The 41,617-nt window shown below is 74.4% G+C and carries 38 protein-coding genes and 1 pseudogene; 14 read left to right on the top strand and 25 right to left on the bottom strand.

Features of this window, described 5'->3' with window-relative positions:
• On the top strand, window positions 1-1,055 hold a 1,055-nt coding region (locus ECOMGDLI_RS07645; protein WP_198954650.1), incomplete at its 5' end, for an LCP family protein.
• 61 nt (window positions 1,056-1,116) lie between these two features.
• On the opposite strand, the gene ECOMGDLI_RS07640 is transcribed toward ECOMGDLI_RS07645, so the two are convergent.
• From ECOMGDLI_RS07640 to ECOMGDLI_RS07630, 3 genes are all read right to left on the bottom strand, one after another.
• Window positions 1,117-1,485: a hypothetical protein gene (locus ECOMGDLI_RS07640; protein ID WP_088315714.1), complete on the bottom strand. Its 369-nt coding sequence runs from the start codon at window positions 1,483-1,485 to the stop codon at window positions 1,117-1,119.
• A gap of 133 nt (window positions 1,486-1,618) precedes the next feature.
• Window positions 1,619-2,158 (bottom strand): 5-(carboxyamino)imidazole ribonucleotide mutase, encoded by a 540-nt coding sequence (gene purE / locus ECOMGDLI_RS07635; RefSeq protein ID WP_088315711.1) that lies wholly within the window; start codon window positions 2,156-2,158, stop codon window positions 1,619-1,621.
• Window positions 2,159-2,216: 58 nt separating this feature from the next.
• On the bottom strand, window positions 2,217-3,521 hold the full coding sequence (locus tag ECOMGDLI_RS07630; protein WP_233153351.1) for a 5-(carboxyamino)imidazole ribonucleotide synthase: 1,305 nt from the start codon (window positions 3,519-3,521) through the stop codon (window positions 2,217-2,219).
• A gap of 42 nt (window positions 3,522-3,563) precedes the next feature.
• On the opposite strand from ECOMGDLI_RS07630, the gene ECOMGDLI_RS07625 reads away from it, so the two are divergent.
• Window positions 3,564-4,100 carry a GtrA family protein gene (locus ECOMGDLI_RS07625; RefSeq protein ID WP_198954649.1) on the top strand — a complete coding sequence of 179 codons (537 nt, stop codon included), beginning with the start codon at window positions 3,564-3,566 and terminating at the stop codon, window positions 4,098-4,100.
• A 251-nt stretch (window positions 4,101-4,351) separates the two neighbouring features.
• Here ECOMGDLI_RS07625 and ECOMGDLI_RS07620 read toward each other — a convergent pair whose 3' ends face one another.
• The 10 genes from ECOMGDLI_RS07620 to ECOMGDLI_RS07570 form a co-directional block, all read right to left on the bottom strand.
• Window positions 4,352-8,005: a DUF2157 domain-containing protein gene (locus ECOMGDLI_RS07620; RefSeq protein WP_158220930.1), complete on the bottom strand. Its 3,654-nt coding sequence runs from the start codon at window positions 8,003-8,005 to the stop codon at window positions 4,352-4,354.
• A 486-nt stretch (window positions 8,006-8,491) separates the two neighbouring features.
• On the bottom strand, window positions 8,492-9,304 hold the full coding sequence (locus tag ECOMGDLI_RS07610) for an enoyl-CoA hydratase-related protein (RefSeq protein ID WP_088315701.1): 813 nt from the start codon (window positions 9,302-9,304) through the stop codon (window positions 8,492-8,494).
• A 30-nt stretch (window positions 9,305-9,334) separates the two neighbouring features.
• On the bottom strand, window positions 9,335-10,396 hold the full coding sequence (locus ECOMGDLI_RS07605; protein ID WP_088315699.1) for an adenylate/guanylate cyclase domain-containing protein: 1,062 nt from the start codon (window positions 10,394-10,396) through the stop codon (window positions 9,335-9,337).
• Window positions 10,357-11,163 carry a PH domain-containing protein gene (locus ECOMGDLI_RS07600; protein ID WP_088315697.1) on the bottom strand — a complete coding sequence of 269 codons (807 nt, stop codon included), beginning with the start codon at window positions 11,161-11,163 and terminating at the stop codon, window positions 10,357-10,359. The genes ECOMGDLI_RS07605 and ECOMGDLI_RS07600 overlap by 40 nt, the downstream gene beginning before the upstream one ends.
• 33 nt (window positions 11,164-11,196) lie before the next feature.
• Complete coding sequence (locus ECOMGDLI_RS07595) at window positions 11,197-12,117, bottom strand: biotin--[acetyl-CoA-carboxylase] ligase (protein ID WP_088315695.1); 921 nt, start codon at window positions 12,115-12,117, stop codon at window positions 11,197-11,199.
• Window positions 12,118-12,126: 9 nt separating this feature from the next.
• Complete coding sequence (yicI, locus tag ECOMGDLI_RS07590) at window positions 12,127-14,382, bottom strand: alpha-xylosidase (RefSeq protein ID WP_088315693.1); 2,256 nt, start codon at window positions 14,380-14,382, stop codon at window positions 12,127-12,129.
• 55 nt (window positions 14,383-14,437) lie between these two features.
• Entirely contained in the window at window positions 14,438-15,316 is an 879-nt protein-coding gene (locus ECOMGDLI_RS07585; RefSeq protein ID WP_088315691.1) for a carbohydrate ABC transporter permease, read from the bottom strand.
• A gap of 1 nt (window position 15,317) precedes the next feature.
• Window positions 15,318-16,313 carry a carbohydrate ABC transporter permease gene (locus ECOMGDLI_RS07580; protein ID WP_088315689.1) on the bottom strand — a complete coding sequence of 332 codons (996 nt, stop codon included), beginning with the start codon at window positions 16,311-16,313 and terminating at the stop codon, window positions 15,318-15,320.
• A gap of 80 nt (window positions 16,314-16,393) precedes the next feature.
• Window positions 16,394-17,725: an ABC transporter substrate-binding protein gene (locus ECOMGDLI_RS07575; protein WP_088315687.1), complete on the bottom strand. Its 1,332-nt coding sequence runs from the start codon at window positions 17,723-17,725 to the stop codon at window positions 16,394-16,396.
• Between the two features lie 114 nt (window positions 17,726-17,839).
• Window positions 17,840-18,886 carry a LacI family DNA-binding transcriptional regulator gene (locus ECOMGDLI_RS07570; protein WP_198954648.1) on the bottom strand — a complete coding sequence of 349 codons (1,047 nt, stop codon included), beginning with the start codon at window positions 18,884-18,886 and terminating at the stop codon, window positions 17,840-17,842.
• 276 nt (window positions 18,887-19,162) lie between these two features.
• Between ECOMGDLI_RS07570 and ECOMGDLI_RS07565 the strand changes: the two genes are divergently transcribed.
• The gene (locus tag ECOMGDLI_RS07565; RefSeq protein WP_088315685.1) at window positions 19,163-20,785 is read left to right on the top strand and encodes an acyl-CoA carboxylase subunit beta; all 1,623 of its coding nucleotides are present in this window, start codon (window positions 19,163-19,165) and stop codon (window positions 20,783-20,785) included.
• Window positions 20,782-21,051, top strand: a complete 270-nt coding sequence (locus ECOMGDLI_RS07560) for an acyl-CoA carboxylase epsilon subunit (protein ID WP_088315683.1) — start codon at window positions 20,782-20,784, stop codon at window positions 21,049-21,051. The genes ECOMGDLI_RS07565 and ECOMGDLI_RS07560 overlap by 4 nt, the downstream gene beginning before the upstream one ends.
• Here the strand turns inward: ECOMGDLI_RS07560 and ECOMGDLI_RS07555 are convergent.
• A complete protein-coding gene (locus ECOMGDLI_RS07555; protein ID WP_088315680.1) occupies window positions 21,005-21,601 on the bottom strand; it encodes a hypothetical protein in 597 nt (198 codons plus the stop codon). The genes ECOMGDLI_RS07560 and ECOMGDLI_RS07555 overlap by 47 nt on opposite strands.
• A gap of 129 nt (window positions 21,602-21,730) precedes the next feature.
• Here ECOMGDLI_RS07555 and ECOMGDLI_RS07550 point away from each other — a divergent pair, with 129 nt between their 5' ends.
• From ECOMGDLI_RS07550 to ECOMGDLI_RS07530, 5 genes are all read left to right on the top strand, one after another.
• Window positions 21,731-22,357 carry a hypothetical protein gene (locus tag ECOMGDLI_RS07550; protein ID WP_143447564.1) on the top strand — a complete coding sequence of 209 codons (627 nt, stop codon included), beginning with the start codon at window positions 21,731-21,733 and terminating at the stop codon, window positions 22,355-22,357.
• 56 nt (window positions 22,358-22,413) lie between these two features.
• Window positions 22,414-22,644 carry a toxin-antitoxin system antitoxin subunit gene (locus ECOMGDLI_RS07545; RefSeq protein ID WP_088315676.1) on the top strand — a complete coding sequence of 77 codons (231 nt, stop codon included), beginning with the start codon at window positions 22,414-22,416 and terminating at the stop codon, window positions 22,642-22,644.
• Window positions 22,645-22,661: 17 nt separating this feature from the next.
• Window positions 22,662-23,069, top strand: a complete 408-nt coding sequence (locus ECOMGDLI_RS07540) for a PIN domain-containing protein (protein ID WP_088315722.1) — start codon at window positions 22,662-22,664, stop codon at window positions 23,067-23,069.
• A gap of 65 nt (window positions 23,070-23,134) precedes the next feature.
• Window positions 23,135-24,256 carry a Gfo/Idh/MocA family protein gene (locus tag ECOMGDLI_RS07535; RefSeq protein ID WP_088315674.1) on the top strand — a complete coding sequence of 374 codons (1,122 nt, stop codon included), beginning with the start codon at window positions 23,135-23,137 and terminating at the stop codon, window positions 24,254-24,256.
• A 64-nt stretch (window positions 24,257-24,320) separates the two neighbouring features.
• Entirely contained in the window at window positions 24,321-25,169 is an 849-nt protein-coding gene (locus tag ECOMGDLI_RS07530) for a PhzF family phenazine biosynthesis protein (RefSeq protein ID WP_088315672.1), read from the top strand.
• A gap of 22 nt (window positions 25,170-25,191) precedes the next feature.
• Here the strand turns inward: ECOMGDLI_RS07530 and ECOMGDLI_RS07525 are convergent, their stop codons facing one another.
• Complete coding sequence (locus ECOMGDLI_RS07525; RefSeq protein WP_088315670.1) at window positions 25,192-26,154, bottom strand: AEC family transporter; 963 nt, start codon at window positions 26,152-26,154, stop codon at window positions 25,192-25,194.
• A gap of 114 nt (window positions 26,155-26,268) precedes the next feature.
• On the opposite strand from ECOMGDLI_RS07525, the gene ECOMGDLI_RS07520 reads away from it, so the two are divergent.
• The gene (locus ECOMGDLI_RS07520) at window positions 26,269-26,823 is read left to right on the top strand and encodes a copper resistance CopC family protein (RefSeq protein ID WP_088315668.1); all 555 of its coding nucleotides are present in this window, start codon (window positions 26,269-26,271) and stop codon (window positions 26,821-26,823) included.
• Window positions 26,824-26,835: 12 nt separating this feature from the next.
• Here the strand turns inward: ECOMGDLI_RS07520 and ECOMGDLI_RS07515 are convergent, their stop codons facing one another.
• The 5 genes from ECOMGDLI_RS07515 to ECOMGDLI_RS07495 all read right to left on the bottom strand — a co-directional run bounded on the left by ECOMGDLI_RS07515 (window position 26,836) and on the right by ECOMGDLI_RS07495 (window position 32,832).
• Window positions 26,836-27,378 carry a 2'-5' RNA ligase family protein gene (locus ECOMGDLI_RS07515; protein ID WP_158220929.1) on the bottom strand — a complete coding sequence of 181 codons (543 nt, stop codon included), beginning with the start codon at window positions 27,376-27,378 and terminating at the stop codon, window positions 26,836-26,838.
• Window positions 27,379-27,472: 94 nt separating this feature from the next.
• The gene (locus ECOMGDLI_RS07510; RefSeq protein WP_198954647.1) at window positions 27,473-27,670 is read right to left on the bottom strand and encodes a formate dehydrogenase subunit delta; all 198 of its coding nucleotides are present in this window, start codon (window positions 27,668-27,670) and stop codon (window positions 27,473-27,475) included.
• 88 nt (window positions 27,671-27,758) lie between these two features.
• Window positions 27,759-30,581 carry a formate dehydrogenase subunit alpha gene (fdhF, locus tag ECOMGDLI_RS07505; RefSeq protein WP_088315662.1) on the bottom strand — a complete coding sequence of 941 codons (2,823 nt, stop codon included), beginning with the start codon at window positions 30,579-30,581 and terminating at the stop codon, window positions 27,759-27,761.
• On the bottom strand, window positions 30,578-32,287 hold the full coding sequence (locus ECOMGDLI_RS07500) for an NADH-quinone oxidoreductase subunit NuoF (protein ID WP_088315660.1): 1,710 nt from the start codon (window positions 32,285-32,287) through the stop codon (window positions 30,578-30,580). Before ECOMGDLI_RS07500 ends, fdhF begins: the two co-directional genes overlap by 4 nt.
• The gene (locus tag ECOMGDLI_RS07495) at window positions 32,284-32,832 is read right to left on the bottom strand and encodes a formate dehydrogenase subunit gamma (RefSeq protein WP_198954646.1); all 549 of its coding nucleotides are present in this window, start codon (window positions 32,830-32,832) and stop codon (window positions 32,284-32,286) included. The genes ECOMGDLI_RS07500 and ECOMGDLI_RS07495 overlap by 4 nt, the downstream gene beginning before the upstream one ends.
• 146 nt (window positions 32,833-32,978) lie before the next feature.
• Here ECOMGDLI_RS07495 and fdhD point away from each other — a divergent pair, with 146 nt between their 5' ends.
• Entirely contained in the window at window positions 32,979-33,830 is an 852-nt protein-coding gene (fdhD, locus tag ECOMGDLI_RS07490) for a formate dehydrogenase accessory sulfurtransferase FdhD (protein ID WP_088315658.1), read from the top strand.
• 399 nt (window positions 33,831-34,229) lie between these two features.
• Here the strand turns inward: fdhD and ECOMGDLI_RS07485 are convergent, their stop codons facing one another.
• The gene (locus tag ECOMGDLI_RS07485) at window positions 34,230-34,697 is read right to left on the bottom strand and encodes an SRPBCC family protein (RefSeq protein ID WP_088315656.1); all 468 of its coding nucleotides are present in this window, start codon (window positions 34,695-34,697) and stop codon (window positions 34,230-34,232) included.
• A 196-nt stretch (window positions 34,698-34,893) separates the two neighbouring features.
• Here ECOMGDLI_RS07485 and ECOMGDLI_RS07480 point away from each other — a divergent pair, with 196 nt between their 5' ends.
• Genes ECOMGDLI_RS07480 through ECOMGDLI_RS07470 form a run of 3 tightly spaced genes read left to right on the top strand, consistent with a single transcriptional unit; the run spans window position 34,894 to window position 37,810 of the window.
• Window positions 34,894-35,361 carry a BLUF domain-containing protein gene (locus tag ECOMGDLI_RS07480; RefSeq protein ID WP_158220928.1) on the top strand — a complete coding sequence of 156 codons (468 nt, stop codon included), beginning with the start codon at window positions 34,894-34,896 and terminating at the stop codon, window positions 35,359-35,361.
• Window positions 35,362-35,387: 26 nt separating this feature from the next.
• Window positions 35,388-37,124, top strand: a complete 1,737-nt coding sequence (locus ECOMGDLI_RS07475; protein ID WP_233153350.1) for a DUF885 domain-containing protein — start codon at window positions 35,388-35,390, stop codon at window positions 37,122-37,124.
• Window positions 37,121-37,810 (top strand): nucleoside triphosphate pyrophosphatase, encoded by a 690-nt coding sequence (locus tag ECOMGDLI_RS07470; protein WP_088315652.1) that lies wholly within the window; start codon window positions 37,121-37,123, stop codon window positions 37,808-37,810. Before ECOMGDLI_RS07475 ends, ECOMGDLI_RS07470 begins: the two co-directional genes overlap by 4 nt.
• 36 nt (window positions 37,811-37,846) lie before the next feature.
• On the opposite strand, the gene ECOMGDLI_RS07465 is transcribed toward ECOMGDLI_RS07470, so the two are convergent.
• From ECOMGDLI_RS07465 to ECOMGDLI_RS07450, 4 genes and pseudogenes are all read right to left on the bottom strand, one after another.
• A complete protein-coding gene (locus ECOMGDLI_RS07465; RefSeq protein ID WP_088315650.1) occupies window positions 37,847-38,236 on the bottom strand; it encodes a cupredoxin domain-containing protein in 390 nt (129 codons plus the stop codon).
• Between the two features lie 64 nt (window positions 38,237-38,300).
• A pseudogene (efeB, locus tag ECOMGDLI_RS36420) lies at window positions 38,301-39,580 on the bottom strand (iron uptake transporter deferrochelatase/peroxidase subunit); the annotation flags it as partial.
• A 75-nt stretch (window positions 39,581-39,655) separates the two neighbouring features.
• Entirely contained in the window at window positions 39,656-40,849 is a 1,194-nt protein-coding gene (gene efeO, locus ECOMGDLI_RS07455) for an iron uptake system protein EfeO (RefSeq protein WP_088315649.1), read from the bottom strand.
• Window positions 40,850-40,941: 92 nt separating this feature from the next.
• Window positions 40,942-41,415, bottom strand: a complete 474-nt coding sequence (locus ECOMGDLI_RS07450; protein WP_088315647.1) for an SRPBCC family protein — start codon at window positions 41,413-41,415, stop codon at window positions 40,942-40,944.
• Window positions 41,416-41,617 lie beyond the last annotated feature (202 nt).

Raw genomic sequence — 41,617 nt, 5'->3', positions numbered from 1 at the left:
GCGCGGCCCGCTCCGGCTTCCGCGGCGGTCCCGGCGGACCGGGCGGCACGCTCGGGGCCGGCCCGCCGCGGGTCCCGCGCCCGCGCAGCCGCCGCGTCTCCTGGAAGCTCGTGCTCGCCGTCCTCGTCGTGCTCGCGCTCGTCTACCCGCTCGTGCTCGCCACCGTCGCCTGGACGCACCTGACGAAGGTCGCGGCGCTGCCCGACGAGCGGCCCGCGGACACCCCGGGCCGCACCTACCTCGTCGTCGGCAGCGACTCCCGCGAGGGCCTGACCGCCGCGCAGCGCAAGAAGCTCGCGACGGGCAAGATCGGCGGTCGACGCACCGACACGATCATGCTGCTCCACGTGCCCTCGGGCGGCGGCCCGACCGTGCTCGTGAGCATCCCGCGCGACTCGTACGTGTCGATCCCCGGCCGCGGCAAGAACAAGATCAACGCGGCGTTCGCGTTCGGCGGCCCGCAGCTCCTGGTCCGCACCGTCGAGCAGGCGACCGGCGTGACGATCGACGAGTACGTCGAGACCGGCCTCGGCGGGTACGCGACGCTCGTCGACGCGATCGGCGGCGTCAACGTCTGCTCGCCGCGGGCCATGAAGGACAAGAAGGCCGGCCTGGACATCCCCAAGGGCTGCCAGGACATGGACGGCGCGACCGCCCTCGGCTACGCCCGCGCCCGCTACAGCGACCCGCGCGGCGACCTCGGCCGCGTCGAGCGGCAGCGCCAGGTGCTCGCCGCGATCGCCGGCAAGACGCTCTCGCCGGGCGTCATCCTCGCGCCGTGGCGCGCGGTCCCGGCGGCGTCCGCCGGCGGCGGGGCGCTCGTCGTCGACGACGGGACGACGCCGGTCGGCCTGGCCCGGTTCGTGCTCGCCATGCGGGCCGTGTCCGGCGGTGGCGGGCTCTCGCTCACCGTGCCGATCGGCAACCCGGCGCTGCGCACCCCGGCCGGCGAGGCCGTCTCGTGGGACACCGCGAAGGCGAAGAAGCTCTTCACGGCGCTGAAGACGGACGACACCGAGGCGATCACGCCGCTCGCCGCCGAGCAGAAGCGCTGACGCGACCGGCGGGACCTCCGTCAGGTCCCGCCGGTCCCGCGCCTCGGGAGCGGACGTCGCCTCAGCGCACGCCCCAGAGGTGGTGCAGGTCGAGCCGGTGGCTCAGGGACGCGAGCGTCGGTGTGTGCAGCTCGACGACGAGGTCACCGTGCCGCCACGGCAGCGCCGTGAAGTGCCCGTGCACGTACGGGTACTCCGGCGGCCCGGACGCCGCGACCCGGCTCAGCACGGCGTAGCCGGGCAACCGGGTCTGCCCCGGCAGCAGCGGCGCGAGCGGGGCCCGGACGCCGCGGCCGACGAGCGGGGCGCCGTCCAGCGACAGCTCCTGCGCGCTCACCCGGCGAGCGGCGGCCCCGAGCACGGCGTTGATCTGCGCGAGCTGCTCGAGCTCGACGGTGTGCGTCGTCGGTGCGACGGGGTGCACGGACACGGGTCCCCCAGGTGCGTCGGTGTCGGACGCCTCCCACCGTCGTCCGGCCGGCCGGGCCCGGCCAGGGAGCGGACCCGCACGGACGGTGCGGTGTCCCCGCAGTGAGGCGGCCCGGCCGCTCGCCGGCCGGCCGTCAGCGGGTGAAGCCGAAGCCCGTCGCCGGCTGGCTGCGCCGCGAGCGCAGCCGCTCGCCCTTGGCGGTCGCCTCGTCCTTGAGGCCCTGCTGGTAGGCGAGCATCGCGTCACGCAGCCGGCGCGCCTCGTCGTCCGCCCCGGCCCCGAGGATCCGGACGGCGAGCAGCCCGGCGTTCTTCGCGCCGGCGACGGAGACGGTCGCGACCGGGACACCCCCGGGCATCTGCACGATCGACAGGAGCGAGTCCATCCCGTCGAGGTAGCGCAGCGGTACCGGGACGCCGATGACGGGCAGCGGGGTGACCGAGGCGAGCATGCCCGGCAGGTGGGCCGCTCCCCCGGCACCGGCGATGATGACGCGCAGCCCCCGCTCGTGCGCCCGGGTGCCGTACTCGACCATCTCGTGGGGCATCCGGTGGGCCGAGACGACGTCCGCCTCGTAGCCGACGCCGAACTCGTCGAGGACCTTGGCGGCCTCCTCCATGACGGGCCAGTCCGAGTCGGACCCCATGACCAGGCCCACGACCGTCTCACTCATTGCCGGCTCCCTAGCTGTCGGTCTGGCTGTCGGTCTGGCTGTCGGTCTGGCTGTCGGTCTAGCTGTCGATGACGCCCGTGATGAAGTCGGCCGCGTGCCGAGCCCTGGCCCGGACGTCGTCCAGGTCCGGGCCGCTGACGGTGACGTGACCGATCTTGCGGCCCGGCCGGACCCCCTTGCCGTACATGTGCACCTTGACGCCGGGGTCGTGGGCCATGACGTGCAGGTAGGAGCGGTAGAGGTCCTCGCACTTCCCGCCGAGCACGTTGACCATGACCGACCAGGTCTCCCGCGGGCGGGGGTCGCCGAGCGGCAGGTCGAGGACGGCGCGCAGGTGCTGCTCGAACTGGCTCGTCACGGCGCCGTCGATCGTCCAGTGGCCGCTGTTGTGCGGGCGCATCGCGAGCTCGTTGACGACGAAGCCCGGGCGGCCGTCGTCCCCGGTCACCTCGAACAGCTCGACGGCGAGCACGCCGACGACGCCGAGCTCACCGGCGATCCGCAGCGCGGCGCTCGTCGCCTCGGCGGCGAGGTCCGGGTCGAGCCCAGGCGCCGGAGCGATCACCTCGTGGCAGATCCCGCCGACCTGCACGGTCTCGACGACCGGCCAGGCCGCGGCCTGCCCGGAAGGGCTGCGGGCCACGAGGACCGCGAGCTCGCGGACGAAGTCGACCTTCTCCTCGGCGAGCAGCGCGTCGGCGTGCTCGGCGTCCGGGTGGTGCGAGCGCTCGAGCCAGTCCGCGGCCTCGGCGGCCGAGCCGACGACGAGCACGCCTTTGCCGTCGTAGCCGCCGCGCGGGGTCTTGAGGACGACGGGCCAGCCGGTCGTCGCGGCGAACGCCTCGAGCTCCGCGGCGTCGTGCACGAGGGCCCACCGCGGGCACGGCACCCCGAGCGCGGTGAGCCGGCGCCGCATGACGGCCTTGTCCTGGGCGTGGACGAGCGCCGCGGACCCCGGCCGGACGGCGACCCCGGCCGCCTCGAGCGACTCGAGGAGGCGGGTGGGGACGTGCTCGTGGTCGAAGGTGAGGACGTCGCAGCCCGCGGCGAACGCCGTGACGGCCTCGACGTCGCGGTGGTCGCCGACGGGCGAGTCCGGCACAACCTGGGCCGCCGACGAGTCGACGGCCTCGGCGAGCACCCGCAGGCGCACAGCGAGGTTCACCGCGGGCGGGGCGGTCATCCGCGCGAGCTGGCCGCCACCGACGACCCCGACGACGGGGAAGCCGCCGGGCGGGCGCTCGGGGAGCGCCCCGAAGCCGGTCGGAGCGGGGGCGACGGCGGCCGCCTCGGGTGTGAGGTCGTCGTCACGCTGCCTCGAGGAGCTGCGCGTCACGGCGGTCTGCGGGTCGGGATGCGGCACGACCGCAAACTATCCACAGCCACGGCGGGTAGTCTCACCGGCATGCGAGGGATCGCGGGAGCCGTCGGCCGGCTGCGCTCGATGGTCGACGTCGTCTACCGCGAGGTCGTCAAGTTCGGTGCGGTGGGCGCGTTGGCCTACGTCACGGACGTCTACGTCTACAACCTGCTCCGCACCGGCGTGTGGCCCCTCGGGGACGCCCCGCTCGCGCACAAGCCGCTGCTGTCGAAGGTGCTCTCGGTGACCGCCGCGACCCTCGTCGCCTATCTCGGCAACCGGTACTGGACGTTCCGGCACCGCCGTCGCAGCGCCCCGACCGCCGAGCTCGTGCTCTTCGTCGTCATGAACGTCGGCGGCCTCGCGATCTCGCTCGCCTGCCTCGGCATCTCGCACTACGTGCTCGGCTTCAAGAGCCCGCTCGCGGACAACATCTCCGGCAACGTCGTCGGGATCGCGCTCGGCACGCTCTTCCGGTTCTGGGCGTACCGCACGTTCGTCTTCACCGAGATCCGCCCCCAGGGCACGACCGACCTCACCGACGGCGACCGCGAACCCGTCGGCTCCGCTGAGGCCGCCTGACCGTCGTCCCGCTCCCAGCGCCGCCCTCTCCGCGGCGTCACCCTCAGACGTGAGGGTAGAGCAAACGCCACGTGCGGCCTCCTCCGGTCCTCCCGTGGTGCTCCCACCCTTGGCTCGCTGGTGCAGGCAGAGCAAAGCACCGCGACGACGTCCCTCCCCGGCCCGCGAGAGGGCCGCACCGCCGCCGGCCCGCGCCCCACCCCTCTCGGNCGGGCGGGCGGCCGGGCAGCCGAGAGGGGTGGGGCGCGGGCTCAGCGCAGCGCCGACACCCGGGTCCGGGCGAGCCGCAGCCGGACGAGCTGCCGCTCGTACGTCGCGCCCAGCGCGAGCAGCCCGGCGCCGACGACGGCGAAGACCACCCAGCGCCACTGCGACGTCGTGAGGTCCGCGACGTACGGGGCGAGCTGGACCACGGCGTGCCCGACGAGCACGAGCGCCCCGACGACGACGGCCGCCTGCAGCCTGCGGGCCGCACCGACGGCGACGACCGCGGCCGCGACGACGACGAGACCGACGATCCGCCACAGGGCGCCGTCGGCGGCGAGCACGAGCGTCGGCACGAGGGCGAGCAGGAGCCCCGGCCCGAGCGCCGGCCAGGAGCGCAGCGCCGGCACGGCGCGCAGCCGCAGGGCGCCGAGCACGACCGCGAGCGCGCCCGAGGTCACCGTGAAGGCCTCGACGGGCACGTCGAGCACCCGGTACCCGGTGAGAGCCACGAACGCTGCGCCGGCTGCCGCGACCAGCGCGAGCGGCCAGGTGAGGAGCAGACCTGCCGGCGTCGCCGGGTCCGCACCCCTGCGCGCGGCCGCGACGACCGCGACGACCACGAGGACGGCGAGCGCCCCGAGGAGACGGGCCACCGTCGGCGCGGTCGCCGCGTCACCGGCGACGAGCCGGGGCGCGCCGTCCCAGCGGACGACGGCCGCCGCGGCCCACGACGGCGCGGTGAGGACGACGAGGGCGGGCACGAGTGCGAGGCCCGCGAGGCGGCCGGTGAAGGCCCGGTGCCGGCCGGCGAGGACGACGGTCGCCGCGAGCACGACGACCGCCGCGGGCGACGACCAGCGCTCGACGTCGACCGCCCGGACGAGCGAGGACGCACCGAGCCCGGCGTCCTGGGCCGCTCCCGACACCGCCACCGCGGTGCGCAGCAGGCCCGGCCCGAGCGCGGCGGCGGCCCCGGCGATCGTGAGCACCCGCCCGACCCGGTGCAGCAGCGCCGTCCGCGGTGTGCCGCCGTCCGGGAGCAGCCCGGCGGCGACGAGCCCGGCGCCGACCGCGAGCAGCACCCACGGGCGCAGGTCCCCTCCGCCTGCGCTCGCGAGCACGCTCGGGCCGAGCGCCAGGCCCGCCCCCGGTGCGAGCACCCGCCAGACGGCGGCCCCCCGCTCGCGCCGCACCCGCAGGGCCGCGACCGCGAGCAGCGCGGCGGCCGGCGGGAGCGTGTACGCCTCGAGGGTCCGGACGTCCCCGAGGTCGAGGCGCACCCACGTCGACGCGGTGAGGAGCACCCAGGCCGGCCAGCCGACGGGGCGCCGGTCGTCGGCGACCGCGACCGCGGACGCCGCCGCGCCGAGCAGCATGAGGGTCACCCAGGCGCGGGCCGCGACCGGGTCGGCGAGGGCGCAGATCCCGGCGGCCAGCGCGACGACGACCACCCCCGCCTCCACCGCGGGCCTGCGCGGGGCGCGCACGGTCGCGCGCCGCGCCGCGAGCACCCCGGCGAGGGCGAGCGCCGCGGCCGCCGCGGCTGCGGCGAGGACGAGCCCGCGGAGCGCGACGACGCCGTCGGTGCCGGACCCGAACCGCTCGACGAGGGCCACGGCGGTGGCGCCTGCGAGCGCCGGCACGGCGCCGGCCGCGGCCAGCCGGGTGCCGCGGACGACGGGCAGCACGACCGGGTCGGCGCCCGGTTCGGCGGCCCGGACAGGGGCCAGGGCCGTGACGACCGCCGCGAGCAGCAGCGCGCCGAGGACCACGGCGAGCCGCGCCGGTTCCTCGCCGTCCGCGCCGCCCCCGCCCGCCACCGCGGCGAGCAGCGAGACGCCTCCGACGAGCGCGCCGGCGGCCGTCACCGCGAGCCGTTCGGCCGTCGAGGGCCGGGCGAGCAGGCCGCGCGCCTGCGGCACGTCCGGTCCGCCCGATGCGCCCGCTGCCCCCGGTGCCGGGCGGGCCGTCGCCCACGCCAGGGCCTGGGCCAGGACGACGAGCAGCGCAGCGGCGACCCCGGCGGTCGTGAACCGGTCGGCGACGCTGCGGTCGAGCAGCCCGGCCGCACCGCCCGCGGCGACCGTCGCCGCGACGGCGGCCGCGCCGACGAGGAGCGGGGCGGCGCCGGCCGGGAGCGCCGGGCGCGCCGCGAGCAGCGCGACGACCCCGAGCACGGTGAGCGGGACGGAGAGCGCCGGGACGCTCCAGGCGTCGACGACGGCGAGCGCACCCGCACCGGCCGCGACGACGCGCAGCGACAGCGCGGTCGCCCGCGCCCCCGGGCCGGCGTCCGCCCGCCCGGCGAGCGCGGGGACCCGCAGCCGGACGACGGTCGTCAGCACCGCGAGCAGGACGAGCGCGCCGACGGCGGCCCCGACCATGAGCCGCGGGGCGCAGACGAGCCCGACGACACCACCACCGGCGAGCAGCGGTGCGACCCACGGCGCCTCCGCACCGACCGCTTCAGGACGCGCCCGGTGCCCGACGACGAGCGCTGCTGTCGCGACGAGCAGCGCGGCGCACGAGGCGACGAGGACCGTCTGCCAGAGCCCGGGCCGGTCGGTGTAGGCCGACGCGTCGGGTGCGACGGAGGCGAGGCTCTCGCCCGCGGTGTGCCGCCACGGGCCGGACACCGCGGCGAACGCCGGCCCGAGCGCAGCCGTCGCGACGACGGCCGCCTCGACGGAGAGCACGAGTCCGCCGACGACCTCGACGGCGAGCGCGGCCGGCCGGCCCCGGACGCCGACCCGCTCCAGCCCGGGGGTCGCCAGGGCGACGAGCACGAGCGCCAGCCCGACGGCGGCGACGGGCACGACGTAGACCGGGGACGTCCCGCTGTCGACGGCGTCGAGCACCCGGGCCGCACCGACGGCGGCCACCGTCGCGAGGTAGCCGCCGGCGGCCGCGGACCACAGGCTGCGGATCGTGGCGGGCCCGCGCGGTGCCGGGACCGGCGCCGGTGCCCGCAGCTCGACGGTCGCCTGCAGGCCGGCGGCGACCGTCCCGGCGGCGAGCAGCGCGACCCCGAGGTTGCCGTCGTCCAGGTACGTGACGAGGGCGGCGACCGGCAGCACGAGCAGGCCCGCCGCGGCGCCGAGCCGCAGGAGCACCCGTTCCGCCGACCAGGCACGGGGCAGCAGGCCCCGGACGGCGGTGGCGAGGGCCGCGAGGACGAGCCCGAGGCCCAGGCCGCGCGCCGTCCCCTGCGGCCCGGTCGTGGCGAGCCCGAGGAGCAGCGCGGCGACCGGCAGCACGAGCGACGCGACGACGGACCCGGCGCGGACCCGCCACCGCAGCGCCCATCCCCCGAGGACGAGCGCGGCGACGGCGAGGCCCGCGCCGGAGTAGAGGAACGCGTCGACGTCGTCGGCCCCGAGCAGGCCCGTGCGGCGGACCGCCCAGACGTCGGCGAGGACGAGGACGGCGGCCAAGGCCCCGACCGCCTCCCCCGTCGCCTCGAGCCGCGGCCGCAGCGCGGCGGCGCCGGCGAGCGCCGCGAGGGTCACGCCGCCGACGACGGCGGCCCGGCCGCCGATGCCCATGGCGTTCCACGCGAACGCGAGGAAGACGATCGCCGCCACTGCGAGGAGCAGCGCACCGAGCCCGACGAGCACACCCTGGACGCCGAGCCCCTGCCGCCGGGCCGGGACCGGCCCGGCGGGCGGGGCGAACGGCGGCGGAACCGCCGGGGGCACGGCCGGCGACGCCGGCGGCACGGCTCCCGTCGGTCNCTCCCGTCGGTCCGGGCACCGGCGGCACGGGCACCGGCGGCACGGGCACCGCGGGCGGGGACGCCGGTCGTGCCTGCGCCGCCCGACGCTGCGCGGCCTCCTCGCCGAGCACCCGGACCTGCGTCGCCCGCTCGGTCGCGGCGGTGACGATCTGCCGGGAGAGGTCCCAGACCCGGCGGGCGGCGACCCCCGTGAGGTCGGCCCCGCAGCTGCCGCAGGTCGTCGCGGCGAGCACCGAACGGCAGACGGGGCAGCGGGTGCTGTCGACGATCGCGTCGAGGTCGAGCACGCCGAGGGCGCGCGGACCGGGGACGTCGAGGCCGGGGACGTTGACCATGGCCGACAGCCTGGTCGGTCCGCGGGCCCGGCGTCAGGCGTCCGGCTACCTACGTCGCGGCGTGTCCCGCTGAGCAGTCCTGCTCAGGCGCGCCGCGAGGGACCGGACCGGGCTCAGGGCGTTCCCGGCCACACCGGGCGCCGCTTCTCGTTGAACGCCGCGACGCCCTCGGCCCGGTCGGCGCTGAACGCGGTCGCCCGCCAGGCACCGTCCTCGATCTCGAGCCCGCTCGCGAGGTCGGTGTCGAACCCGAGCCGGACGGCGCGCTTGGCGTTGCGGACGCCGACCGGCGAGTGCCCGGCGATGGTCGTCGCGACGTCGAGCGCGACGGCCCGGGCCTGCCCGGCCGCCGTGAGCCTGCTGAGCAGGCCCATCCCGTCGGCCTCGGCGGCGGTGAGCCGGCGCGCGGTGAGGATGAGGTCGGACGCGCGGCCGAGCCCGATCCGGCGGGACAGCAGCTGGGTGCCGCCCAGCCCGGGGACGACGCCGACCGACACCTCGGGCAGCCCGAGCACCGCCGTCGTGTCCGCGACGACCAGGTCGCAGAGCAGCGCGAGCTCGAGCCCGCCGCCGAGCGCGTACCCCGCGACGGCGGCGACGACCGGCACCGGCACGTCGAGGAACGCCCGCGCCATGGCCCGGTAGACGACCCGCTGCCCGCGCAGCTGCGCGTCGGTGAACCCGTTGCGTTCCTTGAGGTCGGCGCCGACGCAGAACGCCCGGTCCTGGCTCGACGAGAGGACGACGGCCCGCACCACGGGGTTCGCGGCGATCGCGGCGAACGTGTCGCGCAGCTCCGCGGCGAACGCCTGCGACAGCGCGTTGAGCGCCTCGGGCCGGTCGAGGACGACCTCGACGACGTACCCCTCGTCCCCGTGCCGCACGAGCCGGACGTGCTCGGACCCGCCCTCGAACACCTCTGCCATGAGCGGGACCCTACCGACCCGCGCCCGGTGTCAGTCGAGGTCGATGAGCCGGGCGTCGGGGCCGGCGCGGGCGATGAGCAGCGGGGTGATGGTGCCGAAGCCGCGGACCTGGCGGACGCGCTGCGCGACGAGGACGACGTCCGGGTGACCCTGCAGGCGGGCCGCGGTCGCGTGGTCGGTGACGACCGTGCCGGGCTGGGCCAGGGCGGTGAGCCGGCTCGCGAGGTTGACCGTGGCGCCGTAGACGTCGCCGAGGCTGCGCAGGACCGGGCCGTGCGCGAGGCCGACCCGGACGTCCGGCACGAGCCGGTCGATCGCCATGAGCTCGGACAGCGACAGCGCGATCACCGCGGCCGAGCCGGGGTCGTCGGTCGTGAAGAGCACCTCGTCACCGACGGTCTTGACGACCCGCCCGCCGCCGGCGGTGACGACGTCCGACGCGAGGCCCTCGAAACGCTGGACGAGCTGGCCGAGCTCGCGCTGCTCGAGCCGCTGGCTGAGCCGGGTGTAGGAGACGAGGTCGGCGAAGCCGACGGTGAGGTCGGTCGCCTGGAGGTCGTCGCCGGCGTCCGGGTCGGCGCCGAGCCGGGCGACGACGGCGGCGAGCCGGCGTCGCCAGGCGTAGACGACGACCTGTTCCAGGTCGTCGACGAGGTCGACGAGGTGCCCGACGGCGAGCTCGGACCCCTCCGACCCGACGCTGTCGCGCAGGTGCTCCAGCAGCGCCTCGACCTGCCAGGAGACGAGCCGGTCGGTGGTCTGCCCGACGGCGCGGGCGAGGGCGATCGCGGTCGGCTCGTCGATGAGCCCGTCGCGGACGGCGCCGACGACCCGGGTCAGGGCCGCGACGTCCGCGTCGGTGAAGGCGACGTCCTGCTCGGCGACGTTCGCGAAGCCGAGGGCGCGCCACAGCTTGCGGGCCGAGAGCACCGAGACGCCGACGAGCTTGGCGACCTCGCGGCGGGCGTAGCGCCGGGGTCCGCCCAGCAGCCGCAGCTCGAGGGCGGCGGCCGTGCGCCGCAGGTCGCGCGACGTCTGCGGACCGGCCTGCGTCACCGTCGCCACCAGCCGCCGCGGCCGCGTCGCCGCCATGTCACGTCGTCCACCTCGTGCACCCCGTCGTCCCCGCCCCCGACGTCCTCGTCCCCGTCGTCGTCCTCGAGCTCCTCGTCCTCGAGCTCCTGGTCCTCGTCCCCGAAGCTCTCGTCCCCGAAGCCCTCGTCCCCGAGGTCCTCGTCGGAGCCGTCCACCTCGAAGGGCTCGTCGAGCTCCTCGACGTCGAGGAGATCATGGCCGAACGGTCCGTCGTCCGGGTCGGCCGGGTACGCGGGCAGGTCGTCCGTCGGCTCGTCCGTCGAGTCGTCCGGCAGCTCGTCGGCGGCGAGCCCGGCGTACTTCTGCACCGCCCGCTGCACGTGCTCGACGGCCGGGACGTCGTCGAGGACGAGCGGTCCCTCCCCCGTCGCGTCGATCCGGATCCGGCCGCTGCCGAAGAGCCGGTCCAGCGGCCCGGTCCGGAACGTCACGCCGCTGACCCGGGCCAGCGGGACGTCCCGGCCGAACCGGCTGAGCACGCCGCGCCGGACGGCGACCCGCTGCGTCGTCACCGTGTAGACGGTGCTGCGCCAGAGCAGGAACGGGACGACGGCGCCGCGGAACACGACGACGCCGCCGAGCACGAGGACGACGGCCCGCAGCACCGAGCCCGCCCCGCCGGGGCTGACGAAGCCGGCGACGACGCCGGTGACCGGGGCGAGGACGAACAGGACGACGACCGGCCCGACGAGCACGCGGCCGTGCGGCCGCACGGCGAGCACGACCCGCTCGTCGTCGCCGAGCGCGCGCTGCGGGATCCCCATACCGGTGATGATGCCGTCTCCGCCGGGCGGCGATCAGCCGGAGCCCGACGACGCGGCCGACGGCCGCACGTGGACGACGTCCCCGGCGGCGAGCGCACGGACCGCGCCGGAGGCGTCCCGGACGAGGAGCTGGCCCGCATCGTCGACGCCGTCGGCGACCCCCCGGACGACCCCGCCGGGCAGCTCGACGGCGACCTCGAGACCGATCGTCGCGCAGGCCTCCCGGTAGGCGGCGGCGATCCCGCTCGCCCGCGGGTCGCCGGCGGCGCGCCGCCAGGCCCGGTAGCGGTCGGAGAGCGCGCGCAGGTAGGCGCGCAGCACGGTGTCCCGGTCGGTCGTCGCGGAGCCGGCGAGCGCGAGCGACGTCGCGGTCGGCACGGGCAGCTCCTGCGCGGTCTGGGTCACGTTGATCCCGGCGCCGACGACGACGGCGATCCCGGACGGCGTCGACGCGAGCTCGGCGAGGATGCCGCACACCTTGCCGGCCTCGGCGCCGGGCCGTCCGTCGCGCGGGACGAGGACGTCGTTGGGCCACTTGAGCCGGGCGGTCAGACCGCAGGTGCGCACGAGCGCGTCGTGCGCCGCGACGCCCGTGAGCAGCGGCAGCCAGGACCAGTGCTCGGGCGCGACGACGGGCAGGTCCTCACCGTCCGGGGTCGTCGACGGCGTCCCCGGGCGCAGGAGCACCGACACGGCGAGCGCGGCCCGGGCCGGCGTCTCCCAGGTCCGGTCGAGCCGGCCCCGCCCGGCCGTCTGGTGATCGGTGACGACGACGAGCCCCTCGGGCTCGCCGTCCGCGGCGCGGGCCAGGGCGTCGGCGTTCGTCGAGGCGGTCCGCGGCAGGACGTCGAGCGCCCGCCAGGTGGCACCCGTCCCCTGCGTGACGGCCCGGCGGAGCGCCGCCTGGCTCAGCGGCGGCCGGCCGAGGTCGCTCCAGGGGCTCGCGTCGTCCACCCCGGCAACCTACCCGGCGCCGCCCGGGACCCCGACGACCGTGACCACGTGGCCGGACGACGTCCCCGCCAGGACGCGCGCCGCCGGCACCGCACCGGGCGCGTCCTCCGCCGGGACGGCGACCTCGAAGACGGTTCCCTCGCCGCCGTCCGGGGCCGGCACCCGCACCCGGGTCCGTGCCCCGGGCGCCGGCGCGTAGACCCGCAGCTCGACGTCGTCCGCCCAGGCGTAGTCCGGCCGGGAGTCGACGGCACCGAACGGGACCACGGCCCCGGGGCGGGCGAGCAGCGGGACCGAGTCGAAGCCGTGCTTGGCGCGGACCCAGCCGGGTCCGTGCACCTGGTCGCCGCTGAGGACGTCGGTCCACGTCCCCGCCGGGACGTAGTACGTGACCTCGCCGCTGTCGGTCATGACCGGTGCCACGAGCAGGTCGCCGCCGAGCATGTACTGCCGGTCGAGGTAGGCGCACGCCGGGTCGTCGGGGAACTCCAGGACCATCGGCCGCATCATCGGCAGGCCCTCGGAGTGCGCCTGCTCCGCCGCGGCCGCGAGGTACGGCATGAGCCGCATCTTGAGCCTGGTGAAGCGGCGCAGGACGTCGACGGCCTCCTCGTCGAACGCCCACGGCACCCGGTACGAGTCCGAGCCGTGCAGCCGGGAGTGCGACGACAGCAGCCCGAACGGCAGCCAGCGCTTGAAGACCGCCGGGTCGGGGCTGCCCTCGAAGCCGCCGATGTCGTGGCTCCAGTAGCCGAAGCCGGACAGCGCCAGCGAGAGCCCGCCGCGCAGCGACTCGGCCATCGACGGGAACGTCGACTCGCAGTCGCCGCCCCAGTGCACGGGGAACTGCTGGCCGCCCGTGGTCGCCGACCGCGCGAAGACCACCGCCTCGCCGCGGCCGCGCCGGCGCTCGAGGAGCTCGAAGACCGTGCGGTTGTACAGGTGCGCGTAGTAGTTGTGCATCTTCTGCGGGTCCGAGCCGTCGTGCCAGACGACGTCGGTCGGCACCCGCTCGCCGAAGTCGGTCTTGAAGCAGTCGGCCCCGAGGTCGAGCAGCTCCTCGAGCTTGCCCGAGAACCAGGCCGCGGCGTCCGGGTTCGTGAAGTCGACCAGCCCCATCCCGGCCTGCCAGAGGTCCCACTGCCACACCGAGCCGTCGGCCCGCTGCACGAGGTACCCCTTCGCCCGGCCCTCCTCGAACAGGTGCGACCGCTGGGCGATGTAGGGGTTGATCCAGAGGCTGATCCGCAGGCCCCGCGCCTTGTACCGGGCGAGCATCCCCGCCGGGTCCGGAAAGGTCACCGGGTCGAACACGAAGTCGCACCAGTGGAACTGCCGCATCCAGAAGCAGTCGAGGTGGAGCACGCTGAACGGCAGGTCGCGCTCGGCCATGCCCTCGACGAACGACGTCACCGTCGCCTCGTCGTAGTCGGTCGTGAAGGACGTCGAGAGCCACAGCCCGAACGACCACGCGGGCACCCGGGCCGGCCGGCCCGTGAGACCGGTGTAGCGGCGCAGCACGTCCTTCGGCGTCGGCCCGTCGACGACGTAGTACGTGAGGGTCTGCCCCTCGACGCTGAACTGGGTCTGCGACACGACCTCGGAGCCGACCTCGAACGACACCAGCTCCGGGTGCGCCACGAGGACGCCGTACCCGTTGCCGGACAGGTAGAACGGCACGTTCTTGTACGCCTGCTCGCTCGACGTGCCGCCGTCGGCGTTCCAGACGTCGACGCTCTGGCCGTTCTTGACGAAGGCGCCGAAGCGCTCGCCGAGGCCGTACAGGGTCTCCCCCACGCCGAGCGAGAGCCGTTCGTGGACGTGGTGGCGGCCCGCGTCGTCCTCGACGATGCCGACGCTGCGCTCCGTGGACGCGGTGAGCAGCCGCTCGCCGTGCCGGAACTCCAGGCGCCAGCCCTCGCCCCGCGTCGTGACCCGGGCGGTGAGCTCCCCGGTCGTGAGCCAGGCGCTCGCGGCGTCCTGCCCGACGCCGACCTCGTGCTCGTCGGCGGCGACGGCGAAGTGCGGGCCCCGGTCGGGGCCGCCGGTGTGATGGGCGATCGTCACCCCGACGACGCCCTCGGCCGGCGAGAAGAGCCGGACGGTGACGAGCGCGGTGTTGAGGGTGTCGCCGCGGCCGACGAGCCGGCGGGTCGGGGCGTAGACGGTGAGGTCCCGCTCGCCGGTCTCGACCGACTCGACGCCGCGGGGGCGCAGCACGGTGAACCCCTTGCGGACCATCCAGTAGCCGTCGGTGAACTTCATGGTCGGGTGTGCTCCTGATCGGACGGTGCGGCGGGGCGTGGGCGAGCGGCGGTGCTCACTTGACCGCGCCGGCGGTGACCCCACGGGTCAGCGTGCGCTGGAAGACGAGGAAGAACGCGACGGCCGGCAGCAGGCTGACGAGGGCACCGGCGTTCGTCGTCGGGGCGTCCATGAGGCGGTCCCCCTGGAGCGCGGCGAGCGCGAGCGGCACGGTCTGCGTGCTGTTGTCGACGAGCATCACGAGCGGGATGAAGAACTCGTTCCACGTCCAGACGAAGAAGAAGATGAGCAGCACCGAGAGCGTCGGGCGCACGTTCGGGAAGACGATGCGCCACAGGATCTTCCAGTGCCCGGCGCCGTCGAGGGCGGCGGCCTCGAGCAGCGCCTTCGGGAACGTCCCGAGGACCGAGGCGAGCAGGTAGGTGCCGAACGCGCTCTGGACGACGGTGAAGATGATGATGACCGACAGCCGGGTGTTGTACAGGCCCAGCTGCTTGGCCGCGTAGTAGAGCGGGTAGACGATCGTCTCCTGCGGCAGCATGTTGGCCAGCAGGAAGAGCGCGACGATGCTCATCCGGCCGCGGACCCGCCCGATGCCGATGGCGTAGGCGTTGAGCAGCGAGACGACGACGGCCGCGACCGCGACGGACCCGCTGATGACGACCGAGTTCCAGAGCTTGAGCGGGTACTGCGAGGTGCGCCAGTAGTTCACGAGCCCGTCGGTGTAGAGCCCGGACGGCCAGCTGAGCGGTCCGCCGTTCGAGTAGTCGGACGGCGACTTGAACGCGTTGAGCACCATGATGGCGAAGGGCACGAGGGTGAGGACCGCGACGAGCGCGACCGCTGCGAGGACGAGCCAGCGGGCGGCACCGCGGCGGTGCCGGTCCGGTGCGGCCCGGACGGTGCGCTGCGGGGCGAGGACGGCGTCGGCCATGTCAGTTCCCTTCCTCGGCCTGCTCGCTCGCGCGCTGCAGTCGCAGGAACGCGAGGGTGACGAGCACGATGAGCAGCGTGAGCACCGTCGCGATGGCGGACCCGTAGCCGACGTTGAGCTTCTTGAAGAACGTGTAGTACGCGAAGTACGACGGCACGTTCGTCACGTTGTCCGGGCCTCCGCGGGTCAGGGCGTAGACGGGTGCGAAGACCTTGAGCGCCGCGATGGTGCACGTGAGGGTCACGACGAACGTCTCCGGCCTGATCTGCGGCACGGTGATGTGCCGGAACCGCAGGAGCCAACCGGCGCCGTCGAGCTCGGCGGCCTCGTACAGCTCGGGGTCGACCCGTTGCAGGGCCGCCATGAAGATGACGACCGGGTAGCCGATCTGCACCCAGATCATGACGAGCATGACGGTCGGCAGGGCGGTGCCCGGCGACCCGAGCCAGTCCTGGGTGAGCGCCCCGAGCCCGACGGCGTCGAGCACGGCGTTCGCCGCGCCGTCCGGGCGCAGGATCCAGCCCCAGACGATGCCGGCGACGACGACCGGGAGCACCTGCGGCAGGTAGATCGCGGCGCGCAGCCCGCTCGCCACGCGGGGGTGGAACGAGCGGCCGACGCCGTCGAAGAGGACCGCGGCGATGAGCAGCCCGAGCAGGGTCGGGACGACGACCATCGCGACGACCATCGCGACCGTGTTCTTGAACGACGTCCAGAAGATCTCGTCGTGGACCAGCCGGTCGTAGTTCGCCAGGCCGACCCAGCGCGGGTCGCCGACGCCGGACCACTTCGTGAAGGACAGGTAGACGCTCGCGACGAACGGGCCGCCGATGACCGCGGCGAAGAGTGCGCCGCCGGGGAGCAGGTAGAGCCAGTACACGAGACCGCCGGTGCGGGCCGGGTGCCGCGAGCGGCGCCGGCGGGCGGCCGCCGGAGCGGCCGTCGGGTGTGCGGGGACCTGGGCGCCGGGGGCGGCCGAGGTGGTGGTTGCGGGCATGACGACTCCTTCGGCCGGTCGACGCCGGCCGGCCCGGGAGAACCGGCCGGCGTCGAGCGACGGGTGAGGGACCGGACGGCTCAGCCGCCGGTGACCTCCTTGACCCCGGCCGTGTACGGACCCTCGAGGGCGTCCTGGACCTGGGCGGGAGTCTTCGACTGGTTGATGAGGCCCTGCATCGCCGAGACGACGACGTCGTAGTAGCCGGGGACGGGCCAGTCGGGGTAGAACGCGAGACCGTCGCTCTTCAGCAGGCCGTTGAAGTTCTCGATGATCTTCTTGTTCTTCGCGTCGGTGATCGTCGACGGGTCGGCCGCGATCGGGATGCCGCCGGAGTTGCCGATGAGCGTCTGGATCTCGGGGCGCATCGTGATGTCGATGAAGTCGTACGCGAGGTCCTTGGCCTTGCTGTTCGTCGGGACGACCCACAGGTTGCCCGACGAACCCGGCGCGAGCGTGTTGCCCGGGAACAGGAACGTGTCCCAGTCGAACTTCGCCTCGGCGGCGATCCGGCCGTACCACCACGTGCCGCTCACGAGCATCGGGTACTTGCCGGCGATCCACGCCGTCCCCATGTCCTCGGCCTTGAGGCTCGCGGACTCCTTGGAGACGTAGCCCTTCTTCACCCACTGGTCGAACGTGTCGACGCCGTACTGCACGGGGCCGCCCTTGAAGTCGACCGTGCCCTTGTAGAGCTGGTAGGCGTCGACCCAGGAGCGGTCGGCCTTGGAGAGCGCGAGCTCGTAGTACAGCTGGGTGCCCGGGTACTCGGCGCCGGACATCGCCAGCGGCGTGACGCCCTTGGCGGTGAACGCATCCATGACCTTGGTGAGGTCGTCGAGCGTCGTCGGGACGGTCAGGCCGTACTTCGTGAACATGTCGGCGTTGTAGTAGACCGTGACGTACTCGCCGTAGTTCGGGACGCCGAACCACTTGCCGGTGCCCATGACGCCCTTGTCGGAGTACACGGCCGTCGTCGCGAGCGCACCGGTGACCTTCTTGTCCCAGCCACGCTTCGTCGCCTCGGGGGTGATGTCCGTGAGCAGGCCCTGGGACGCGAGCAGACCGGCCGTGCCGTTGCCCTTGTTGTACTCGAGGATGTCCGGGCCCGCGTCGGAGTTGAGGATCATGCTCGCGTTCTGCTGGATCTGCTCGAACGCCTTGCGCTCGAACTGGACCTCGACGCCGGGGTGCTCGGTCTTGAAGATCTCGATGGCCTTGTCCCAGGCCACGCCCATCGCCGAGGTCTCGCCCTCGTAGTGCCACAGCTTGAGGACCTTGGCGCCGCTGGCCTCGCTCGCCCCGCCGCCCGCGCTGCTGCCGCCTCCGCAGGCGGCGAGACCGGTCGCGACGGCGGCGACGAGCGCCATCGTCGCGAGTCTGCCCGTCGTCGATCTACGTCGTGCCGACATGAGTATTCTCCTTCTGGCGAATCTGTCCGGATTCCGCTGGCCGGTCCGCCACCCCTGGCCGGGTGGCGGACCGGGTGATCCGGGCGCGGCCCGCGCGCCCGGTCCCGTGCCCCTCTAGCTGCGCACGGGCCCGCTGGTCCCCCGCACCCGGAGGGTGCAGGGCAGCAGCTGCTGGTGGACCTCCTTGTCGTCGGCCGGGTCCGCGTCCCGTCGGTCGGTGCGGTCGAGCTGGTCGACCAGGGCCTCCACGGCGAGGCGGCCCAGGGCGGCGCCCGGGGACTCCATCGCCGTCAGGGCCGGATGGGCGAGCTCTGCGACGGCCGGAGCCATGACGACCGAGACGACCGAGACGTCCTGCGGCACGCGCAGCCCGCGGTCGGCCAGCGCGGCGAGGACGCCGAAGGTCGCGCTCTCGTTCATCGACACGAAGGCCGTGACGCCCGGGTCGCGGGCGAGGGCCTCCTCGACCGCGGCGCGGCCGTGGGCGGCGCCGTCGTCGACGGCGACCATGACCGGCTCGAGACCGTGCACCCGCATGGCCCGGGCGAACGCCTCGGCCGTGCGCACCGTCGGTCCGTCACCGGCGGCGAGCGCGTCCTGGGAGTGGTTGACGTACACGACGCGGCGGTGCCCGAGTCCCACCAGGTGCTCGACGGCGTCCGCCATCGTCGTGTCGAAGTCGATGTCGACGAAGCTGACCCCGGTGGTGTCCCGGGTGCGCCCGATGAGCACGTAGGGGACGCCCAGCTCGCGGAGCACGTCGACCCGGGGGTCGTCGAGCCGGACGGCCATGAGCGCGGCCCCGGCGAGCAGCCGCCGGCTCGCCAGCTCGCGCAGCGGGGCCGCGTCGTCCGCGCCGACCGGGTTGAGGGTGAGGTGGTAGCCGGCGGCGCTCGCCGCGGACGCCGCGCCGTTGACGAAGGCCGAGACCGTCGCACCGACGCCGTCCTCACCGAGCGGGAGGAGCAGCCCGAGCAAGGTGCTGCGCCGGCTCGCGAGGCCGCGGGCCATGGCGTTCGGCGAGTAGCCGAGCTCGGCGATCGCGGCCAGCACCCGCTCGCGGGTGGCGCCGGAGATCGGCCGGGCGCCGGTGAGGACGTAGGAGACCGTGCTCACGGAGACGTTCGCCAACCGTGCGACATCCGTCATCGTCGCTGCCACGCGGTCACCTCCAGCCTCGTCGCCGGTCTCGCCACTGCCACTGTCGCCGTCATTGTCGAAGCGCTTCGACGAAGCGCTTCGACAAGGAATGTATGACCGCACTCACAGGTTCGTCAATCGGTTGAACGAAAGGAATCGGCGAGTGGTCGGCTCGGGGGTGGACGACGCGCCGGTGTGACGAGCGCCGCTCACGGTCCCGGCCCCGCGCAGGTCGGCCGGACTAGGCTCGGGGACCGGGTGGCCGCACCGGTGCAGCCCCCGACAGGAAGGGACGTCATGGCGGAGCCGGCGAGCGCGGGCGGGACCGAGATCCCCTCGGACATCGACATCCACACGACGGCGGGCAAGCTCGCCGACCTCGAGCGCCGGGCCGACGAGGCGATCAACGCCGGGTCGGCGAAGGCGGTCGAGAAGCGCCACGCGCAGGGCAAGAAGACGGCACGGGAACGGATCGACGCCCTCCTCGACGAGGGCTCGTTCGTCGAGCTCGACCAGCTGGCCCGGCACCGCAGCCGCAACTTCGGCCTGCACCACAACCGGCCCTACGGCGACGGCGTGGTCACCGGCCACGGCACGATCGACGGCCGCCAGGTGTGCGTGTTCGCCCAGGACTTCACCGTGTTCGGCGGCAGCCTCGGCGAGGTCTTCGGCGAGAAGATCGTCAAGGTCATGGACCTCGCGATGAAGATCGGCTGCCCGGTCATCGGCATCAACGACTCCGGCGGCGCGCGGATCCAGGAGGGCGTCGTCTCGCTCGGCCTCTACGGCGAGATCTTCCTGCGCAACGTGCACGCGAGCGGCGTCGTCCCGCAGATCTCGCTCATCATGGGCCCGTGCGCCGGCGGGGCGGTCTACTCCCCCGCGATCACCGACTTCACGGTGATGGTCGACCAGACCTCGCACATGTTCATCACCGGCCCGGACGTCATCAAGACCGTCACGGGCGAGGAGGTCGGCTTCGAGGAGCTCGGCGGCGCCCGCACGCACAACAGCAAGAGCGGCAACGCGCACTACATGGGCTCCGACGAGGACGACGCGCTCGAGTACGTGCGCGCCCTGCTGTCGTACCTGCCGAGCAACAACCTCTCGGACGCCCCGGCGTTCGACGCCGAGGCCGACCTCGAGCCGAACGCCGAGGACCACGCCCTCGACACGATCATCCCCGACTCGGCGAACCAGCCGTACGACATGCACACGGTGCTCGAGGCGGTGCTCGACGACGGCGAGTTCCTCGAGGTGCAGCCGCTGTTCGCGCCGAACATCCTCATCGGCTTCGGCCGCGTCGAGGGCCGCTCCGTCGGCGTCGTCGCGAACCAGCCCATGCAGTTCGCCGGCACCCTCGACATCGACGCGAGCGAGAAGGCCGCGCGGTTCGTCCGCACCTGCGACGCGTTCAACGTGCCCGTCCTGACCTTCGTCGACGTCCCGGGCTTCCTGCCCGGCACCGACCAGGAGTGGAACGGCATCATCCGCCGCGGCGCCAAGCTCATCTGGGCGTACGCCGAGGCGACGGTCCCGAAGGTCACGGTCATCACCCGCAAGGCGTACGGCGGCGCGTACGACGTCATGGGCTCCAAGCACCTCGGCGCCGACGTCAACCTCGCGTGGCCGACGGCCCAGATCGCCGTCATGGGCGCCCAGGGCGCGGTGAACATCCTCTACCGGCACGAGCTGCGGGACGTCTCGGAAGCCGCCGGAGACGTCGACGCCGAGCGCCGCCGGCTCATCACCGAGTACGAGGACACCCTCGCCAACCCCTACATCGCCGCCGAGCGCGGCTACATCGACGCGGTCATCCCGCCGTCGTCGACCCGGGCGGAGATCGTCAAGGCGCTGCGCATGCTGAGGACCAAGCGCGCGACGCTGCCGCCGAAGAAGCACGGGAACATCCCGCTGTGAGCGCCGGGGACGAGACGGCCACGGACGGCGCGCAGGCGCCGTCCGCCCGGCCGACCCTGCGCGTCATCTCCGGCGACGCCACGCCCGAGGAGATCGCGGCGATCCTCGCGATCGTCGCGGCCCGCTCGGGCGGGGGCGCACCGCCGTCGGCCACGGACGACGACCGGGCCGCCACGTGGTCCGCGCACGGCCACGCCCACCGGCACATCCGGGCGGCGTTCACCCCGAGCCGGCACGGCTGGAAGACGTCCTACTGGCCGAGCTGATCTGCCTGGTGGCCTGGCCGCTCATCCACCGAGGCCGGTGCGCTCTGACGGGCCGCCGCCGCGGCGAGCGCAGGTGCGGCCTTGCGCCGACCAGCGACGTCCCCTGGACGAGCCACCCGTGCTCGGTCAGGAGCACGTGGTCTCCGCGCAGCATCCAGCGCATCGCGTACTCGTTGCAGAAGTGCACGGCTTCGTCCCACAGGTGCTCGCGCATCCCGGTGACGACCCGCCCGTACCGGGCGGACACCAGGACCACCGTCGTCCACGGTGGCCCCGGCTCCTCCGGCCCGGCCGGGAGCGCCGCGACCGCCTCGTCGAGCAGGCGATGTCGACGGTCGTACCCGGCGTGCGAGTCCTCGTCCGCTCGTGCCACGACGCCCGGTTCCAAGCGGAGCTGACCGAGGAACCGGCATTCCGTCGAGGCATCCTCGACCGACGCGAGCCGGATCTCCCCGGGCAGGAACGGGGTCTCTGAAGCCATGCGCCGCAAGAGCTTCGCCGGGTCGCGGACATCCCAGATGTCCGACCTGTCGTCGGGGTCCCTTCTCATGCCGCGAGCCTGTCGGCCCGAGACCCGTTGCACCAGAGCCGGTTGCGGGCCTGTGGATAACCCGCTCCGGTCCCGCGCCTGTGGATGACGGACGACGACTGTCGCAGACCGGGGCCATGATCTGCGGCCATGGGAATGCATATCGAACTGCTGGGCCGGGTCAGCATCGACCCGCCGCTCAATCCTGCCGAGACCGAGTATCTGCGCGCGCTGGCGTACGCCGGCCCCGCCCGTGAGGGCGACGACCCGTACGCGGTCCCCGCGCATCCGAAGCTGGAGGTGCTGCTCCGACGCCGACGAGGCGACCGCCCGCCACGGAACCTGACAGACCGCGAACCACCGATGGGGTGCGGCTGGTCGCCGTGCGGTCGAGGCTGCTGCCTCTCCTGGAGCGGCGTCGAGAAGTTCTACTACCCGGCCGACTGGCTGACCTTCCTGGTAACGCACCTGCTCGGCCCCGGCGCGGCGGCGGCCACATCGGGCTCCCCCGACCTCGACGGGTTCACCTTCGACCACCACCTGGACGGCGTCGTCGCGGTGTCCTGCGCGGAGACCGAGGAACTGTGGCTCGTGGTCGCCCACGACAACGAGATCTCCGAGGTCCTCCTCAGCCGCGGCGAGGTCCAACCGGGTTTCGGCGCATGGCTTCCTGACGCATGCGTGCTCGACCCACTGGACGGCGCGGGCTTCGCCGGCGGCTCGGTCCCACGCCGGGTCGAGGGCGTCCGGTACACCGTCCAGGCGGCCGGCTCGTGACGGCCGTACCCGAATCCCTCTGGCGTGGCGAGGGCATCCCGCGGTATGACAGAAGTATGACCATCAAGATCGCGGTGAGCCTGCCCGACCACCTCGTCACCGCGGCCCGCCGGGCGGTGAAGCACGGGCACGCCGCGTCGGTGTCCGCGTACGTCGCCGAGGCCATGGCGGCCTACCAGGACGAGCACCGGTTCGACGCCATGGTCGACGACATCCTGCAGCGGACCGGTGGGCCGATGACCGACGCGGAGAAGGCCTGGGCCGACGACCTGCTGGCGGGGCGGTGAGCCCCCGGCGGCGGGAGGTGGCGACGGGACCGTCGACGGAGCCGCTCGTCCTCGACGCAGGGGCACTCATCGCCCTGGAACGGGAGGACCGGGGCGTCGCGGTCCTCGCGAAGCGAGCCGCCGCCGGCGGCGGGATCCGCGTCCCGGCCGCAGCGCTCGCACAGGTCTGGCGGCAGGGCCCCCGGCACGTCCGCCTCGCCGACCTGCTGAGCCACCCGCTCGCCCGGGTGGTGCCGCTCGACTCCGCGACCGCCAAGGCTGCGGGCTCGCTCTGCGGGCGGGCCCGCACCCGCGACGTCGTGGACGCGAGCGTCGTGGTGTGCGCGCTCGAGCACGGTGGCCCGGTCCTCACGAGCGACCCCGAGGACCTGCGCCGTCTCGCGCCCGACGTCCGCGTCGTCGACGTGGCCTCGCTGCCGCGGTGACCGGCCTGCCCCGCGCCGGTGCGCCGCCCCCGGCACAGTCACCTGCGCCGCACTAGGGTTTGCGCATGACCGGCACCGTGGGCATCGCACTCGTCGGCTCGAAGTTCATGGGCGAGGCGCACTCGAACGCGTGGCAGCAGGTGACGCGGTTCTTCGACCCGCCGCTCACGCCGGTCATGCGCACCGTCGTTGCGCGGGACGCCGCCGCGACCGCGGAGTTCGCGCGGCGCTGGGGCTGGCAGTCGTCGACGACCGACCTCGCGACCGCGCTCGCCGACCCCGAGGTGACGCTCATCGACGTGTGCACGCCGAACGACGTCCACCGCGAGCAGGCGGTGGCTGCCCTCGAGGCGGGCAAGCACGTGGCGTGCGAGAAGCCGCTCGCGGGCACGTTCGCCGACGCGAAGGCGATGGCGCAGGCGGCGAAGACCGCGGCCGGCACCACGTACGTGTGGTTCAGCTACCGGCGGGTCCCGGCGATCGCGCTGGCCCGCACGCTCGTCGGGCAGGGCCGGATCGGCGAGATCCGCCACGTCCGCGCGGTCTACGCCCAGCAGTGGGGCGGCCCCGCCGCCCCGGCGGTGTGGCGGTTCGACGGCGGCATCGCCGGTTCGGGCGCCCACGGCGACCTCAACGCGCACATCGTCGACGCCGTCCGTTTCGTCACGGGCGAGGAGATCGTCGAGGTGAGCGGCTCGATCACCAAGACGTTCGTGCCGAGCCACACCGTGGACGACGCCGTGCTCTTCCTCGCGCGGCTGTCCGGCGGCGGCGTCGCGTCGTTCGAGGCGACCCGGCTCGCGACCGGGTTCCACAACCACCACGGCTTCGAGATCCACGGCGAGCTCGGGGCGCTGCGCTTCTGGTTCGACGAGATGCCCTACCTCGACTACTACGACGCGACCGCCGAGCCGCTGGTCCGCGGCTGGACGCGCATCGAGGTGTCGGACGGCGACGCCGGGCACCCGTGGGTCGGCAACTGGTGGCCGGCCGGTCACCCCATCGGCTACGAGCACACGTTCGCGCACCAGGCGTTCGACATCCTCACCGCGCTGTCGGGCGCCGAGCCGGTCGCACCGATGCCGGACTTCGCCGAGGCGCTCGTCGTCCAGGCCGTGCTGGAGACGGCGCTCGAGTCCGCCCGCCGCGGCACCCCGGTCGAGGTCGGCGAGCTGCTCCTCGGCTGAGAGATCCTCCTCACCCGGGTCGTCGGCCCTGCCGTTCGTCGGCGGCGACTGCTTGGATGACGCCATGAGGCGACGCTTCGCGCAGGTCGACGTCTTCACGCAGACCCGCTACCGGGGGAACCCGGTCGCGGTCGTCGTGGACGCCGACGGCCTGTCCGACGAGCAGATGCAGCGCTTCGCCGTGTGGACGAACCTGTCCGAGACGACGTTCCTGCTCCAGCCGACGAAGCCCGGGGCGGACTACCGGGTCCGCATCTTCACCCCGAGCGAGGAGCTCCCGTTCGCCGGGCACCCGACGCTCGGCACCTGCCACGCCTGGCTGCGCAGCGCCCTCAACGGCGCCTCCCGGCTCGACCGCACGCGGGACGTCGTCCAGGAGTGCGCCGCCGGGCTCGTCCGGGTGCGGCGCGAGGAGGGCCGGCTGGCGTTCGCCGCTCCCCCGCTGCGCCGGTCCGGTCCGGTCGACGAGCCGGACGTCGCCCGGGTGGTCGCGGCCCTGGGCATCGCCCGCGCCGACGTCCTGGACGCCGTGCACGCGGACAACGGCCCGCCCTGGGTCGCCGTCCGGCTGCGCGACGCGGACGCCGTGCTCGCGTTGCGCCCCGGGTCCGTCGGCGACCTCTACGTCGGGGTCGTCGGCCCGTACCCGGGCGGCTCGCCGGAGGCGGTCGAGGTCCGTGCGTTCTGCCCCGGTGGTGGCAACGTGACGATGGAGGACCCGGTGACCGGCAGCCTCAACGCAGCGATCGCCCCGTGGCTCGAGAGCACCGGGGTCGTCACCTACCCCTACGTCGCGTCCCAGGGCACCCTGCTCGGCCGCGCCGGGCGGGTGCACCTGTCCCGGGACGACGAGGGCACGGTCTGGGTCGGCGGGACGACGATCACGTGCGTCGACGGCTTCGTCGAGCTCTGACGCCCCGCACCACGAGGACGGGTCAGAACCGCCCGAGCACGAGCAGCCACAGCGGGCCCGTGACGACGAAGGCGAGCGTCGACAGCACGATCCCCGCGGTCGCCTCCCCTTCGCGGGCCCGGTAGCGCTGCGCGAAGAGCAGCGCGTTGCTGCCGATGGGCAGCGACGCCGCGAGGACGACGACCGCGAGCGGCACCCCGGTCAGTCCGGCGCCCCAGTGCGCGGCGACGAGCACGAGCGCCGGCTGGACGACGAGCTTGCCGACCGACAGCGCCACCGCCGGGCCGGCGACCCCGACGACGCCGTACTGGTGCAGGGACAGCCCGATCGTCACGAGGCACACCGGGACGACGGCCTGCCCGAGCGTGCGCAGGATCTCGTCGAACGGGCCGCCGAGCGGCAGCGACAGCAGGTTCCAGGCGAGCCCGGCGAGCACCGGCAGGACGACGGGGTGGACGACGGTGCGCCGGGCCGTCGTCAGCGCCGTCGCGAGCGGGCCGGGCCGGTCGCCGCCGACGTGGGCCCGCACGAGGTCGGCCTCGACGAGCACCGTGAGCACGGTGAGCAGCGTCAGCGCGTGCAGGCTGACGATCGCGACGTGCAGCGCCAGGCCGGCCTCGCCGAACAGCGCCGTGACGATCGGGATCCCGAGCTGCACCGTGTTGCCGAAGCTCACGCTGATCGCACGCACCGACGGCCCGGCCGGCTCCAGGCCCCCGCGACGCCGTTCGCGCAGGTACACGGCGAGCAGCAGCGCGACGACCGGGCCGAAGAACGCCCCGAGCGTCGCCCACGGCAGGGCCGCGAGGTCGATCCGGGCCGTCGTCCGGAAGAGCAGGGCCGGGGTGAAGAGGTAGAACGCGGCGTTCGACATGACCCGCGCGGTGTCGCTGCCGTCGCCGAGCAGCTTCGTCCGCCCGGCCGCCCAGCCGAGCCCGATGACGGCGAAGATCGCCAGCAGGCGCAGCACGACGACGGAGGACACCGCGCGAGTATCCCGGCCCCCCGCCGGGCGCCCGCCACGCGGGGTGCGTCACGTCTGCGCGACACGCCCCGCGCCGCCGCGGGATCGCACGCACGGGCGACCTACGCTGCGCCCATGCGGAAAGTGCTGGGGGCCCACTGCGTCGCCGTCGTCACGGCCCTGGCGGCCGTGCTGCTCGGCACGCTGCTGGCCGTGGCGGCCGCCGCACCGGCCGGGGCGGCGTCCCCGACGCTCGTCTCCAGCACCCCCGCGGCGAAGGCGCGCCTGTCGTCGTGGCCGGACGCCGCCACGCTCACCTTCAGCGACCGGGTCGCGAGGGGGACGGCGCTCGTGCGCGTCGACGGGCCCGGCGGGGTCGTCTCGTCGACCGGGCGGACGGCGACCGACGGGCGGACGGTGACCCAGCCGCTCGCGCAGAAGGCCGGCCGGGGTGAGTACGTCGTCCGCTGGACCGTCGTGCTCCAGGACGGCACCCAGCTCGCCGGGACGATCCCCTTCACGTACGGCACCGGCGCGAAGCCCGCCACCCGGAGCCGCACCGTCGTCGCGGCCGAGAACGGCGTCGACGCGGCCCGGTCGAACCCCGCGGCCGGCGCGCTCCTCGTCGGGGTGCTCGTCATCGCGCTCGCCTGGGGCTTCAAGCGGCTCCGGTCGGCCTTCGGCCGCTGACCGCGCGCCGGGTCAGGCGAGCGGCGACCGCGCGATCGTCGTCCAGGCCCCGTCGCCCTCGAAGAGGACGACGGACAGCTCGGTGACCCGGTGCACGACCGGCAGCCAGGGCTCGAGGCGCTCGACGGCGTCCTTGAGGGCGATCTCGTCGTCGACGTCGATGCCGGCCCCGTCGAGGTCCATGACCGTGAGGTGCGGCGTGATCTCGGCGTGGGCGCCCCCGTACGGCGGGGTGTGCGGCCAGCGCCGCGCCGCGGACGCCGTGAGCCGGACGAACGGCTCGGCGGGGTCGGGCGCGAGCCAGAGCACGCCGCGGAACCAGCGGAACCGCTCGAAGACGACCTCGAACGCGGGGACCTCGGCCGCCAGCTGCCGCAGGCCCTCGAGGTCGGCCGCCGTGACGGCGGACGGGGCAAGCCACGGGTACAGCACCGTGACGTGCGGGAGCACCGTCGCCCCGGCCGCCGGGCCGAACAGGGTCGGGACGTGGTCGAGCAGGTCCTCGGCGCCCGGCACCGTGGCCACGACGGCCGTCCGGCCGACCTGAAGATCCACGCATGCAGCGTATCTGCGCATGACACAACCGCAGTGTTACGAAAAGTAACTGCAGATCAACGCGGCGTGTTGGATCGCGGTGGACCGGCGACGATCAGCGGGCCGGCAGGGATCGGCGGAGCGCCTCGGCCGCCTCGACGGCGAGCGGGTCGAGGCCCTCCTCACCCGCGTCGACGGCGGCGAGCAGCTGGGCCCGCATCCGCGGCTCCCAGAAGCTGCGGACGTGCTCGGCGACGCCCGCGACCGCCTCGTCGTGCGGCAGGTGCCGGAAGTGCCGTGCCACGTCGTTCACCAGGCGAACCTGTGCCGCCACCGCCACGCCTCGTCCTCGCTCTCGTCCACGTCCTCGCGTCCCGGACCGTCCCGGGACCGGCCAGCCCTCAGTCGCCGGCGACCGGCGTCGGCAGCGGCCTGTCCTGCGCGACCACCCCGGCCGGCGTCCTGGCCTGCGCCAGCCCCACCTGCACGGCCGTCACCTTGTACTCCGGGCAGTTCGTCGCCCAGTCCGACTGGTCGGTCGTCACGACGTTCGCGCCGCTCACGGGGTGGTGGAAGGTCGTGTAGACGACCCCGACCGGCATCCGGTCGCTGATGACCGCCCGCAGCGTCGTCGCCCCGACCCGGCTCGAGACCTGCACGAGCTCGCCGTCCTCGATGCCCCGGACCTCGGCGTCGTGGGCGTGGATCTCCAGGACGTCCTCGGCGTGCCACATCGAGTTCGACGTCCGCCGGGTCTGGGCGCCGACGTTGTACTGCGACAGGATCCGCCCGGTCGTGAGGATGAGCGGGTACTTGCGCGTCGAGCGCTCGTTCGTCGGCACGTACGGGGTCGGGATGAGATGCCCCTTGCCCCGGACGAAGCCGTCGACGTGCATGGTCGGCGTGCCCTGCGGGGCGTTGGAGTTGCACGGCCACTGCAGGGAGCCGACCTCGTCGAGGTGCGCGAACGAGACACCGGCGAAGGTCGGGGTCGTCATGGCGATCTCGTCCATGATCTGGCTCGGGTGGTCGTACGCCATCGGGTAGCCCATGGCCTGCGCGATGTCGCAGACGATCTGCCACTCGTGCTTGCCGTTCTTCGGCTGCATGACCGGCCGCACCCGGTTGATCCGGCGCTCGGCGTTCGTGAACGTGCCGTCCTTCTCGAGGAAGGACGTCCCCGGCAGGAAGACGTGCGCGAACTTGCTCGTCTCGTTGAGGAACAGGTCCTGGACGACGACGAGGTCCATCGAGCGCAGCGCCTTGTGGACGTGCGTCGTGTTCGGGTCGGACTGCGCGATGTCCTCGCCCTGCACGTAGAGGCCGCGGAAGGTGCCGTCGATCGCGGCGTCGAACATGTTCGGGATCCGCAGACCGGGCTCGGAGTGCAGCGTGCGGCCCCAGAGGGTCTCGAAGACCGAGCGGACGGCGTCGTCCGAGACGTGCCGGTACCCGGGCAGCTCGTGCGGGAACGAGCCCATGTCGCACGAGCCCTGGACGTTGTTCTGGCCGCGCAGCGGGTTGATGCCGACGCCCTCGCGGCCGATGTTGCCGGTCGCCATCGCGAGGTTCGCCATGCCCATGACCATCGTCGAGCCCTGGCTGTGCTCGGTGACGCCGAGGCCGTAGTAGATCGCCGCGTTGCCCGCGGTCGCGTAGAGCCGCGCGGCGGCGCGGAGCTCGGACGCCGGCACGCCGGTGACGTGCTCGACCGCCTCAGGGCTGTTCTCGGGCTGCGAGATGAACGCGACCCACTCGTCGGTGCCCTCGCAGCGCTCGGCGACGAACGCGTCGTCCATGAGCCCCTCGGTGACGACGACGTGCGCCATCGCGTTGACGACCGCGACGTTCGTGCCCGGGGCGAGCTGGAGGTGGTGCGCCGCCTCGATGTGCGGCGACCGGACGAGGTCGATCCGGCGCGGGTCGATGACGACGAGCTTCGCGCCCTGGCGCAGCCGGCGCTTCATCCGGCTCGCGAACACCGGGTGGCCGTCGGTCGGGTTGGCGCCGATGACGACGATGACGTCGGCCTTCGCGACGGACGCGAAGTTCTGCGTGCCGGCGCTCGTGCCGAACGTCTGCTTGAGGCCGTAGCCGGTCGGCGAGTGGCAGACCCGCGCGCAGGTGTCGACGTTGTTGTTGCCGAACGCCGCCCGGACCATCTTCTGGACGACGTACACCTCCTCGTTCGTGCAGCGCGAGGAGGTGATGCCGCCGATCGACCCGGGGCCGTGCGCGGCCTGGATCGCCGTGAGCCGCTCGGCCGTGTAGGCGATGGCCTCGTCCCACGAGACCTCGCGCCACGGGTCGTCGATGCTCTCCCGGACCATGGGCGACAGCACCCGCTCGGAGTGCGTCGCGTACCCCCACGCGAAGCGGCCCTTGACGCAGGAGTGGCCCTCGTTCGCCCCGCCGTCCTTGAACGGGACCATCCGGACGACCTCGCCGCCGCGCATCTCGGCCTTGAACGAGCAGCCGACGCCGCAGTACGCGCACGTCGTGACGACCGACCGGGTCGGCATCCCGATCTCGACGACCTTGCGCTCCTGCAGCGTCGACGTCGGGCAGGCCTGCACGCAGGCGCCGCACGAGACGCACTCGCTGTCGAAGAAGTTCTCGCCCGTCCCCGGGGAGACCTTGGAGTCGAAACCGCGGCCCTCGATCGTCAGGGCGAACGTGCCCTGCACCTCGTCGCAGGCGCGTACGCAGCGGCTGCAGAGGATGCACTTGCTCGGGTCGAAGTCGAAGTACGGGTTGGAAAGGTCCTTCTCCTGGTGGGTGTGGTTCTCCCCCGCGTACCCGTACCGGACGTCGCGCAGCCCGACGACGCCCGCCATGTCCTGCAGCTCGCAGTCGCCGTTCGCGGCGCACGTGAGGCAGTCGAGCGGGTGGTCGGAGATGTAGAGCTCCATGACGCCGCGGCGCAGGTCGGCGAGGCGGTCGTTCTGGGTCGTGACGTTCATGCCGTCCGCGCAGGGCGTCGTGCACGAGGCGGGCGTCCCCTTGACCCCGTCGATCTCGACGAGGCAGAGCCGGCACGAGCCGAACGCCTCGAGCGAGTCGGTCGCGCAGAGCTTGGGGACGGCGACGCCGGCGAGCGACGCCGCCCGCATGACGGACGTGCCCTTCGGCACCTCGACGCCCTGGCCGTCGACGGTGACCCGGACGGTCGTGTCCGAGGTCCGTGCCGGCGTGCCGTGGTCGGGCTCCTTGAGCAGGCTCACGGTGCCACCTCCTCGTTCGTGGACGGCGCGCTGCCGGCGGGCGCCCCGAGGGACGCCGCGACCGACGCGTTCGCAGGGGTGTAGACCGGCCCGGCCGACGCGGCGTCCCGGCCCGGGCGGTGCCGGCCGATGCTCACCGGCACCGGCTCGCGGTGGAAGTCCTCCGGCCAGTGCTCGATCGCGCTGCGCACCGGCATCGGGGTCAGGCCGCCCATGGCGCACAGCGACCCGTCGGTCATGAGCGTGCAGAGGTCGTCGAGGAGGGCGAGGTTCTTCTCCCGGTCGACGCCGGCCCGGATCCGGTCGAGGGTCTCGACGCCGCGGGTGGCGCCGATCCGGCAGGGCGTGCACTTGCCGCAGGACTCCTCGGCGCAGAAGTGCATCGCGAAGCGGGCCATGACCGCCATGTCGACGGTGTCGTCGAAGACGACGACGCCGCCGTGGCCGACCATCGCCTTGACGGCCGCGAACGCCTCGTAGTCCATCGGCAGGTCGAACCGGGACGGCGGCAGATAGGCACCGAGCGGACCGCCGACCTGGACGGCGCGCACCGGCCGGCCGGACGCCGTCCCGCCGCCCCAGCGCTCGACGAGCTCGCCGAGGGTGACGCCGAACGCGGTCTCGACGATGCCGCCCTGCCTGACGTTGCCCGCGACCTGGAAGACCTGGGTGCCCCGCGAGCGTCCGACGCCGAGGTCGGCGTACGCCTGCGCACCGCCGGACAGCACCGCGGGCACGGTCGCGAGCGTGAGCAGGTTGTTGACGACCGTCGGGCGGCCGAAGAGGCCCTGGAGCGCCGGCAGCGGCGGCTTCGCCCGGACGACGGCCCGCTTGCCCTCGAGGCTCTCGAGCATCGAGGTCTCCTCGCCGCAGATGTAGGCGCCGGCGCCCACCCGCACGAAGAGGTCGAAGTCGAGCCCCGAGCCGAGGATGTTCTCCCCGAGCCAGCCCCGGGCGTACGCGATCTCGACGGCGCTCGTCAGGGTCGCGACGGCGTCCGGGTACTCGCTGCGGATGTAGACGTAGCCCTCGCGGGCGCCGACCGCGGACGCCGCGACCGTCATGCCCTCGATCGTCGAGAACGGGTCGCCCTCGAGGAGCATGCGGTCGGCGAACGTGCCGGAGTCGCCCTCGTCGGCGTTGCAGCAGATGAACTTGATGTCGGCGGTGGCGTCGGCGACGGTCTTCCACTTGACCCCGGCCGGGAAGCCCGCGCCGCCGCGGCCGCGCAGCCCGGACGCCGTGACCTCCGCGACGACCTCCTCGGGCGCCATCGACAGGGCCTTGCGCAGCCCTTCGGTGCCGCCGTGGGCGAGGTAGTCGTCGGCCGACAGCGGGTCGACGACGCCGACCCGGCCGAAGGTGAGCCGGTTCTGGGACGCGAGCCACTCGAGCTTCTCGGTCTCGCCGAGGTGCAGCGGGTGCCCGGCGAGGGCGGAGGACGGGTCCGCGGGGTCGGCGTCGAGCAGACCGGCCTCGAGCAGCCCCGCGACGTCGCGCGGGGCGACCGGGCCGAAGGCGTGCCGCGGGCCGCCGTCGACGCTCACCTCGACGAGCGGCTCGAGCCACAGCAGGCCGCGGGAGCCGTTGCGGACGAGCGTCACGCCGTCCGCGCCCGCGGCGGCCTGCCCGACCCGGGCCGCGACGCCGTCCGCACCGACGGACCGGGCGGCGCTGTCGCGCGGGACGTAGACGGTGCGGCTCACGCGCCGACCCCCTCGGGCTGGGCCGGGCTGCCGGCAGGGGCGTCGGCGGGGCTGTCGACGAGGGCCGCGACCGTGTCGACGGTGACCCGGCCGAGCACCCGGCCGTCGACGATCGCGGCCGGGCCGAGCGCGCAGTTGCCGAGGCAGAAGACCTCGTCGAGGGTCACGCCGCCGTCGGCCCGGGTCGCACCGCACTCCACACCGAGGCGGGCCTCGACCTGCGCGGCGAGGGCGTCGGCGCCGACGGCCTGGCACGCCTCGGCGCGGCACAGCCCGACGACCGTGCGGCCGGGCGACGTCCGCCGGAAGTCCCGGTAGAAGGAGACGACGCCGTGGACGTCGGCGCGGCTGAGGTTGAGCTCGGCGGCGATGACCGGCACGACCTCGGTCGGCACGTACCCGAGGGCGTGCTGGACGCCGTGCAGGATCGGCAGCAGCGCGCCCCGGTCGCCGCGGTGCGCCGCGACGACGGACCGCGCGACCTCGGCGGGGTCGGCGGTGGCGCCGGGGGCGGTGGGAGGTGGACTCGAAGCGCCGTTGCTCACACAGCCAGCATGCATCACGGGGTGGCACGCGGGGCAGACGCCGGTCGGGCCCCGTGCCCACGTTGCGGGCCTAAGTTCCGCATCGTGGGACGCCCGGGAGGGTGGTGCGGCTCGCGGCAGGCCCCGCGCGGGGCGACGATGGGCGGGTGCCCCATGCGACCACCCGCCGCCGCGTCGTCCGCGTCGCCGTCGACGCCGACGGCGTCCACGCCCGGCCGGCCAGGCCCGACACGCTCGCGGTCGAGGAGCCGCTGGAGATCCGGCTCGGGACGACGGGCGAGCCGGCCCCGTTCACGGTGACGATGCGGACCCCCGGGCACGACCTCGAGCTCGCCCTGGGCTTCCTCGTCGCGGAGGGCGTCGTCCGCTCCCCCGCCGACGTCCTCGGCGCCCGGCACTGCCCGGACGCCTCCCGCGATGCCGACGGCGAGCCGACGTACAACGTCGTCGAGGTCGTCCTCGCGGCGGGCGTCGCCGCGCCCGAGGCCGCCCGGCACCGGCACGTGAGCAGCGCCTGCGGGATCTGCGGCACCGAGACCATCGAGGCGGTCCGCGCCCGGTCGGCGTTCGACGTCTCGACGGACGACGTCCGCATCTCCCCCGAGGTCCTCGCCGGCCTGCCCGACCGGCTCCGCACCGCCCAGCGGGTCTTCGCCACGACCGGCGGCCTGCACGCCGCGGGCCTGTTCACCCCGGCCGGCGACCTCGTCACGGTGCGCGAGGACGTGGGCCGGCACAACGCCGTCGACAAGGTGGTCGGCGCGTCGCTCGAGGCCGGCCGGGTCCCGCTCGCAGGGCACGTGCTCCAGGTGAGCGGCCGGGCCTCGTTCGAGCTCGTCCAGAAGGCCTGGACCGCCGGCTGCCCCGTGCTCGCCGCGGTGTCGGCGCCGTCGTCCCTGGCCGTGGAGCTCGCCGAGGAGGCGGGCATGACCCTCGTCGGCTTCTCCCGCGGAGGCACGTTCAACGTCTACACACGCCCGGACCGGCTGGGCCTGTAGCTCCGAGCCCAGCCCGGCAGACCTGCGCACGCAGGCTTTGCTCTGCCCTCAGAAGTGAGGGTGAGACAGGCGAACGCCCTGCTCTGCCCTCAGGTGTGAGGGTGCCGGCCGACGGTCGCGCCACAGCTTCGGCGTTGCTCCGCGACTCCCCGCGGTCGGACCGGCGTTTCGGCGAGCAACGCCGAAGCCATGGCGCGACGATCAGTAGCCGGCGACCCTCAACACGTCACCCTCACTTCTGAGGGCAGAGCAAAGCATGTGGACGGCATCACTCCACGGCGGCCCGGAACGCGCGCGCACGGGGACGGCGTGAGGCCCCGGGAGCCGCAGCTCCCGGGGCCTCGTCCGCTCTTCACCTGCTCCGACGGCGCATCCGTGTCAGCGCCTATCGCGCACGGCTCACTCCGCCGGCGAGCTCTTCTGCACGTCGTCCCGGTACCCGCCGGACTCGACGCCGCGCGACTCGATGTACTCCTTGAAGCGCTTCATGTCGCCCTTGGCGCGGTGCTTGACCAGGCCGAGCTTGTCGCCCAGGTTCTCGACGAGGCCCTCGGGCGTCGTGTCGAGCTGCAGTGTCACGCGGGTCAGGTCGTCCGCGAGGCGGTGGAACGTGACGACGCCGGCGTGGTCGGTGCCGCCGATGCTGTGCCAGGCCACGCGCTCGTCGGGGTGCTGCTCGGTGATCTCGGCGTCGAACTCCCGCTCGACCCCGCCGATCTTGATCTTCCAGTGCGTCAGCGTGTCGCTGACCTGGGTGATCGTCTCGACGCCCTCCATGAACCGCGGGAACTCCTCGAACTGGGTCCACTGGTTGTAGGCGGTGCGTACGGGGACGGCGACCTCGACGGTCTCGATGACGTCGGACATGGGTCTCCTTCGTGGCTCGATCCGTCCGCGAGCGGTTCGCGTCCGTACCGGTCCGGTACCCGGCACCGGCGTCCGGAAACGCCCGCGGCCGCCGTCGTGGGGTGTCTCACAGTGAGATCCGGAGAACGGCCGCGACGTGCACAGGATGGTCCCCGGCGATCTGTCGACAGGCGAACGGTGCGACAAGGGAGTCCGCATGACGAGTCCGGCGACCGACGGGGCCGACGGCCCGGTGTTCCGTCTTCTGTACCGCAGCCACAACCTCGTGCCGGAGCAGGACCGGCGGCGCGTGTTCGGGGAGATCTTCACGACCGCCCGGTCGAAGAACAAGAAGCTGGGGATCACCGGGGCTCTCCTGCTCACCGAGGACGTGTTCGTCCAGGTGCTCGAGGGCGACGAGACGGCGGTGCGCGGGCTGCTCGCCCGGATCGAGGCCGACCCCCGCCACGACGACGTCAGGGTCCTCACCGCCGAGACGGTGCCGCAGCGCGTGTTCAGCCGCTGGGCGATGGCCCGGGTGTCGGCGGACGGCGAGCCGGACATCCCGCTCATCGCCGGCGCCCGCGGCATCACCGTGGCGGCCGGCCGCGGCGTCACGCAGGAGCAGGAGGCGCTCCTCGACGTCATGCGGGAGGCGGCGCACGGGCAGCGTCACCAGGTCTGAGCGGGCGCCTCGGCTACGGTCGGGGCGTGACAGCACGCACGGCCGCAGCCCGCCCCCGCACCGCCGTCGACGAGGCCGCCGACGCGCACCTCGAGCAGATGTGCCGGCTCGACCCGGTCTCCGCGACCGCCGACGGTCTCCAGGGCCACGAGTCCGGGATGACCGACTACTCCCCGGCGGGTCTGGAGGCCAGGGCGGCGCTGTGCCGTCGCACCCTGGCCTCGCTCGACGCGCTCCCGGTCGCGGACGCCGTCGACGAGGTCACGGTCGCCGTGCTGCGCGAGCGGCTCGGCCTGGCGCTCGCGCGGCACGACGCCGGGCTGGACGGCGCCCTCGTCGGGAACATCGACACCCCGGTCCAGGGCCTGCGCGAGGTGTTCGACGTGCAGGGCACCGGCACGCCCGACGAGGTGACCGCCGTCCTCGACCGGCTCGACGCGCTGCCCGCAGCACTGGCCGGGTACCGGGAGAGCCTGCTCGCCGCCCGCGCGGCGGGCTGGCGGCCGACGCTCACCGGGGTCCGGACGGCGACCGAGCAGGCCGTCGAGTTCGCCGGGGACGGCGCCCCGGCCGCGGGCTTCTTCACGACCTTCGTCGACGGCCTCGACCTCACCGGCACCCCCGCCGCCGCGGCCTCCGACCCGCGCGGCGCGGCCCGCGCCCTCGCCGACCGCGCCACCGCCGCGTACGCCGACCTCGCCGACTGGCTGCGCACCGACCTGCTGCCCGCCGCGACGACCGACGACGCCTGCGGCCGCGACGCCTACGCCCTGCACTCGCAGTACTTCGTCGGCGACCGCGTCGACCTCGACGAGACCTACGCGTGGGGCCTGGAGGAGCTCGCCCGGATCGAGGCCCGGATGGCGCAGGTCGGCCGCGCGCTCGACCCCGACGCGCCCGCCGGCGACGACCCGGCGTCCGTCGCCGCCGCCGTCGCCGCCGGGATCGCCGTCCTCGACGCCGACCCGGCGCGACGGATCGAGGGCGCCGAGGCCTTCCGGGACTGGATGCAGGCCGCCTCCGACGCCGCCGTCGCCGAGCTCGGCGGCACCCACTTCGACATCCCCGAACCGATCCGCACCCTGCGCTGCCGGCTCGCGCCTTCGTCGTCCGGCGTCATCTACTACACCTCGCCGTCGGAGGACTTCTCCCGTCCCGGGCAGATGTGGTGGTCCGTGCCCGAAGGCGTCACGAGCTTCTCCACCTGGCGGGAGACCTCGACCGTCTACCACGAGGGCGTCCCCGGCCATCACCTCCAGATCGGCCAGACCGCCTGGAACGCCGCCCGGCTCAACCGGTACCGCCGCTACGGCGTCTGGGTCTCCGGCCACGGCGAGGGCTGGGCGCTCTACGCCGAGCGGCTCATGGAGGAGCTCGGCTACCTCGACGAGCCCGGCGACCTCATGGGCATGCTCGACGCCCACGCCCTGCGCGCGGCCCGCGTCGTCGTCGACATCGGCGTCCACTGCCGCCTCCCCGCCCCCGCCGAGGTCGGCGGCGGCACCTGGGACGCCGCCCAGGTGCTCGCTTTCATGACCGCCCACACCCGGATGGGCGAGGCCTCGACCCGCTTCGAGACCGAGCGCTACCTCACCTGGCCCGGCCAGGCCCCGTCCTACAAGCTCGGCGAGCGCGTCTGGCTCGCCCTGCGCGAGGACGCCCGCCGCCGCGACGGCGACGCCTTCGACCTCGCCGCCTGGCACCGCCGGGCCCTCGACCTCGGCTCCGTCCCCCTCGACGTCCTCAGGAAGGCCCTCGCATGAGCACCCCCGGAACGGGCGCGGGCGGGCCCGTCGTCGTCCTCGGCTCGGCCTCCCCGGCCCGCCGGACGACGCTCGAGCGCGCCGGCGTCGACGTGCACGTCGTCGTCTCCGACGTCGACGAGGACGCCGTCGTCGCCCACTACGGCGTGACCGACGCGCAGGACGTCGCGCTCGTCCTCGCGAAGGCGAAGGCCGAGGCCGTCGCCGCGCGCGACGACCTCCCCGACGGGGCGATCGTGCTCGGCTGCGACTCGGTGCTCGAGCTCGACGGCGAGGTGCACGGCAAGCCGGGGACGGCGCAGGAGGCGGCCGCGCGCTGGCGCCGGATGCGCGGGCGGTCCGGGGTGCTGCACACCGGGCACTGGCTCGTGGACGCGCGCGACGACGTCCCGGCCGGGGCGACGGACCCCAAGGGCAAGCCCGTGCGGCCCGGCGGCACGCTCGGCGCGGTCGCGTCGGCGACGGTGCACTTCGCGAACCTCTCGGACGCCGAGATCGACGCCTACGTCGCGACCGGGGAGCCGCTCCAGGTCGCCGGCGCCTTCACCGTCGACAGCCTCGGCGGCGCGTACGTCAGCGGCATCGAGGGCGACTACCACACCATCGTCGGCGTCAGCCTGCCGCTGCTGCGCGAGCTCTTCGGCGAGCTCGGCGTCGCGTGGCACGACCTCTGGCGCCGGGCCTGACGCCCGGCGCCCGACCGTCCCCCGCCCTCGCCGGGATCAGCCGGTGACGGTGAACGGCGCCTTGATGCCGTCGCCCTTCTGGCCGGGCTTGCACTGCAGCGTGTAGCTGCCGGCCTCGACCTCGACGACGAGCTTGGCCGTCGTGCCGGGGCCGACGTCCTCGCGCTCGCCGACCGTGCCGCCCTTCGCGTCGAGCAGGTAGAGCTCGCTCTCCTTCGTACCGTTGTTCGTGAAGTCGAACTGGATGACGCCGGGCTCCGCGACATCCGCGGCGGGCGTGCACGTGGTGTCGGTGCCGGTCACGGCGACCGTCACGTCGACGGGCTTGCTCGAGCACCCGGCGAGCGCGAGGACGGCGAGGAGTGCGGCGGCGGTGGCACCGGCACGGCGGGGCGAGGACGTCGGGACGACGGAGGCGATGGTCACGAAGGTAAGCCTTACCTAAACCCCAGGTCATGGGTCAAGTCGTGATCCGGCCCGCGGAACCCGATCAGCCCTCCAGGAGGGCCTGGCCCCAGTACTCCCCCTCCCGGACGCCCGGCGGAACGGCCCAAAGTCCCGAACCGGTGTGGACGAGGTACTCCGCCATCGCATCGGTCCGGGAGAGCTTCGCCTGCAGCGGGACGTACTGGGTGCGCGGGTCCCGGCAGAACGCCACGAAGAACAGCCCGGCGTCGAGCCGGCCCAGACCGTCGGAGCCGTCGACGAACGAGTACCCGCGCCGCAGGATCCTCCGGCCGCCGTTCGCGTCCGGGTGGGCGAGGGCGACGTGCGAGTCGGGCGGCAGCTCGCGGACCCGGACCGGCTCCCGCTCGAGCAGCGCCCGGCCGGCGGCGTCGTCCGGGCGGCCCCGGACGGCCGGGTGCAGCGGCGCCCCGGTGCCCTTGGCGCGCCCGGTGATCCGCTCCTGGTCGGCGAGCGAGGCCCGGTCCCAGGTCTCGACGCGCATCGCGATCCGGCGGGCGACGAGGTAGGTGCCGCCGTCGACCCAGGCGGGGGCGCCGTCCGCCGCGGCGTCGACCCAGACGTGCTCGCGCAGCGCCGCCGGGTCGTCGCCGTCGACGTTGTTCGTGCCGTCCTTGAAGCCGAACAGGTTGCGCGGGGTGGCCTGCGCCGGCGTCGTCGAGGACGTGCGCCCGAAGCCGATCTGGCTCCAGCGGACGGCCGCGGTGCCGAACGCGATCCGGGCGAGGTTGCGGATCGCGTGGACGGCGACCTGCGGGTCGTCGGCGCAGGCCTGGACGACGAGGTCGCCCCCGCTGCGCGCCGGGTCGAGCCGGTCGCCCGCGAAGCCGGGCAGCCCGACGAGGGCGTCCGGACGGCGCGCCGCGAGGCCGAACCGGTCGGCGCCGTCCGCACGCCCGCCCTCGGTGAACAGGCCCGGGCCGACGCCGAACGTCAGAGTGAGCCGCGCCGCCGGCAGCCCGAGCGCCTCGCCCGTGTCGTCGGGCGGTGCCTCGCCGACCTCGGGCAGCGCCCCGCCCGGTCCGACCGGCTCACCGGCGGTCATGAGCGCGGCCGCCTCGGTCCAGCGCCTGAGCAGCCGGGCGAGGGCCGCGCGGTCGCCCGTCGTCACGTCGAACGCCGCGGTGTGCATCCGGTCCTGGACGGCTGTCGCGATGCCGGCCTGGTGCGGACCGTGGAACGGGACGACACCCACGGGCCCCGCAGGGCCGTCGTCCGCCCGCACCGCGGCCGTCGCGGCCGACCCCGCCGCGGCACCGACCGCCGCGAGACCGACCGCACCGAGACCGGGTTCGTCGCCTACGANCCGCACGCCGCACCACCGGCCGCTGCAGGCCCGGGTGCCGGCGTCCGCCGCGCCCGGTGGTGCGGCGTGCGGGGTCACGCGACGACCTCGGCGGCGAGCCGGCTGAGCGGCTCGGCGAGGGCGTCGACGGCGGCGGAGAGCGCCCGGCGGCCCGCGGCGTCGACGGTGTCGTAGGCGACGAACCCGGTCTCGGCGTCGCCGGTGCGGTGCCCGTCGAGGACGGCGTCCAGGGCGGCGAACCGCTGCGTGAGCTCGGGCTGCAGGTCGGAGCCCTTCGCGGCGAGCACCGGCGCGAGCAGGTCGACGACCTTCCGGGCGCCGTCGATGTTGGCCCGGACGTCGACGAGGTCGGTGTGGCTGAACGCCTCCTCTTCACCGGTGACCTTGCCGGTCGCGACCTCGTCGAGCAGCTCCTTGGCCCCGTTGGCCATCGACGTGGCGGTGATCGTCGCGGTCGGGACCCGGCCCTGCAGGTCGGCGAGGTCGGCGAGCAGCCGCTCGCCGACCGGGACGAGCGCCTTCGTCGCCGCGGCCGCGGCGGCGGCCGACCCGTCGGTCGCGGGGCCGGTCCACAGGCCCTTCTCGACGACGTGCCACCCGGTCCAGGTCTGACCGTCCTCGAGGTCGGCCTCCCGCAGGTCGATCTTCGGGTCGAGGTCACCGAACGACTCGGCGACGGGCTCGATGCGCTCCCAGCCGACCCGGCTCGCGGCGTAGAGCGAGCGGGCCCGCCCGGGGTCGCCGGCCTCGAGGGCGGCCTGCAGGGCCTGGGTCGCCGTGACGGTCGCGGCGACCTGCTCCGCGACGTAGGCGCGGTAGGCGGTGACCGCGACGGCGACGGTCGGGTCCGTCGTCGCGGGCGCCGCGGCGGCGGCCGCCGCCGTCACGACGAGCGCGGTGGTGATGCCGTCGCCGGTCATGCCGGGCTTGCAGCGCAGCGCGTACGAACCCGGCTCCACCTCGACGGTGAGCGTCGCCGTCGTGCCCGGGCCGACCCCCTCGCGCTCGCCGACGATCGAGCCGTCCGGGCGCAGCAGGTACAGCTCGTTCTCCTTCGACGCCTCGTTGGAGAACGTGAACGCGACGACGCCCGCCTCGACGGTCGCCGCCTCGGCCGCGCACTCGGTGTCGGTGCCGGTCACGGCGACGGCGCGGTCGGCGGGGGCGTCGGAGCAGGCCGCGAGGACGGGGACGGCGAGCAGCAGTGCGGCGGCGGACGTCATGAGCGGGCGGCGGGCGGGCAGGGCACGACGGAGGCGGAAGGTCATAAGGTAAGGCTTACCTAACTTCACGCTCGGCCGTCAATTACGAACGCCTGATGTGACCTAAACAGCCTCTGCTGTGGGGCGGTCGGACGGTGTCAGCGGGTGGTGGCCTCGGCGAGGTCGCGTACCCGCTGCAGCGTGACCTCCATGCCCCGCCGGTTGTGCTCGCGGGCGTCGAGGGTGAACCGGGCCGCGGGCGACACGAGCCGGACGAACCAGTGCCGCTGGTCGCGCCACGACTCGACGACCCGGGTACCGCCGTCCGCACCGTCGGCGAGCGCGTACGCCCAGCGCGACACGGGCAGCCCGGCGAACCGCGACTCCCAGGCGATCCGCTCCCCCGGCACGTATTCGACCAGCCGGGACACGGTCGCCCACACGCTCGCCCCGCGCCGGTTGACGCCCCGCAACCGCGCCCCGACCTCGGGCACGCGCACGTCGCCGACCCACGTCACGCGCCGGCACTCCGGCGACAGCTCGCCCATCCGGGTCGGGTCGCCGAGCAGCGCCCACACCGCCTCCCTCGGGGCCGCGACGTCGACATGGACCTCGAGATCATCAGTGCTCACCGGCGCAGGCTACGGGTGCGGACGCCGCTCGTCACGGGCACCGCCCGTGCAGGCATGGGTGCAGCGGACGCGGGGTCCGAGCACCCGCACCCATGCACCCACGGCTGCACGCCGGCCGTGCAGCGATGGGTGCAGCCGACGCGGGGTCAGGGGCGCCGGCGCGGGGTGAGGCCGAGCGCGGCGAGCCGGCGGCCGCGCCAGT

Source organism: Kineosporia sp. R_H_3 (assembly GCF_002198675.1).
Taxonomy (GTDB): domain Bacteria; phylum Actinomycetota; class Actinomycetes; order Actinomycetales; family Kineosporiaceae; genus R-H-3.
Note: the sequence above shows the minus strand (reverse complement) of the source record. Positions and strands in the feature narration are given on the sequence as shown.

Excerpts from the sequence above, each read along its gene's own strand:
- ECOMGDLI_RS07605 (WP_088315699.1), bottom strand. The coding sequence starts at position 10,396 with ATGGCGGCGACGCGGCCGCGGCGGCTGGTGGCGACGGTGACGCAGGCC.
- ECOMGDLI_RS07565 (WP_088315685.1), top strand. The coding sequence starts at position 19,163 with ATGGCGGAGCCGGCGAGCGCGGGCGGGACCGAGATCCCCTCGGACATC.
- ECOMGDLI_RS07520 (WP_088315668.1), top strand. The coding sequence starts at position 26,269 with ATGCGGAAAGTGCTGGGGGCCCACTGCGTCGCCGTCGTCACGGCCCTG.
- ECOMGDLI_RS07530 (WP_088315672.1), top strand. The coding sequence starts at position 24,321 with ATGAGGCGACGCTTCGCGCAGGTCGACGTCTTCACGCAGACCCGCTAC.
- ECOMGDLI_RS07470 (WP_088315652.1), top strand. The coding sequence starts at position 37,121 with ATGAGCACCCCCGGAACGGGCGCGGGCGGGCCCGTCGTCGTCCTCGGC.
- ECOMGDLI_RS07545 (WP_088315676.1), top strand. The coding sequence starts at position 22,414 with ATGACCATCAAGATCGCGGTGAGCCTGCCCGACCACCTCGTCACCGCG.
- efeO (WP_088315649.1), bottom strand. The coding sequence starts at position 40,849 with ATGACCTTCCGCCTCCGTCGTGCCCTGCCCGCCCGCCGCCCGCTCATG.
- ECOMGDLI_RS07535 (WP_088315674.1), top strand. The coding sequence starts at position 23,135 with ATGACCGGCACCGTGGGCATCGCACTCGTCGGCTCGAAGTTCATGGGC.
- ECOMGDLI_RS07585 (WP_088315691.1), bottom strand. The coding sequence starts at position 15,316 with ATGGCCGACGCCGTCCTCGCCCCGCAGCGCACCGTCCGGGCCGCACCG.
- ECOMGDLI_RS07600 (WP_088315697.1), bottom strand. The coding sequence starts at position 11,163 with ATGGGGATCCCGCAGCGCGCGCTCGGCGACGACGAGCGGGTCGTGCTC.
- ECOMGDLI_RS07555 (WP_088315680.1), bottom strand. The coding sequence starts at position 21,601 with ATGAGAAGGGACCCCGACGACAGGTCGGACATCTGGGATGTCCGCGAC.
- ECOMGDLI_RS07550 (WP_143447564.1), top strand. The coding sequence starts at position 21,731 with ATGGGAATGCATATCGAACTGCTGGGCCGGGTCAGCATCGACCCGCCG.
- ECOMGDLI_RS07480 (WP_158220928.1), top strand. The coding sequence starts at position 34,894 with ATGACGAGTCCGGCGACCGACGGGGCCGACGGCCCGGTGTTCCGTCTT.
- ECOMGDLI_RS07580 (WP_088315689.1), bottom strand. The coding sequence starts at position 16,313 with ATGCCCGCAACCACCACCTCGGCCGCCCCCGGCGCCCAGGTCCCCGCA.
- ECOMGDLI_RS07485 (WP_088315656.1), bottom strand. The coding sequence starts at position 34,697 with ATGTCCGACGTCATCGAGACCGTCGAGGTCGCCGTCCCCGTACGCACC.
- yicI (WP_088315693.1), bottom strand. The coding sequence starts at position 14,382 with ATGAAGTTCACCGACGGCTACTGGATGGTCCGCAAGGGGTTCACCGTG.
- ECOMGDLI_RS07610 (WP_088315701.1), bottom strand. The coding sequence starts at position 9,304 with ATGGCAGAGGTGTTCGAGGGCGGGTCCGAGCACGTCCGGCTCGTGCGG.
- purE (WP_088315711.1), bottom strand. The coding sequence starts at position 2,158 with ATGAGTGAGACGGTCGTGGGCCTGGTCATGGGGTCCGACTCGGACTGG.
- ECOMGDLI_RS07625 (WP_198954649.1), top strand. The coding sequence starts at position 3,564 with ATGCGAGGGATCGCGGGAGCCGTCGGCCGGCTGCGCTCGATGGTCGAC.
- ECOMGDLI_RS07575 (WP_088315687.1), bottom strand. The coding sequence starts at position 17,725 with ATGTCGGCACGACGTAGATCGACGACGGGCAGACTCGCGACGATGGCG.